General features: G+C 36.9%; 60 protein-coding genes and 2 riboswitches. Of the genes, 17 read left to right on the top strand and 43 right to left on the bottom strand.

Annotation, left to right across the window (positions count from 1 at the left end; all coding sequences use genetic code 11):
• Nucleotides 1-83 precede the first annotated feature (83 nt).
• A complete protein-coding gene (locus V7112_RS06365) occupies nt 84-1,184 on the top strand; it encodes an AI-2E family transporter (RefSeq protein WP_335416866.1) in 1,101 nt (366 codons plus the stop codon).
• 50 nt (nt 1,185-1,234) lie between these two features.
• Here V7112_RS06365 and V7112_RS06370 read toward each other — a convergent pair whose 3' ends face one another.
• The 3 genes from V7112_RS06370 to V7112_RS06380 are packed head-to-tail and all read right to left on the bottom strand — an operon-like array spanning nt 1,235 to nt 3,144.
• Nucleotides 1,235-2,242 carry an LLM class flavin-dependent oxidoreductase gene (locus V7112_RS06370; RefSeq protein WP_335416868.1) on the bottom strand — a complete coding sequence of 336 codons (1,008 nt, stop codon included), beginning with the start codon at nt 2,240-2,242 and terminating at the stop codon, nt 1,235-1,237.
• 11 nt (nt 2,243-2,253) lie between these two features.
• Nucleotides 2,254-2,538, bottom strand: coding sequence for a DUF3219 family protein (locus tag V7112_RS06375; RefSeq protein WP_335416870.1), 285 nt, complete (start codon nt 2,536-2,538; stop codon nt 2,254-2,256).
• A 3-nt stretch (nt 2,539-2,541) separates the two neighbouring features.
• A complete protein-coding gene (locus tag V7112_RS06380) occupies nt 2,542-3,144 on the bottom strand; it encodes a class I SAM-dependent methyltransferase (protein ID WP_335416872.1) in 603 nt (200 codons plus the stop codon).
• A gap of 139 nt (nt 3,145-3,283) precedes the next feature.
• Between V7112_RS06380 and V7112_RS06385 the strand changes: the two genes are divergently transcribed.
• Nucleotides 3,284-3,595 (top strand): LapA family protein, encoded by a 312-nt coding sequence (locus V7112_RS06385; RefSeq protein WP_335416874.1) that lies wholly within the window; start codon nt 3,284-3,286, stop codon nt 3,593-3,595.
• Between the two features lie 25 nt (nt 3,596-3,620).
• On the opposite strand, the gene V7112_RS06390 is transcribed toward V7112_RS06385, so the two are convergent.
• Nucleotides 3,621-5,819, bottom strand: a complete 2,199-nt coding sequence (locus V7112_RS06390; protein WP_335416875.1) for an ATP-dependent helicase — start codon at nt 5,817-5,819, stop codon at nt 3,621-3,623.
• Nucleotides 5,820-5,968: 149 nt separating this feature from the next.
• Here V7112_RS06390 and fumC point away from each other — a divergent pair, with 149 nt between their 5' ends.
• A complete protein-coding gene (fumC, locus tag V7112_RS06395) occupies nt 5,969-7,357 on the top strand; it encodes a class II fumarate hydratase (protein ID WP_335416877.1) in 1,389 nt (462 codons plus the stop codon).
• Nucleotides 7,358-7,391: 34 nt separating this feature from the next.
• On the opposite strand, the gene pepF is transcribed toward fumC, so the two are convergent.
• The gene (gene pepF, locus V7112_RS06400; RefSeq protein ID WP_335416879.1) at nt 7,392-9,182 is read right to left on the bottom strand and encodes an oligoendopeptidase F; all 1,791 of its coding nucleotides are present in this window, start codon (nt 9,180-9,182) and stop codon (nt 7,392-7,394) included.
• 316 nt (nt 9,183-9,498) lie between these two features.
• Here pepF and V7112_RS06405 point away from each other — a divergent pair, with 316 nt between their 5' ends.
• Nucleotides 9,499-10,284: a hypothetical protein gene (locus tag V7112_RS06405; RefSeq protein ID WP_335416882.1), complete on the top strand. Its 786-nt coding sequence runs from the start codon at nt 9,499-9,501 to the stop codon at nt 10,282-10,284.
• An 18-nt stretch (nt 10,285-10,302) separates the two neighbouring features.
• On the opposite strand, the gene shc is transcribed toward V7112_RS06405, so the two are convergent.
• The gene (gene shc / locus V7112_RS06410; protein WP_335416883.1) at nt 10,303-12,189 is read right to left on the bottom strand and encodes a squalene--hopene cyclase; all 1,887 of its coding nucleotides are present in this window, start codon (nt 12,187-12,189) and stop codon (nt 10,303-10,305) included.
• A gap of 75 nt (nt 12,190-12,264) precedes the next feature.
• Here shc and V7112_RS06415 point away from each other — a divergent pair, with 75 nt between their 5' ends.
• Nucleotides 12,265-13,407, top strand: a complete 1,143-nt coding sequence (locus V7112_RS06415) for a DUF2515 domain-containing protein (RefSeq protein ID WP_335416885.1) — start codon at nt 12,265-12,267, stop codon at nt 13,405-13,407.
• Nucleotides 13,334-13,789, top strand: coding sequence for a CBO0543 family protein (locus tag V7112_RS06420; protein ID WP_335416887.1), 456 nt, complete (start codon nt 13,334-13,336; stop codon nt 13,787-13,789). Before V7112_RS06415 ends, V7112_RS06420 begins: the two co-directional genes overlap by 74 nt.
• A gap of 24 nt (nt 13,790-13,813) precedes the next feature.
• On the opposite strand, the gene V7112_RS06425 is transcribed toward V7112_RS06420, so the two are convergent.
• The 5 genes from V7112_RS06425 to V7112_RS06445 all read right to left on the bottom strand — a co-directional run bounded on the left by V7112_RS06425 (nt 13,814) and on the right by V7112_RS06445 (nt 16,057).
• The gene (locus V7112_RS06425) at nt 13,814-13,972 is read right to left on the bottom strand and encodes a hypothetical protein (RefSeq protein WP_335416889.1); all 159 of its coding nucleotides are present in this window, start codon (nt 13,970-13,972) and stop codon (nt 13,814-13,816) included.
• A 15-nt stretch (nt 13,973-13,987) separates the two neighbouring features.
• Nucleotides 13,988-14,434: a DUF5392 family protein gene (locus tag V7112_RS06430; protein WP_335416891.1), complete on the bottom strand. Its 447-nt coding sequence runs from the start codon at nt 14,432-14,434 to the stop codon at nt 13,988-13,990.
• 282 nt (nt 14,435-14,716) lie between these two features.
• Nucleotides 14,717-15,196 (bottom strand): Cys-tRNA(Pro) deacylase, encoded by a 480-nt coding sequence (gene ybaK, locus V7112_RS06435; RefSeq protein WP_335416892.1) that lies wholly within the window; start codon nt 15,194-15,196, stop codon nt 14,717-14,719.
• 14 nt (nt 15,197-15,210) lie between these two features.
• Entirely contained in the window at nt 15,211-15,606 is a 396-nt protein-coding gene (locus V7112_RS06440) for a VOC family protein (protein WP_335416895.1), read from the bottom strand.
• Nucleotides 15,607-15,715: 109 nt separating this feature from the next.
• Nucleotides 15,716-16,057, bottom strand: coding sequence for a VOC family protein (locus V7112_RS06445; RefSeq protein ID WP_335416897.1), 342 nt, complete (start codon nt 16,055-16,057; stop codon nt 15,716-15,718).
• A gap of 103 nt (nt 16,058-16,160) precedes the next feature.
• Between V7112_RS06445 and V7112_RS06450 the strand changes: the two genes are divergently transcribed.
• A complete protein-coding gene (locus V7112_RS06450; protein ID WP_335416899.1) occupies nt 16,161-16,679 on the top strand; it encodes a TetR/AcrR family transcriptional regulator in 519 nt (172 codons plus the stop codon).
• Nucleotides 16,680-16,710: 31 nt separating this feature from the next.
• Here V7112_RS06450 and V7112_RS06455 read toward each other — a convergent pair whose 3' ends face one another.
• From V7112_RS06455 to V7112_RS06470, 4 genes are all read right to left on the bottom strand, one after another.
• Nucleotides 16,711-17,229: a YfiT family bacillithiol transferase gene (locus V7112_RS06455; protein WP_335416901.1), complete on the bottom strand. Its 519-nt coding sequence runs from the start codon at nt 17,227-17,229 to the stop codon at nt 16,711-16,713.
• Between the two features lie 136 nt (nt 17,230-17,365).
• On the bottom strand, nt 17,366-17,761 hold the full coding sequence (locus V7112_RS06460) for a secondary thiamine-phosphate synthase enzyme YjbQ (protein WP_335416903.1): 396 nt from the start codon (nt 17,759-17,761) through the stop codon (nt 17,366-17,368).
• A 24-nt stretch (nt 17,762-17,785) separates the two neighbouring features.
• Nucleotides 17,786-17,989 (bottom strand): zinc ribbon domain-containing protein, encoded by a 204-nt coding sequence (locus V7112_RS06465; protein ID WP_335416905.1) that lies wholly within the window; start codon nt 17,987-17,989, stop codon nt 17,786-17,788.
• A 60-nt stretch (nt 17,990-18,049) separates the two neighbouring features.
• Nucleotides 18,050-18,940, bottom strand: a complete 891-nt coding sequence (locus V7112_RS06470) for a TIGR01777 family oxidoreductase (RefSeq protein ID WP_335416907.1) — start codon at nt 18,938-18,940, stop codon at nt 18,050-18,052.
• A 105-nt stretch (nt 18,941-19,045) separates the two neighbouring features.
• Here V7112_RS06470 and V7112_RS06475 point away from each other — a divergent pair, with 105 nt between their 5' ends.
• Nucleotides 19,046-19,825 (top strand): nuclease-related domain-containing protein, encoded by a 780-nt coding sequence (locus V7112_RS06475; protein ID WP_335416908.1) that lies wholly within the window; start codon nt 19,046-19,048, stop codon nt 19,823-19,825.
• A gap of 610 nt (nt 19,826-20,435) precedes the next feature.
• Here the strand turns inward: V7112_RS06475 and V7112_RS06480 are convergent.
• Nucleotides 20,436-21,008, bottom strand: a complete 573-nt coding sequence (locus tag V7112_RS06480) for an ECF transporter S component (protein WP_335416910.1) — start codon at nt 21,006-21,008, stop codon at nt 20,436-20,438.
• Nucleotides 21,009-21,169: 161 nt separating this feature from the next.
• A riboswitch (FMN riboswitch) is annotated at nt 21,170-21,299 on the bottom strand.
• Between the two features lie 117 nt (nt 21,300-21,416).
• On the bottom strand, nt 21,417-22,418 hold the full coding sequence (locus V7112_RS06485) for an LLM class flavin-dependent oxidoreductase (RefSeq protein ID WP_335416912.1): 1,002 nt from the start codon (nt 22,416-22,418) through the stop codon (nt 21,417-21,419).
• 196 nt (nt 22,419-22,614) lie between these two features.
• Between V7112_RS06485 and V7112_RS06490 the strand changes: the two genes are divergently transcribed.
• Both V7112_RS06490 and V7112_RS06495 read left to right on the top strand, forming a co-directional pair.
• Complete coding sequence (locus tag V7112_RS06490) at nt 22,615-23,865, top strand: Nramp family divalent metal transporter (protein WP_335416914.1); 1,251 nt, start codon at nt 22,615-22,617, stop codon at nt 23,863-23,865.
• A 111-nt stretch (nt 23,866-23,976) separates the two neighbouring features.
• Nucleotides 23,977-25,392, top strand: coding sequence for a Na+/H+ antiporter NhaC family protein (locus V7112_RS06495; RefSeq protein ID WP_335416917.1), 1,416 nt, complete (start codon nt 23,977-23,979; stop codon nt 25,390-25,392).
• A 37-nt stretch (nt 25,393-25,429) separates the two neighbouring features.
• On the opposite strand, the gene thiW is transcribed toward V7112_RS06495, so the two are convergent.
• The 4 genes from thiW to V7112_RS06515 all read right to left on the bottom strand — a co-directional run bounded on the left by thiW (nt 25,430) and on the right by V7112_RS06515 (nt 27,903).
• Entirely contained in the window at nt 25,430-25,933 is a 504-nt protein-coding gene (gene thiW, locus V7112_RS06500; protein ID WP_335416919.1) for an energy coupling factor transporter S component ThiW, read from the bottom strand.
• Nucleotides 25,934-25,953: 20 nt separating this feature from the next.
• Nucleotides 25,954-26,715 (bottom strand): 3-oxoacyl-ACP reductase, encoded by a 762-nt coding sequence (locus tag V7112_RS06505; protein WP_335416921.1) that lies wholly within the window; start codon nt 26,713-26,715, stop codon nt 25,954-25,956.
• Between the two features lie 91 nt (nt 26,716-26,806).
• A riboswitch (TPP riboswitch) is annotated at nt 26,807-26,913 on the bottom strand.
• 79 nt (nt 26,914-26,992) lie between these two features.
• On the bottom strand, nt 26,993-27,655 hold the full coding sequence (locus V7112_RS06510) for a DNA alkylation repair protein (protein WP_335416923.1): 663 nt from the start codon (nt 27,653-27,655) through the stop codon (nt 26,993-26,995).
• 116 nt (nt 27,656-27,771) lie between these two features.
• On the bottom strand, nt 27,772-27,903 hold the full coding sequence (locus V7112_RS06515) for a hypothetical protein (protein ID WP_335416926.1): 132 nt from the start codon (nt 27,901-27,903) through the stop codon (nt 27,772-27,774).
• A gap of 164 nt (nt 27,904-28,067) precedes the next feature.
• Between V7112_RS06515 and V7112_RS06520 the strand changes: the two genes are divergently transcribed.
• Nucleotides 28,068-28,211 (top strand): hypothetical protein, encoded by a 144-nt coding sequence (locus V7112_RS06520; RefSeq protein WP_335416928.1) that lies wholly within the window; start codon nt 28,068-28,070, stop codon nt 28,209-28,211.
• Between the two features lie 43 nt (nt 28,212-28,254).
• Here V7112_RS06520 and V7112_RS06525 read toward each other — a convergent pair whose 3' ends face one another.
• From V7112_RS06525 to V7112_RS06575, 12 genes are all read right to left on the bottom strand, one after another.
• Entirely contained in the window at nt 28,255-28,701 is a 447-nt protein-coding gene (locus V7112_RS06525) for an RlpA-like double-psi beta-barrel domain-containing protein (RefSeq protein ID WP_335416930.1), read from the bottom strand.
• Nucleotides 28,702-28,851: 150 nt separating this feature from the next.
• On the bottom strand, nt 28,852-30,384 hold the full coding sequence (locus V7112_RS06530; protein WP_335416932.1) for a tripartite tricarboxylate transporter permease: 1,533 nt from the start codon (nt 30,382-30,384) through the stop codon (nt 28,852-28,854).
• Nucleotides 30,385-30,396: 12 nt separating this feature from the next.
• The gene (locus tag V7112_RS06535; protein ID WP_335416934.1) at nt 30,397-30,876 is read right to left on the bottom strand and encodes a tripartite tricarboxylate transporter TctB family protein; all 480 of its coding nucleotides are present in this window, start codon (nt 30,874-30,876) and stop codon (nt 30,397-30,399) included.
• Between the two features lie 43 nt (nt 30,877-30,919).
• A complete protein-coding gene (locus tag V7112_RS06540; protein ID WP_335416936.1) occupies nt 30,920-31,951 on the bottom strand; it encodes a tripartite tricarboxylate transporter substrate binding protein in 1,032 nt (343 codons plus the stop codon).
• 19 nt (nt 31,952-31,970) lie between these two features.
• Complete coding sequence (locus V7112_RS06545; RefSeq protein ID WP_335416938.1) at nt 31,971-32,918, bottom strand: hydroxymethylglutaryl-CoA lyase; 948 nt, start codon at nt 32,916-32,918, stop codon at nt 31,971-31,973.
• On the bottom strand, nt 32,915-34,105 hold the full coding sequence (locus V7112_RS06550; RefSeq protein ID WP_335416940.1) for a CaiB/BaiF CoA transferase family protein: 1,191 nt from the start codon (nt 34,103-34,105) through the stop codon (nt 32,915-32,917). Before V7112_RS06550 ends, V7112_RS06545 begins: the two co-directional genes overlap by 4 nt.
• A gap of 33 nt (nt 34,106-34,138) precedes the next feature.
• Nucleotides 34,139-35,338 carry a CaiB/BaiF CoA transferase family protein gene (locus V7112_RS06555; protein ID WP_335416942.1) on the bottom strand — a complete coding sequence of 400 codons (1,200 nt, stop codon included), beginning with the start codon at nt 35,336-35,338 and terminating at the stop codon, nt 34,139-34,141.
• Nucleotides 35,339-35,763: 425 nt separating this feature from the next.
• Nucleotides 35,764-35,859 (bottom strand): glycerate kinase, encoded by a 96-nt coding sequence (locus V7112_RS23820; RefSeq protein ID WP_438823867.1) that lies wholly within the window; start codon nt 35,857-35,859, stop codon nt 35,764-35,766.
• Between the two features lie 119 nt (nt 35,860-35,978).
• A complete protein-coding gene (locus V7112_RS06560; RefSeq protein WP_335416944.1) occupies nt 35,979-36,962 on the bottom strand; it encodes a 2-hydroxyacid dehydrogenase in 984 nt (327 codons plus the stop codon).
• A gap of 59 nt (nt 36,963-37,021) precedes the next feature.
• A complete protein-coding gene (locus V7112_RS06565; protein ID WP_335416946.1) occupies nt 37,022-37,918 on the bottom strand; it encodes a hydroxymethylglutaryl-CoA lyase in 897 nt (298 codons plus the stop codon).
• Nucleotides 37,919-37,934: 16 nt separating this feature from the next.
• The gene (locus V7112_RS06570) at nt 37,935-38,597 is read right to left on the bottom strand and encodes a GntR family transcriptional regulator (RefSeq protein ID WP_335416948.1); all 663 of its coding nucleotides are present in this window, start codon (nt 38,595-38,597) and stop codon (nt 37,935-37,937) included.
• Nucleotides 38,598-38,893: 296 nt separating this feature from the next.
• On the bottom strand, nt 38,894-39,346 hold the full coding sequence (locus V7112_RS06575) for an RrF2 family transcriptional regulator (RefSeq protein ID WP_335416950.1): 453 nt from the start codon (nt 39,344-39,346) through the stop codon (nt 38,894-38,896).
• A 172-nt stretch (nt 39,347-39,518) separates the two neighbouring features.
• On the opposite strand from V7112_RS06575, the gene hmpA reads away from it, so the two are divergent.
• Nucleotides 39,519-40,739, top strand: a complete 1,221-nt coding sequence (gene hmpA, locus V7112_RS06580; protein WP_335416953.1) for an NO-inducible flavohemoprotein — start codon at nt 39,519-39,521, stop codon at nt 40,737-40,739.
• Between the two features lie 95 nt (nt 40,740-40,834).
• Here the strand turns inward: hmpA and V7112_RS06585 are convergent, their stop codons facing one another.
• A complete protein-coding gene (locus tag V7112_RS06585; protein ID WP_335416955.1) occupies nt 40,835-42,169 on the bottom strand; it encodes a uracil-xanthine permease family protein in 1,335 nt (444 codons plus the stop codon).
• Between the two features lie 269 nt (nt 42,170-42,438).
• Between V7112_RS06585 and V7112_RS06590 the strand changes: the two genes are divergently transcribed.
• A complete protein-coding gene (locus V7112_RS06590) occupies nt 42,439-43,416 on the top strand; it encodes an aromatic ring-hydroxylating dioxygenase subunit alpha (RefSeq protein WP_335416957.1) in 978 nt (325 codons plus the stop codon).
• 143 nt (nt 43,417-43,559) lie between these two features.
• On the opposite strand, the gene V7112_RS06595 is transcribed toward V7112_RS06590, so the two are convergent.
• Nucleotides 43,560-43,736, bottom strand: coding sequence for a hypothetical protein (locus V7112_RS06595; protein WP_335416959.1), 177 nt, complete (start codon nt 43,734-43,736; stop codon nt 43,560-43,562).
• Between the two features lie 202 nt (nt 43,737-43,938).
• Between V7112_RS06595 and V7112_RS06600 the strand changes: the two genes are divergently transcribed.
• Nucleotides 43,939-45,189, top strand: coding sequence for an MFS transporter (locus V7112_RS06600; protein ID WP_335416961.1), 1,251 nt, complete (start codon nt 43,939-43,941; stop codon nt 45,187-45,189).
• Between the two features lie 147 nt (nt 45,190-45,336).
• Nucleotides 45,337-45,909: a DUF502 domain-containing protein gene (locus tag V7112_RS06605; protein ID WP_335416963.1), complete on the top strand. Its 573-nt coding sequence runs from the start codon at nt 45,337-45,339 to the stop codon at nt 45,907-45,909.
• Nucleotides 45,910-46,000: 91 nt separating this feature from the next.
• On the opposite strand, the gene V7112_RS06610 is transcribed toward V7112_RS06605, so the two are convergent.
• Nucleotides 46,001-46,573, bottom strand: a complete 573-nt coding sequence (locus tag V7112_RS06610) for a GNAT family N-acetyltransferase (RefSeq protein ID WP_335416964.1) — start codon at nt 46,571-46,573, stop codon at nt 46,001-46,003.
• 105 nt (nt 46,574-46,678) lie between these two features.
• On the opposite strand from V7112_RS06610, the gene V7112_RS06615 reads away from it, so the two are divergent.
• Complete coding sequence (locus V7112_RS06615) at nt 46,679-46,894, top strand: hypothetical protein (protein WP_335416966.1); 216 nt, start codon at nt 46,679-46,681, stop codon at nt 46,892-46,894.
• An 86-nt stretch (nt 46,895-46,980) separates the two neighbouring features.
• Here V7112_RS06615 and nadE read toward each other — a convergent pair whose 3' ends face one another.
• The 4 genes from nadE to V7112_RS06635 form a co-directional block, all read right to left on the bottom strand.
• On the bottom strand, nt 46,981-47,799 hold the full coding sequence (gene nadE / locus V7112_RS06620) for an ammonia-dependent NAD(+) synthetase (protein ID WP_335416968.1): 819 nt from the start codon (nt 47,797-47,799) through the stop codon (nt 46,981-46,983).
• 38 nt (nt 47,800-47,837) lie between these two features.
• The gene (locus V7112_RS06625) at nt 47,838-49,313 is read right to left on the bottom strand and encodes a nicotinate phosphoribosyltransferase (protein ID WP_335416970.1); all 1,476 of its coding nucleotides are present in this window, start codon (nt 49,311-49,313) and stop codon (nt 47,838-47,840) included.
• A gap of 35 nt (nt 49,314-49,348) precedes the next feature.
• Nucleotides 49,349-49,897, bottom strand: a complete 549-nt coding sequence (locus tag V7112_RS06630; protein ID WP_335416971.1) for a cysteine hydrolase family protein — start codon at nt 49,895-49,897, stop codon at nt 49,349-49,351.
• Between the two features lie 238 nt (nt 49,898-50,135).
• Nucleotides 50,136-50,414, bottom strand: a complete 279-nt coding sequence (locus V7112_RS06635; RefSeq protein WP_335416973.1) for a DUF1292 domain-containing protein — start codon at nt 50,412-50,414, stop codon at nt 50,136-50,138.
• Between the two features lie 422 nt (nt 50,415-50,836).
• On the opposite strand from V7112_RS06635, the gene V7112_RS06640 reads away from it, so the two are divergent.
• Complete coding sequence (locus V7112_RS06640; RefSeq protein WP_335416975.1) at nt 50,837-51,718, top strand: DMT family transporter; 882 nt, start codon at nt 50,837-50,839, stop codon at nt 51,716-51,718.
• 38 nt (nt 51,719-51,756) lie between these two features.
• Here the strand turns inward: V7112_RS06640 and V7112_RS06645 are convergent, their stop codons facing one another.
• The 3 genes from V7112_RS06645 to V7112_RS06655 all read right to left on the bottom strand — a co-directional run bounded on the left by V7112_RS06645 (nt 51,757) and on the right by V7112_RS06655 (nt 55,093).
• Nucleotides 51,757-53,397, bottom strand: a complete 1,641-nt coding sequence (locus V7112_RS06645) for a long-chain-fatty-acid--CoA ligase (protein WP_438823868.1) — start codon at nt 53,395-53,397, stop codon at nt 51,757-51,759.
• A 71-nt stretch (nt 53,398-53,468) separates the two neighbouring features.
• Nucleotides 53,469-54,143, bottom strand: a complete 675-nt coding sequence (locus V7112_RS06650) for an N-acetylmuramoyl-L-alanine amidase (protein ID WP_335416979.1) — start codon at nt 54,141-54,143, stop codon at nt 53,469-53,471.
• Between the two features lie 143 nt (nt 54,144-54,286).
• The gene (locus tag V7112_RS06655; protein ID WP_335416981.1) at nt 54,287-55,093 is read right to left on the bottom strand and encodes an RDD family protein; all 807 of its coding nucleotides are present in this window, start codon (nt 55,091-55,093) and stop codon (nt 54,287-54,289) included.
• Between the last annotated feature and the right edge of the window lie 226 nt (nt 55,094-55,319).

Below are 55,319 nucleotides of genomic sequence, written 5' to 3' on the forward strand. Positions count from 1 at the left end.
AGAGGAAATTTTTCGAGCGTGCTCGAAAAAAATCGGGCGCAAATACGCCAAGGCGAATTTGATTAGAAAAGAAGGTACATACTTTGTCGAAAACGAAATTGCAATACTGGCTTATTCAAATCCTATTAATTCTAACGATCATCTTTGTTTCAACGAAAATTACATTTTTATTTAAACCGATTGGTGTATTTTTCTCAACAGTCTTTTTCCCAATTTTAATTACTGGATTTCTTTATTTTCTTTTAAATCCGGTCGTCAAATTCCTGCATCGCCATAAAGTTCCGAGGAGTCTTGGAATATTAATCATTTATATCGTATTTTTTGGGTTAATCGTATTAGCAGGCGTGAATTTAGTACCTGTTATTTCTAACCAATTTACGGCTCTCGGCAATGCCTTACCAGGGTATGCGAATCAAGCGATGGACTTTTTTGAGGAATTCTCTAAATCCTCAGAGTTCAAGTGGATTCAGACTGAACAGCAAGAGCTATTAAATACAATTGAAGAGAAATTAATTGCTTTTGCGAACACTCTTCCAAATCGGATTACAGGTGGTATTTCGCAAATTATTGGGGTAGTAACTAATATTGCAATCATCCTTGTAACCGTGCCATTTCTCTTGTTCTATATGTTCAAGGACGGCGATCGATTACCACACGCCATTGCAAGATTTTTTCCAACTGACTACAGAGACGAAGCTTTAACGATTTTAAAAGAAACTGGCGAAACCCTATCCGCATATATTCAAGGTCAGGTAACCGTAGCATTAGCTGTTGGAACCTTATCCTTTATCGGGTACTTGATTATTGATTTACCATTTGCGCTTGTGATGGCATTAATCGTTGCAGTGACTAATATTATTCCATATGTTGGACCACTTTTAGGTGGAGCTCCGGCCGTACTTGTAGCTCTTTTTGACTCCCCTATGAAGGCATTATTAGTGGTGGTTGTGATTGTAATTGCACAGCAAATTGAAGGGAATGTCCTATCCCCTCTTATTCTTGGGAAGACACTTGATACACATCCAGCGACGATCATTATTCTTTTACTTGCTGCGGGAAATCTAGCAGGCGTGTTGGGCATGATTCTAGCAATTCCAACTTATGCTGTAATTAAAACAATTGTCATCAATATTGTGAAATTCTTAAAAGCTAAGAAAAAAGCCGACCTTACGGCAGATATTTGAATGAAAGCCACGGAACGAAAAGTTTCGTGGCTTTTTTAATGCTACAAATTTCATATTGTTTCAAGCCCTGTCTCTTTAGCAATTAATTCATAGGATTTAAGTCGGTCCTCTGGGGAGTGTGTAATGGTGACAATCATAATTTCATCTGCTTGGTATGCCTGTTTAAGTTTTTCGAGTCTATCCTTCACATCCTTTGGATTTCCAATGATGACTTTCTGTTTCATTTTTTCGAAGCCCTCATGAAGATTCTTTTCATCAAGATATTCCTTTGCTTCTGTAATGGACGGAATACCTTCTTTCCCTTCTCGCTTTTCTCTTTGCTTACTCCAAACATAAGAACTTAACGCAATGGCTTCTGCTTTCTCTGTAGTTTCAGCACAAATGGCAGAAACAGTGACAATTACACGTGGCTTGTCCCCTACACTTCGTGGCGTAAAGCTATTCATATATTTTTTGACGATTTCTCTACCATCATTGTCGCTCATGAACAGTCCGAATGTGTATGCCAATCCTTTTTCCGCAGCTAGTATGGCACTTTTTTTGCTCGTTCCTAGTAACCAAGGTTCAGGGTGTATTGCTGGAATTGGTGCTGCCTTCAAGTTCGCAAATTCATGGTCATTAGGAAAATCATGATGTATAAAATGAAGCAGCATGTCGATTAGTTCTGGCATCTTCCAAACCTGTTGTAAAAAATTATCTGATAAAGCATTGGTTGCTTCAGCCGATCCTCCAGGCGCTCTTCCGATACCGATGTCGATCCGATTCGGAAATAAAGTGGCAAGCATATTGTAGACCTCAGCAACCTTATATGGTTTATAGTGAGGCAACAGAACAGCACCCGAACCAATCCGAATGGAATTCGTTTGCGAACCAATGTATCCAAGCATAACCTCAGGTGCCGGGCATGCAAGTCCGGGTAAGTCATGATGTTCAGCAATCCAATACCTTGTATAGCCTAATCGTTCCCCCGCTTGTGCCAACTTCATTGATTCAGTTAATGCCTCCTGTGGAGTTTGATTAGCTGAAATAGGAGCTTGATCTAAAATACTTAATTTCATCTAAAACCCTCCTATTCCCGAATTTCACGAAGAGTTAATGTGAAATCTCCTACCTGATTTTTTTCATAAAGATTCGTGATTGAAGTTGAGTATTCATGGATTGTAGCCGTACAAGCAATATTTCGTTCTGGAACCTTTAAATCAAAATTCCCTTTATATAAAAGAGTTGTAACATCATGGTAATCTTCACTTGATACTTTAAAATCTATTTTTATTAATAATCGATCATTTTCAGTTTCATCATGGTAATTCGATACATCCAATTTGTAATCATTTAAGTATATTTCAGTAACCAAAGGTCAGCACTCCTGTTTATTATTTTTAATTTCCATCGTAATGAAGAGTCCATTAAAAAATTCTGTTATGTCAACAATAGTTAATCCATTTTCTTTTACTAGTCTCTCTGTCTCCCTATTTAAACAACAGCCATCACATATTTTTTTCCATGCAGGTGTAAGCCATTCCTGAAGGTTTGACAAAAATGGGTTCCTCATTTTTACGTGTTCAAACATAAGTATTTTTCCATTAGGTTTGCAAACCCTTTTCATTTCAAGTATTGCCTTTTTTGCATCTGGAATCGTGCAAAAAACTAGTGTCGCTACTATTGTGTCAAATGTATTATCGTCAAAAGGTAGTTTTTCTGCATCCGCTTGAATAATTTCAATCGGAACAATAGCTTGCGCTTTATTTTCATTTGCTCTATTTGACATAAGTGGATTAGGTTCGATTGCCGTAACGCTTCGAACATCGCGATATAGCGGAAAATTAATCCCTGTTCCAGAACCGAGTTCGAGCACTTGTCCAGTTGCTTTTGAAAGTAAATGACTTCGAATCGAGATGAATTTTCTTTTTTCGAGTGGTTTCATAAAGAGGTCGTAAAGCGTTGGAAATAACGTACTCATTTTTTCAACTCCTATTTTCATCAATATGTTAATTATATAATAGTTTTTACGAGGATTTCGACTAATTGGTATGTAGCATGAACATGTCATGCAAAAATGGGTAAGATAAAAACGAAACAGAATTAAGGAGTTGTATGTTTTGAGATTCCAGTGGAATTTAATATTAGGGCTTATCTTTGCATTGATTATCGCTATATTTGCTGTAGTAAATGTGGATTCTGTAAGAGTTAATTTTGTATTTGGTTATACAGAAATACCACTTATTTTAATCATTTTGGGGTCCGCTTTACTTGGTGGTCTGATTGTAGGTATGTTTGGGATTCTTCGTCAATACAAGCAGCAGAGACAAATAAAAAAGTTAGAAAAAGAAATTGAGCAAGTTAAAGCTGCGAAGGGTGAGAAAGCACCCGTAGAGTCAAAAAACGAAGTAGAAACAATTGAAAAAGGATAAAATAGGAAAGGTGCAAAACCTTTCCTTAATCTATCTTTACCCCTTCTGCGGGCTCTAACAACCCCATTTCCAGGCAGGTTTCAAGTAGTAATGCTTTCTTCTCTCTTTGAAATTGAATTTCGATTTTTTCGTCAGAGACTGAAACGATTGTTCCGTGTCCAAAAACACGATGCTTCACAACCATTCCCTCTTGTATTTCATTTGCCTTTTTAATCGCATTTGGATTATAAGGGACAGCCGATTTTTTCCGCGCCTGCTTTTTCTGAGGCTCCGAAGCTTGCACCCTAGCTGGCGGTGAGATAATGTTCTTTACATTTGCGACAAGACGAGACTGAGCGACATCTTTTCCATTTTGTTTTTTATAGGATAAAAGCTCCAGCTCCTGTTCAGCACGCGTCATCCCAACATAAAATAGTCGTACTGCCTCCTCCATTAGACTGCGGTCACCATCTTTATATTTATTAATCTCATCATGCGAAGGAATCACACCTTCAATTAGATCAATCATATAAACTTTTTTAAACTCAAGCCCTTTTGAACTATGAAATGTGGAAAGCGTGATGGCATCTTTATTCTTATTAAATTTCGAGGCTTTCATCAGATTTTCGAGATGCTTTAATCGTTCTGCAAATTGCTCCATTGTTTCAAGAGTATCTGCAATTTCCTCAAGGGTTTGAAGCACACTGAAGAGATAATCCGTTTTAAATCCGAGCTTCTTGCTCATTTCCTTAAGTGTCTTGTCATAACCAATCTGGTCCCTAATTAATTTAATCGCTTTAAGTGGCTTGACCCCCTTCATCTGTTGAAAGGTTTTCTGGCATGCTTGAATTTGTTTCACTTGATAGTCTTTTAAGCTTTTATTTTGTAAAAGTCTTGCAAAAATAGACTCATTTGGCTCCTTTTTTGTCAAATCGAACAATTGTTCTCTTGATATATAAAACCCACATTTGGTGTAAATTTGCTGAAAAATATCCACTCGTTTATCGGTAAATGTCATTCTCATAAAATTCAAGATATCTTTCACAACCCAATGTGAGAAAAAGCGATTATCAGAATCCTTTATATAAAAAGGAATTTGATTCCGTTCAAGTTCATTAATTAGCATGATAGATGAAGAGTTGTTCCGGTATAGGACAGCCACATCCTTCTTCTTTTCCACCCTATCAATTACTTGCACAATATATTTTGCTTGAATTCGATAATCCTCAAATTGTGTAATTTCAATTGGTTTATGATTAGGGTTTTCAGTGAACATATTTTTGTCGTAGCGGTCTTTATTCCGCTTAATGAACCGATTGGCAACATCGACGATATCCTTTGATGAACGATAGTTCTGCTCCATTTTTAGGATAACCGCATTCGGATATACTTTTTTAAAATCGAGCAAATACTTCGGCTCCGCTCCACGCCAGGAATAAATCGATTGATCATCGTCTGCCACGACATATAGATTTTGATGATGCTTTACAAGCTTCTCGATGATTTCATGTTGAACGAGTGACGTATCCTGGCTTTCATCTGTAAGAACATAATCATAACGGTCTTGGTATTTTCGAAGAATCATTTTATCCTTACTAAATGTATCATTTGCTATCGTTAGCATATCGTCATAGTCCAGTAAGAGATGCTTTGGGTTTGCATTCTTTATTTTTTCATATTCCTCAAAAATGTTCTCGACAAATGGTATGTCACAATCTATATTTTCCCACTCATCTCGTGGCAGCAGTTTATTTTTAACAAAACTAATATAAGTTGTTAATTCTTCAAGCTGCTCTTCCGTAATATTTTCACCATTAGTAGATTTAAAAATTTTTCGTAATAGTAGTTTTTTATTTGGACCGCCATCTTGATTTCCTTCAATCAACTGGTAAGAAATTTTTTGATTATAAAAATAATCCCGCACCACCTGAAATGCAAGACTATGAATAGTTGAAAAGTCTACTGAATCCGAAGGGTGATCTGGAAAGAAGCGAGCAAATCTTTCTTTCATATCGGCTGCAGATGCACGGCTAAAGGTTACTGCCTTTATGCGTGAAGGTTTGACCCTTTCTTCTTCTATTAAATAACCGATTCGCATGATTGTTGTCGTCGTTTTACCTGAACCAGGTGAAGCTAGTAGGAGTAAAGGTCCCCTTGTGTGGAGAACGGCCTTTTTTTGAACGTCATTTAGCTGTACACCGAGTTGTTCTCTCTTTCTATTAAAAAAGCATTCCCCATCATTCACTTAATCCCACCTCCCAAATCATTCAAAACTCCATTATAAATTCTATCACTTTTATTGACAATGTAGTTGTAATCTATACTTTCTTTAAGACATAAAACAAGGGAATAATTGGTACGTTATATAAAGGAAGAAAATTAGAGGTGATAATCTTGGATTATAGAATTGAAAAAGACACGATGGGTGAAATCAAGGTTCCAGTGAATGCCTACTGGGCTGCCCAAACCCAACGGAGTAAAGAAAATTTTCGAATCGGAACGGAAAAGATGCCACAAGGGGTAATTGAAGCTTTTGCTATATTAAAAAGAAGTGCAGCCATCACAAATGAAAAGCTTGGGAAACTAAGTGCTAATAAAGCAAAAGCAATTATAAATGCTTGTGATGAGATTCTATCAGGAAGTATTTTTGACCATTTTCCACTTGTTGTGTGGCAAACCGGTAGCGGGACGCAAAGTAATATGAATGTAAATGAGGTTATTGCTAACCGTGCCAACCAGTGGTTAAAGGATCACCGAATTGAGGATAAAGTCCATCCGAATGATGATGTCAATATGAGTCAAAGTTCAAATGACACTTTTCCAACTGCCATGCATATTGCTGGTGTGAAAGCTGTAAATGAACGTCTTCTCCCTGCTATAGATACGTTACAAGCTACTTTAGAACAAAAGGAAAAAGAGTTTGCGAACATCGTAAAAATTGGTAGAACCCATCTTCAGGATGCTACTCCGTTAACTCTTGGTCAAGAAATAAGCGGCTGGGTCCATATGTTAAGGCGCTCTAAGGAGATGATTATAGAATCAACTGATAAAATGCTCGCGCTTGCGATTGGCGGCACAGCAGTTGGAACTGGGATAAATGCTCATCCGAAGTTTGGCGAATATGTTGCGAAGGAAATTTCGGAGTACACCAAGCTCTCCTTTCTTTCATCCGAAAATAAATTCCATGCCCTAACCAGTCACGATGAGCTCGTTTATGCTCACGGAGCTTTAAAAGCTTTGGCAGCAGATTTAATGAAAATTGCAAATGATGTAAGATGGCTTGCGAGTGGTCCACGTTGTGGTATTGGGGAACTTATGATTCCTGAAAATGAACCAGGAAGCTCAATCATGCCTGGAAAGGTTAACCCGACACAGAGTGAGGCTCTAACCATGGTTGCTGTTCAGGTCATGGGCAATGATGCAACCATTGGAATTGCTGCAAGTCAAGGGAATTTTGAGCTTAATGTATTTAAGCCGGTGATTATTTATAATTATCTTCAATCTGTAAGACTTTTAGCTGATTCAATCGAATCTTTCAATAAAAATTGCGCAATCGGTATTCAAGCAAATCAAGCAATTATCTCTAAAAACCTACAAGATTCATTGATGCTTGTAACTGCCTTAAATCCTTATATTGGCTATGAAAAAGCAGCTAAAATGGCAAAACATGCACATGCACATAATACTTCTTTAAAAGACGCGGCCATGCAGCTAGGAATTTTAACAGATGAACAATTTGAACAATATGTAAAACCTGAGGAAATGGTGCATCCAAAGGAATAATGAATAGCCTTCCATGTCCGGAAGGCTATTCGTTTTATAACGCTGAAAATTCCTCTACTAAATCGTTGAATTTTTTTAGTGAATTTTCAATCGGATATGGAGTTGTAAGGTCTACCCCTGTCTTTTTCAACAGCTCAAGCGGGTAGTCAGAACTGCCACTTTTTAAGAATTCAAGATAAGAAATTAATGTTGTTTCGTCCCCTTCAAGAATTTTCGTTGCAATATGAATGGCTGATGCAAATCCTGTAGCGTACTTATACACATAAAATGGACGGTAAAAATGCGGGATTCTAGCCCAACCATATTGGACTTCGTCATCAAATACAAGATCCTCGCCATGGTATTCTCTAAATAATCCCTCGTATACTTCACTAAAGGATTCTACATTTAAAGGCAGACCTTGTTCGGCCATTTCATGTGTCTTCTTCTCAAACTCAGCAAACATAACTTGTGTAAATAAAGTCCCTTTAAATTTATCAATAAAATGATTGATGAGGAATTTTTTGACCTCCTCATTTTCTTCCGTGTTCAATAGGTAGTTGATTAATAATACCTCGTTCACAGTTGAAGCAACCTCTGCAACAAAAATACTATAACGTGCTGTAATTTGTGGTTGGTGCTCAGAGCTTAATTTACTGTGAACTCCGTGGCCACATTCATGAACCAATGTAAATAAACTATCCAGGTCATCCTGATGATTTAAAAGAATATATGGATGTACTCCATACACACCTAGATTATAAGCGCCTGAACGCTTTCCAGGTGTCTCCCTAACGTCAAAATAACGAGCTTTTCTAAATTCCTTGAGTGTATTGACATAATCTTCACCTAATGGAGCAAGCGCCTTACACATAGTTTCAAATGCCTCATCGTAGGAGATATCTTTCTTAGCCCCACTAACTAGAGGAACGCTTAAATCGTATTGATGAAGCTCATCAAGACCCAACTTTTCCTTGCGAATTCGTGTGTATTTGTGCATCGCACCGATATTTTTCTTCGTTGTTTCGATGAGATTTTCATAGACGTCTTTTGGAACATTATCGCCAAATAATGCTTTTTCAAGTGCTGATGGATAGTGCCTGAGCTTTGAGATTGTGACATTATTTTTAATTGCCGCTGACAACGTTGATGCAATTGAATTTTTCAAGTGTAGATAAGGCTCATAATAGGCTTTATATGCTTCCTTACGCTTCTGCCGATCCTCATCTTCAATAAGCTTTGCGTACATCCCCCTTGTAAGTTCAACCTTCTCACCATTATCTTTCGTAACCTTCCCAAAACGAATATCGGCATTATTCATCATTCCATATGTCGTACTTGGTGCTGAAAGAGCTTCACCTAATCGGGATAAAATTTCTTCTTGATCTTTATTCAATACATGTGGCTTATAACGGAAGGATTCCAAAAGGTCTTTTTCAAAATACTGAAGTCCTTCTTCTTCAGCAATGTAACGTTTTAATGTTTCTTCATCTAAGCTTAATAAAAAAGGCATGAAAAAAGAATTCGCTGAGCTCACCTTTACGCTTAGCTGTTTGGCGCGGTCTAAATAAGATTGTGATTTTGTCACACGTGTGTCTTCATCTACCTTTAACATTGCATATGCAAAAAGCTTGTTAAAATGGAAGGACATTTTTTCACTCAAGGTTAAATACTCAAATAATGAATGTCCGTCATGGATATTTCCATCAAATGTTGAGAGCTCCTCGCCCATCTTTTCAATAAGCTGATAAACATCCTCCCATTTACTTAGGTCAGAATAAAGATCATCCAAGTTCCATTTTTCTTGTTCAGGCACTTCACTTCGAGAGGTATACGTAGTTGTCATGGCAATTCTCCTTTTGTTAAAATTAAAATCAAATACGCCTTTGCATATTTGTGCCCAGATTTTTAGGCCCACACGATGTGGGTCATAAAGACGTTGCCACAGGATGTGGCGTTTTTAGTCTTTAATCTTACTGCTCGAAAAGTTACCTTTGAAATCTGTTGCATCCGCCGGAGGCTTTTACTATTATTTAGCAGAAGCGTGCTGAATAATAGTAAAAACCTTTAAATATGTAAGAAAGAAATATATGATAAGAAAGAGATATGTTTCATTTTATATGATTTACATAAATTTGTAAAAAATGAAAGGATGTTCATACATGGCGAACAAATTGCCTCATGTAGAGGACTCAGGAGAAACAGCGTTTCTTCCCCCAAAAGGAGATTACGAAACATTTGTGGACGAAGCCCACTATGAAGAAAAGGTTCGAGAATGGGGCCTATCCGTTAAAAAAGAGTACTGGTACAAGGAAAGAATGCAACAACGAATCGTTACGATAAAAGGCTATGAAGTGTACGGTAAAACACAAGAATACAATACAATTGTGCTTGAATTTCAGGATGGGCATCTCACATGTATTCACCCTGCCTATTTAAAAGAAATGCAATCACCAAGCTTTACAAAAGCCGCTATTTCAGACAGTGCGGTAGGTCCATCAAAGAAAAAGGAAACACCGAGTGAGGCTAAGGATGAAAAAACGTTAACAGCGGAATCAAAACCAGCTGTTAAAAAGGAACAACCTGAGAAAAAAGCAAAAAAGGAAAAAACGCCAAAAATCGAGCTCCCTACTGACAAGGTCCATTTTACCGCTTCGGTTAAACAATTCGCATTAACATGGAACCATTTTAACGAAGATAATGATGAAGTTGTCGTCCTCGAGAATGTTGTCATTCAGGAAGAAAATCCAATTGAAATAGGACTTGCTTGGTGCTCACATTCAAAAACGCTAAAAAAATTAGAGCTTGAGCCTGGGAATACCCTTGAATTTGATGCAAAGATTGTGAAAAAGAAATTAGCAAAAGGTAAAGATGTCGAAGAAGAATTCATTATTGATGATCCGGTTCACTATAAAATTAATAACCCTTCCAAACTCAAGAAAAGCTAAAAGAGCAGAATTTTTCTTTTAGCTTTTTTTTGTGTACTTCTTTTTGAAATGAGCTAGTGCCAAAAGCGGAAAAATATAACGATAGCTATGGTAATGAATGTAAAAGTCACCTGCCATACCTTGCCCTTTCGGATATTTTGTCGTCCAGTCGTCTCGGTTCAAATTTGAAATTAGAAATTGTATCCCTTTATTAATTGCCTGTGTCGGATAATCACTTGCTGAAATTAAAGCATCCACAGCCCATGCAGTATGTGTTAATGTGCTTGTCTTTAACGATATATATTTACTTTTACTATCGCTTTTACACGATTCACCCCAGCCACCATCCTGATTTTGAATGGATTCTAGCCATGTGACTGCTTTCTTAATTGAAGAATGTCTTGGCATGACTCCAACCGCACGTAAACCGGTCAAGGCCCCCCATGTTCCATAAATAAAGCAGATTCCCCATCGACCATACCAGGAACCATTGTTTTCTTGATTTTTATATAGCCATCGAATTGCGGATTTAACAGAAGGATGGTCTTTTGGCAGATTCGTATATTTACCAAGATATTCGAGCGCACGCCCAGTCACATCTGCGGAAGAAGGATCAGTAAGAATATAATCCGCTTTTTCGATTGGTAAAAAACTAAGAAGCTTACTATCTGTATTTTTCTCGAAGGCTGGCCATCCCCCATCTTCATTTTGCATGGTCAGAAGCCAATGTAATCCCCTGTCCCACGATTGCCTAAATATTGGTTCTTTTTTTACCATTCTCGCAATTGAACGCAGTGAGGCAGTTGTATCATCAACATCGGGATGAATTGTATTCATGTCTGCAAAGCCCCATCCTCCTGGGAGCCCAGACGGATTTTGGACCGCCCAATCCCCATATTTGAACTGTTGTCGCTCCAATAAATATTTATTCGCTTTTTTAATCATAGAATGGGTTGAAGGAACACCAGCCTCTTGTAATGCATATCCAAGTAACGAGGTATTCCATACATCGGCAGTGGTGTATTGCATATGGGTATGACCTTCAATCTCTGTTTTCATCCCTTTTAATCCATTTATAGCATTTATAATAATTGGATGATTTTTTGGATAGGCCAAACTAAGTAATGCAAAAATCATGAGAAAGGTTGAGCTGAAATAACCTAAAAATGTTCCATCAGGCTCAATTCTGCGTAACATATATTGCTTCGCTTGTTCAGTTGCTAGTTGGTGAAGATGAGTAGGTAACCCAATTAAGTGGTTGATTGCCTGTTTGATAGTTGAATAAAATGATCGCCATTCCTGTGAATCACGGAAATCAAATCCATCTTCGTTTCTCTTACTTTCTAAATCAGATAAATTAGGACTCTTCTTTGTTATTAGTCTATACTTCTTGTCTGAAAGAATCATGATTGGTGTAAGATTAGCTCTTCCGAATTCTGAGAAACTATAAAAATGTATCGGAAATGAGTGTGGTAACAGGATTAGTTCAAGAGGCAGTGGGAAAGAAGTTGGCCACTTTTGTTGCCCTGTTAACGAGAGCATAAATTTAGTAAACATATGGATGTTCTTAAGTCCGCCATTTTTTACAATAAAGGATTTCGCACGTTTCATTTTTGGATCAGTCTTTTCGATATATCCCGAATAGAGCAATGCATAATATGCCTCCACAGTCGTAGATACATTTCCATCCCCTTCATCATAGAAAAGCTTCCATGCACCATTCTCTTCCTGCCGAGTTAAAATCCGTTGTGTTAATTGTTGAATCAATTTCTCATCATTTATTTCAAGGCTTCTTAATAAGATAATCATATAACAATCCGTCGAAATGCCTGTTTCAAAGGGATATTTCCATGCTCCATTGGATGATTGGTCCTTCCTAATGGTGTCGATTAACTGCTGCAAGCCGTCATTCACCTTGTCTAACATTCGTAACCTCCCTTCAGCCTACTCCCATACATATTCACTGTTAAGCAAGAGCATTCATTGAGGAGGTCAACATTAATGTGCAAACTCTTTAAAAAGAAGAAACATCCACTCTCTGAATCTCTATTACAGATTAAGAAAGATTTAAAAAGGCTCCAAAAGCGACCAGTATATTTGCCGCCACTTACTTTGGAGGAACAGCAACTGATTCAGCAAATTAAAAGGATGACGAGGAGTCTGAATCTGAATAATGTGACGAGGACAAAAGCCTATCTGGATTTCTATCTTGCCCATCCTGAAATCCATTGGGCATTCCTTGGACATATGGTGTCCCGTAATGGTGGTTGGAATATGACGGATTTAAAGGGTGGACAGCTTTCAAGGCTATTAACAAAAAAGGAAGCGCAAGTCTATTTTTCATTTTTGGAACGTGGAAATTGGTTGATATTTCAGGATGCCTTCCCACAATTTTTACTCTATAAAGCAAGTAAACTATATCAGCAAAATTTGTTTTACCTTCTCCCTCACTTTCATGTTTCTGTTTTTATGGAATCAGTGTGGAACGATTTTTGGGTGAGGCAAGATACGTATACACTTACAGTCGCTCAAATTATTAATGAGCAAAGCTATCTTGAGGACCGAGTGATTTCAAATTCCCAATATAAAAAGGAAGTCTTTGATACGTTGGAATTCAAACTTCAGGATTTATTGGCTTTAAATCATATTTTATTTCCGTTATATGAAAAAGGGAAAATTTATTTTATCGGTCAAACCCTCCATCAATTTAAAAGCGTTCGTGAACGCATATTGTTAGGAAAACGTTTATATTCTATCTTATTTGCTGATAAAAAACGGCTCAAATCAGTTGAAAACTGGGCAAAGAAAGTTCAACATTCCGGTTCAAGAAAGGATTACTGGCCGCATCTTTTTAATAATGTCGATGAGGGACTACCTGGATTCTTATTGAAATCACGTGTGAAATCCTGTGAACTAACCAAAGGTTCTCCGAGAATATACAGTCCGAGTTTAGAGATGGTTTGGCAAAATAGAAAACATAAGGCTGCTGAGATTGGGGATTGGTTCAAGGATTGGGAAATCATTTATTATCTTAAACGCGATAAAGAACTAGTGGATGGAGAGATTCTTCATGAATACTGTAAAACCCTTGAAAAACTTGAACTCGCAGCGATTGCCAAAAAAGCCATTTCGCTTCGGGAATAATTCTGCGCTTATCGTCACCATTTTACTCGGATCCTTAATTGGAACATATTTAGACCTATATTATGTTGGAAAAGGTTTCTACACTTTTCCGGTGCGTCCATTTCCTGATGTTTTTTCGATTCATGTGGGCTTTACACTTGTTGGTTTGCCATTTATTTTAGTTGTGTTTCTTTTTATTTGTGAAAAATTGAGTGCTGTAGGTAGGATCAGTGTTGTACTTTTCCTTGCGTCAATCATGACGGTTAGTGAAAAACTTTCCGAATCGTTTGGCTGGTTTCTTCATGATCCCTCCTGGAGTCACATAAATTCACTCATTGGATATACAATTTATCTGTCAATTATGCTAATTGTCTATTCTTTTGTCAGCATGAAAAAAACCTGACTCATATCGAGTCAGGTTTTTCAATTACGATCCTAAAGCAAGCTTACTCCTTTTTTTACAAAGGGTTGCATTAACACCCTGGTTTTGTAGCTGTAAAAGGATTTGGTGGATCGTTTTTCTAGGCTTTGCTTTTTTCACAGTTCCTTTGGCCTTTAACTTTACTTCGTCATTAGAGGGTTTCATTATGATATAACTCCTTTAGGAATAAAGATTTCGCTTTTCTCTCTGTTTTTCCTCATTTAAAAATTCAATGAAAAAGTGTAAAGTAAGCTTTGGTTGGTTTTGAAGACGTGCAATATAGTCTTGCTGGCGTCCAGATGTTAACACATCACTCTTTTTAATTCTTTTTATAATATATTCAGAAGAAATGGCTTCCATTTCCTTCTTTTTAAATTTCGCTTCCTTTGATAAGGCGAATCCAATTGCGCCAATGATGGAATAAATAAGAAGTGAAGGAATAGCTTCTTGTGTAAACGGCATGAAAAATAGCATAAACACTAAGTTAATAAGTGAAATTATGATCAATGGAAACGACCAGAACATGTATTTAGATGTTTTCATCATGATCGGTGCAATTTTCTTGTGGAGCTGCTCAAGCTCCTTTGTGATAAACACAGGCAAATTCCTTGTTGTGATAAAATTCATTTTAAACTCCCCTTCCTTTTTGATGGATGAGAAAAGGCCTATATCACGATTGATATAGGCCAAAAAGAGCGAAAAAGACCTATACCATGTTTTGGTAAGGTCTTGCTAACAACGTTAAAAGTTGCCAACAAAGCCGAGAGATTGAACCTCTGTATTGACGACTTTGCTGTTAAAGCTACTCCCCTTAAGATATCCAGTTATTATATACTTCTAGTTTAACATATAGCTTGGGTTCTAACAACTTAAATGATCAATCCCAATGGGAATAGTAGGAGGAGAACCTCATTCTTTAATTATTCCTACAATTTTACCGTCTGTTGCCATTAGTAAATCAGCAACCTTTAACTCGACTTGCATACCAATTTTTCCAGCGCTAACAATGATCCTGTCAAGATTCGAAGCGTTGGCATCAATAAATGTAGGGTATCCTTTTTTCATACCGATTGGGGAACAACCGCCTCTTATATATCCCGTGAGGCTTTGGATTTCCTTTACTGGTACCATTTCAACTTTTTTAACTTCAGCAACTTTTGCTGCTTTTTTTAGATCAAGCTCTTCTTCCACTGGAATTACAAACACATAGATGTCTTTTTTGTTTCCTTGGGCAATCAATGTTTTATAAACTTTTTTAGTGTCTAACCCTACCTTTTGGGCAACAGATATTCCATCTATTTTTCCATCATTGGTTTCATATGTATAGATCTCGTAATCAATCTTTTTAGAATCTAAAATTCTCATGGCGTTTGTCTTAGATTTTGACATTGATAGGCCTCCTTTTATTTTTGAAAACCCAAAATAGTTTGCTTTCGTTCTTCTTTTTCAGATTCATTTTGGTATTCAAATAATCCAATTCTATTTCCCCAGGGGTCCGAAAATGTAGCCCATTTTACTGGGACCTCTTTCCTTGAATGTATTTCGAAGGGCTCTATTTGTAAATCCCGGGTAAGTCTTTCACGCTCATTTTCAAGATTGTCTACCCCTAATCTTAATGGACCAGAACCAACTGAGGGAATGCCTTCAGCAATCTGAAGCCAACAGCCGGGAAGAATCTCCCACTCTGCAAACCCATCATGAGGAATAAAATCAGGTTTTTTCTGAAGTAGCGTTTCATACCACTTTTGTCCATTAGAAATGTCTCTGACGCGAAACTGAAATGTCATTTCGTAAATCAAATAAAATCCCCCTCCATTATTTTATCCATAGGTATTCTCTAATCAAATCTTGGATTCCTCTTTTTTATTAATAAAAAGCAGACAGCCCTTTGACTGCCTGCATTAATTATTATTTTTCTTTTGTAAAATCTAGAATACGAATAGGGTTACCAGAATTGTCTAAATATATGGCATATCGTCCTGGTGGAATGTCGTGTGGTTCCCTTACAAACTTAAGATTGTCTTTATTCTTATTGTAAAACTCATCTACACTATCGACTAAAAAGACTCCACCTGCAGACAGCCCTTCGTCTTCATCTTCAATCATAAGACGAATATCTGTGTTTGGTAAATAGATGGCTGCAGTATGCTCCCCTTCCCTCCAAGCTTCTTCAAACCCTAAGTTTTCACGATAAAATGTAAGAGATTCTTTCAGGTTTTTTACCGGGTGATACAAAAATAGTAATTTCATATCTCATCCTCCTCAATTAGGTAATTTATTTATGTATTACGTAAGTTGATTATGTTAAGCGTAATTCATTTACGTTTCTCTGTCAATATGTTATTATCATGATATGAAAGAGTGGATACCAATACCAGGAACTAATAAAGATACAATACTAAAGGTCGCTTTAGAGGAATTTAGTAGCAAAGGATTTAAAGCTGTTAATATCACAGAGCTCGCTGAAAAAGCAAATATGACAACTGGTGCTATTTATCACCACTTCGGGTCAAAAACAAAGCTTTATGAGGTTATTCGTGCAGAAATGGAACAAAGGATTATAGACAGAATGGAGGGTGCAGTATCTCTATTTGAAGATACATCTAGAAAAATTGAAGCTGCAATGCTAATTGGATTAGATTTCGCAGTGAAGGCAAGTATTTGTCGCTTACTTTGTGAGGAATCTCCAAGAAGAAATAGTGATAAGGTGGAATCTTTATTTAATGAAATCATTTCTGAATCCCCCCTACCAATTTATATAATTGTTACTGCTTCATGGAGATCGATCTTGAAATCACTTGCAGAAGGTGAAATCACACTTGAACAAGGAAAGCATTTAATTAAATGGATGTTTATTAAGGAAACAAATTAAGAAAGCAATGCTGGTTGCATTGCTTTTACATTTACCAATTTTTATTTTTCACTAAAGTCGTAATATGCGCTAGATGATGATTCCCATGCCATGCACAGAATCCTAAAAAGACGCCCAATTCCATTTCTCCGCCTTCTGGGTGGACATATGATAATTGGAAATCATCCATCGAAAAGTTTTGTAAAAGTGTAACCCATCGCTGATGGACACCATTAATGATTGCTAATGAAGCATCGACTGGTAAAGCTGAATCGGATAGCTCTGCCCATTTCGTTTCATCATAGGGTTTAATAACCGGAGTGCTTTCTGTAACAGCTAACTTAAAACGAATATACGAATTCATCGATGCATCCGCAATATGGTGAACAACCTGGCGAAGTGTCCAACCTCCATCGCGGTATGGTGTATCGAGTTGTTGATTTGTTAACCCCTCGACAGTTTCCTTTACTGATAATGGTAAAGTCTCAATTTCTTTTATCCAACTCGAAACTAGTTCTCCTGTCAAATCTCCTTCAAAATGAAATTCACCTATCGGATAACGTTCATCCATTCTTGTTCCCCTCCTAGAATTTTGAATAATTAAATACTTACTATTATTTTAACAAAAGGTTGGGAAAATTTCTGTATACAGATTCTATTGACATTTGAGGAACGGAGAAAAGGCGAATCTTTTGGGATTCACCTTTTTACATGATTTTTACATAAAAGGTACGAGTTCGCGGACCATCAAATTCACAAAAATAAATTCCTTGCCACGTACCTAGAAGTAAACGACCATCTGAAATAATAACATGTTGCGATGCCCCGACAGTACTTGCTTTCATATGGGCTGCTGTGTTTCCCTCCATATGACGGTCAAGGTCATGATACCAGGGATACACTTCATCGAAACGACGAATCATGTCACGTTTTACATCAGGATCCGCATTTTCATTGATCGTAATTCCAGCCGTTGTATGAGGGCAATAGACAATCAATACTCCCTCTCTACAACCACTTTCATTAACAACAGCCTGAGCTTTATCCGTTACATCAATCATTTGGTCACGTACATTCGTTTGTAAAGTGAACTTTTGTAGCATGATTTGTAAATCTCCTTATTCAAATTATCCAAAGAATAAATCAAGTATGTTTGATGCAGTCGAAGAATTCTTATTATAAAACTCAGAGTACCCACAGTTTTTACAAAACACCACAGTAAAACGATTATTTTGAATATCTAACATTTTTGTTATGCCAGAGCCCGTCATTGAAACATCCTTCGTCCCTGCATTGGTACTTCCACATTTAACACAGCCTTTTCCTTGCATAAAATCCCCTCCAAATTTTCCTTTTAACACTATTCTTTACGAATTTATAGGAAAATAGTTTCAATTATTTTTTGTAATTTGTGCAAGTGCTTCGTCGATTGTTGGATATGAAAACAAAAATCCTTCCTTTTCAAGACGTTCTGGAATTACCCATCTACTTTTTAAAATTAATTCCGTTTCTGTTCTTATAAAAATTGCGCCCAGTTCAAGAAGCCAAACTGGTGCTGGCAAGCCTATATTTCGATTGTAAGCTTTTCGGAGACTTTTCATCAATTCGTGATTAGTAATTGGATTAGGAGTTGAGCAGTTAAAGACTCCTCTTAGATGGTTGTGATTCCGAATGTAAAGAATAATATTGAACAAATCCTCAATATGAATCCAACTGAATTTTTGAGTACCTGGCCCCTGGATTCCGCCAAGACCAAAACGAACCAGGTTTTGATATGGAATCATCACACCACCACCTGCTCCAAGCACGATAGAGATTCTTAGGGCTATCTGTCTAATATTCTCGAAATGATAAGAAAAAAAGGCTTCCTCCCAACTTTTTGCAACCTCCACTGAAAAACCGGTACCGATTTCGCCTTCTTCTTCTGTCATTGGTCTATCTTCCGCGTGTCGATAAATGGTTGCTGTGCTGGAATTAATCCATATTTTCGGCGGATTTTTGCAATCTTTGAGAGCATCACCCAATATTTTTGTAGTCTCCGTTCGTGAGGTGAAAATTTCTTGTTTGTTTTTTTCGTTGTATCTGCAATTGACAGATTTTCCAGCAAGATTAATAAGCATCTCAGAATTCTCGAGTGCTTCCATAATTCCGTCCCTATCATCCCAAGTGATATTTGGTGCATTTCTTGAAATGACTTTAACATCATAGCCAAGGTCAGAAAATTTTTTAGAAAAATAGGTACCTACAAAACCTGTACCACCCGCTAGTACGATCTTCTTCATACCCGCACCCCCCTCTTATATTCCTATCATTAGTTTACCATTATCTGGTGCTGTTTGAGAAAAAACAGTATAATAGATTCGAAACTATTAGAAAGGTTGTGGGGTATGATATTCAAACAAAGAACTGAATCCATCAACATCAAAATAATGAAGACCCAAGATGCTCGAATGGATTTAAACAATGCAGACAAGCAGTATTTTTTAAATCAAATTAAGGGTTATGAAGGAGAACTGTTATTTGATTCATTCACAGAAAAACTAGAATGTGATTGTTTGGTTTTAAATGATTTATTGCTTCAATTTAATAACACTACATTTCAAATTGATACCCTGGTAATTACACCTGAGATACTCTATATCTTTGAAGTGAGAAATTACGATGGTGATTTTTATTACGAATCGGACCGACTTTACAAGAGACCTAAAGTAGAAAGGAACAATCCTCTCATACAACTTCATCGCAACGAATCCTTACTTCGACAAATGCTCCAAAGTCTAGGATTTACAATACCCATTCAATCATATGTTGTTTTTGTAAATCCCGCCTTCACTCTTTACCAAGCACCACTCAATACACCGATTATCTTCCCTACACAACTAAATGCATTTTTTCAAAATCTAAATAAGTCTACTACAAAATTAAATAATAAACATAAAGTACTTGCAGAAAAACTGGTTTCATTGCACATACCAGAGTCTCCGTATAGTCGATTGCCTGAGTATACTTATGAGCAGTTTCGGAAAGGGATGTGTTGTGGGAAGTGTGGAAGTTTGTCGGTCGAGGTTGATGGAAGAAATGGTGTTTGTATTAGATGTGGTCATGTGGAATTAGTTAATGATGCAATAATAAGAAGTGTTGAGGAACTGAAACTTTTTTTTTCCTGAATATAAGATAACAACGAATTTGGTTCAAGAGTGGTGTCAAATTGTAGAGTCGAAGAAAAGAATCCAAAGAGTCCTTGATAAGAATTATAAAATGATTAGAAACAATCGTTGGACATACTATGAATGAGTGATCGTTTTCATAGACATTTTTAATAAAACTTACTAGCTTTTTTCCTTGAGAGCCGGTTATCAGAGACATTTTATAAATAGACTAGCTAGATTTTGTCTTTGAGAAGCAGTGTCAGAGACAATTAGCCGATGAAATTGCTGGTGTTTGTCCTCGAGAGCCGGTCTCAGAGACACTTCAAAAGTGGACTTACTATATTTTGTCTATGAGAAGCAGTGTCAGAGTCAATTAGCCCATGAAAATGCTGGTGTTTGTCCTCGAGAGCCGATCTCAGAGACAGTTCAAAAGTGGAGTAACTAGCTCTTGTCTTTGAAAAAATGTATCAGAGACAGATAACCGACGAAATTACCTTTATCTGTCTTCGAGTCACAGTCTCGCGGACACTTCGAACTCCCAAACCCTAAAATTATCTTTGAGATATTTTGTAAGAACCCAATATAACCAAAAAAGCACCCGCTCGCGGGTGCTTGCCTATCAAATCATTTATATTGAAGCTTGTTTATTAATCCACGGATGTAGACGTGCATATAATAACATGAAGATGACTGCTACGATCAATCCTTTTAGTAAGTTAAACGGAAGGATTGCGTAAACCACCATTTTGAGTGTTTCTGGTGATGACATTGCCGGAATATTCAAGAAGAAGTTGAATGCCGGTAGGAAAACATAGTAGTTAAGAACACTCATGATGATTGCCATCATAGCTGTACCGCCAATTAATCCGATGGTTAAGCCTAATTTTGTTTTTAATAGTTTGAAAATGTAGTAGGTTGTTAAGACAAAAATAATCCCTGCAACAAAGTTTGAGATATGGCCGACGGGTACGCCTGTTTCACTTCCGGTGATGAAATAATCAATCATGTTTTTGAATAATTCAACTAAGATACCGGCCCCCGGTCCAAAAATTAATGCAGCGAGTAATGCTGGAACATCGCTAAAATCGACATTCAAAAAGCTTGGGAATGTTGGCAATGGGAAGTTGAAAAACATTAAGATGTACGAAATGGTACTCAACATTGCAATTGCCACAAATTGACGTAAAGGTATTTTCTTCATTTTTTCTTTCCTCTCCTCTTTTGTCGATCCACCTCAAAAGAAGAAAGGTTCGGCTTTTTAAGCAATACTCAAATAAAAACCCCCAAGAATGGCTTCTTGAGGGAGTTAAAGGTATGCTTAATAAACGTTCAATCATTGAAAAATTTTCGAACGCGCAGAACCTCCATCTTCTCCCATCCAGACTATACTGTCGGCTTTGGAATCGCACCAAATCCTGCCTTGCGGCTCGCGGGCTTAGAGAGTAATCTCATCACCGCCGGTCGGGATTTTCACCCAGCCCCGAAGATAGATCAATATTTAATTTCACTTTATTCTATCAAGATTAATAAATAATGTGAAGCAATTTGCTTACAATTGCCCAAATTCTTAAAAATATAAATTTCTAAATCAAAAAATGATTTAGAACACTTACTTACCATCTACAACTTCTTTTAAAATCTCATATGAACGCTTTTGTTTATCCGGATCATAGATGTAAGATACGGCCATAAGTTCGTTGACATTATATTTTTCTTGGAAGCTTGTTAATTGATTGCGAATGGATTCTTTACTGCCTAACAATGTGACACTGGACATGGAGCTGGCCATTTCTTTTTCTGGCGGAGTCCAAAGTTCATCCATGTTATCTACTGGTGGTAGCAATGGATTTTGTGTACCACGAACAATGTTTAAGAAAAATTGTTGCATCGTTGTGATTTCCCGTTTTGCCTCTTCGTCTGTTTCCGCAGCAATTACATTTAAGCAAACCATCATGTATGGTGAGCTTAAATATTCAGATGGCTCAAAACGATCACGATAAATGGAGATTGCCTCTTCCATAAACCTTGGTGCGAAATGGGATGCAAATACATAAGGAAGACCTAATTTTGCTGCCAAATAGGCTGAATCCGTTGAAGAACCTAGAATGTAAATTGGAACATTTGTCCCTACTCCGGGATAGGCTTTGACATATCCTTGATGCTCCATCGGTCCAAAGTAAGTGAGCAATGCATTTACATCATTCGGAAAAGTATAAACAGATTCATTATTAGAGCGTCTTAATGCACTTGCTGTCATCATGTCAGTTCCAGGAGCTCGACCAAGCCCTAAATCAAGACGATCTGGATAAATGGTGGCCATTGTCCCAAATTGTTCAGCCACAACTAATGGTGAATGGTTTGGAAGCATTACACCTCCAGAGCCAACTCGAATTTTTTCAGTATGCTCTAATGTATGTTTTATCAAAATGGGGGTTGCTGAACTAACAAGTGTTGGTGAATTGTGATGTTCGGCAATCCAATATCGTGTGTATCCCATATTTTCTGTTGCTTGTGCTAAATCAATCATGGCGTCAATTGCGTCTTTTTGATTCTGCCCCTTCCGAATTGGCGCAAGGTTTAGAACAGAGACTGGTATATTTATATTTGTCATTTGTAAGCATCCTTTCTTCCGTTAGCTATAGTACCATCTTATCAATTGTGAGAGGAGAAACAAACCATCTTGCTTGGGTGAATGTCCCTAGAAAAATTCAGACTAATAGACCAAGTGGATTTTTACGATATATGATATAATCGTAAAACGCCAAACTTTCATAATAGTATGACAACATCACAGAGGGGGTTACTTCATGTCAAATCTTAATACGCCAATACAGGCACCAAATAGTTTTAAGAAAAAAGTGGCTATGATTGGGCCTGGTATGGTTGTAGCGGCTACCGGCGTAGGAACTGGTGATCTTGTAGCAGCATTGGTTGCAGGGGCAGGCTTTGGTCTTGTATTTGTTTGGGCTATTGTTCTTGGTTCTATTTTTAAGCACTTTTTAAATGAAGGTGTAGGACGTTACCACCTTGCTACTGGTAAAACGATTATTGAAGGCTGGCAGAAAATGGGCAAATGGGCTACTGGTTATTTCGGGGTTTACTCTGTTATTTGGGGATTTGTGTATGGAGCCGCAGCTACATCTGCATGTGCTCTAGCGATGACCGCGATGTTTCCCATACTTCCCTTTTGGGGGTGGGCCGTTATTCATGCAATTGTAGGATTCGCCCTCATTTGGGGTGGTCGTTACCTTTTATTTGAAAAAATAATGATGGTTTTAATTGGACTAATGTTTGTAACAGTAATTGGTTCTGCAGTACTATTTTTTCCTAATATTGGTGAGTTATTGAAAGGCTTTGTTCCAACCGTTCCTAAAGGTTCCTTTATGCTTACACTTGGACTTATTGGTGGTGTAGGTGGAACAATTACGATGGCCTCTTATGGTTATTGGATAAAAGAAAAAGGTTGGAAAGGAAAAGAGTGGATTCCAATGATGAGACTGGATTCAAAGGCAGCGTATTTTATGACTGCGTTGTTCACTCTTTCGCTTTTAATAGTAGGAAGCCAGTTTCTCTATGGCTCTGGAATTGCTATTCAAGGAGAACAAGGGTTATATCAATTATCAGAGATGATTGGAAATAGATTTGGAAGCGTGTTTACATGGCTTTTCTTAATTGGGTTCTGGTCTGCGGCATTTTCTTCGTTATTAGGGGTTTGGAATGGAGTTCCTTACCTATTTGCAGACTTTGTACGACTTATGAAAAAAGAACAAAATCGTTCTGTAACTGAAAAAGATCCTGCTTACCGAGCTTATCTAGCGTGGCTCACCTTCCCTCCAATGCTTCTTTTATTTTTTGGAAAACCCATTGAACTAATTATTTTATATGGTGCACTTGGAGCTTTGTTTATGCCTTTTTTATCAATAAGTTTACTATGGCTACTTAATTCAAAACGTATTGGAAAAGAATTCAGCAATAATGTTTTGTCAAATATCGTTTTAGTAGCATGTCTGGCCTTATTCGGTATTTTAGCCATTCAACAATTAGTAGGATTATTCTAAGTCTCACAAAGCACTTTCTTCAAGGAAGTGCTTTTTTATGTCTAAAATACTCCCCTCCAAAATGGGTCATACTAACCAAATGAATATTTCTGCATATTGGAGGACAATGGTTTGGAACATACATGGCTCTCTCTAATTCCTTTTTTAATCGTAATTGGTATGGCGATTTGGCTGAAGGATATTTTACCTGGTCTTGTTTTAGGATTATTAGTTGGCGCAATACTTGTTACATCTGATTTATTAGGCGGAACTGGGCAATCGATTACATATATTGTGACAACTTTATCAGATCCAACCAATATTAAAATCGTAAGCTTTTTATATGTGTTTGGTGGTTTAGTTGGAATGATGAACATCGCCGGAGGTATAAAAGGATTTACGGAATGGATTGGGAAGAAAATTAAAAGTGAACGAGGACTTCTCGGTTTAATTTGGTTCACCCTCCCTTTTACCTTTATGATGCCAATGTTTCGGATTATGATGATTGGTCCCATTATTAAACAACTCATAAAAAAAATGAACCTATCAAAACAGAAGGTCGGTATGACATTAGATATTTCAACCGAATCTGTAATCGTTCTGTTACCCGTTGCGACCGCATTCGTTGGTTTTATGGTATCGCTTGTTGAAGGTGGAATTAAAGGGCTTGATTTAGGAATGTCTGCCTATGAAGTTTTCCTGTTAAGCATCTTGTTTAATTTTTATGCAATTGTTATGCTCCTGATTGGAATCATTCAAACATTTTGGCCCTCCAAAACAAAATCGAAGTCAAATAAAAATCATGATGACGAAGAACATGAACATGAATTTCATCGAATTGGAATAAAAAGGGAATTATCTCTCGTAAAAGCACAGCCTTGGAATTTAATTGTTCCAGTGTTTTTACTTTTAGGATTGTCACTCTATCTATTATGGGAGGATGGCAAATCTCGCGGGGCACAAACTGTTTTTGAAGCATTTTCAATGGCTGATGCAACCTTTGTAATGCTATTAGCAGTGTTTATCACTCTCATTTTTACATTTGTTTTTTATGTGATTCGAAAAGAGAAATTACACGAAATTATGTATCATTTTTACGATGGTGGCAATCAAATGATGCAGGCGATTAGCCTGCTTATTCTTATATGGGCTCTAACATTATCGGCAGAGGAACTTGGATTTTCAGGTTTTATTAGTACAACCTTAGGTTCATTTCTACCCGGCTTTTTAACGCCTGCAACGATTTTTCTAATCGGGTCGGTTGTTGGATATTTTATTGGGTCTTCATGGGGAACCTGGGGGTTATTTATGCCGCTTGGGATTGCACTTGCTTTATCAACTGGTGCCTCCATCCCGTTAACGGTGGGAGCTGTTTTTGCGAGTGGTGCTTTCGGTGCATTAACCTCTCCACTTGGTGACACGACGATTACAACAGCATCGATTTTAGATATGGATTTAGTCGATTATGCTCAATATAAATTAAAGGTTTCAGCGATTGGTGGCGTAATTGCAATTGTGCTCTATATTATCGGTGGTTTATTTATCTAAAAAAGACTAAACAACAATCTGTTTAGTCTTTTTACTTTTAGAAGTTTCGTTCTTGATAAGTTTTAAAAGCTGGGTTTTTTAATACGATTCCAACAATTATAAATCCAAAGATGGAACCTGCAATTGAGCTAAAAATAAAAGACGGTACGAAACCGAAAAGGGCGGCATCCTGGCCCATAAAGAGTGTGGCGATTGGATAACAAGCCATTGCACCCAATAACCCGGTTCCGAAAATTTCACCAGTCATCGCCATTGAAGCTTTCTTCGTTTTTGAATATAATAATGCTGCTAAAAATGCCCCAATCATACTGCCCGGAAATGCGAATAACGAACCCGTTCCAAGCATATTTCGAAGTAATGATACTGAAAAAGCTTGAAGAACGGCATATGCAGGGCCAAGGATTACTGCAGAAAGTACATTAATAAAATGCTGCATTGGAAAAACCTTTGTGAATCCAATTGGTATTGCAAACAAATGGCTTGTAACTGTTCCAATCGCAACAAACATTGCTGTAATAGTCAATTTTAATGTTTTACTCATAATGAATCCCCCTTAAAGATTTAGTCCATTACTAATCCGCCGTCAACGACAAGATTCTGCCCTGTTACACCTTTGCTCCAAGGAGATGCAAAGAAAAGAACTGCTTTTGCAACATCCCCTGGTGTCGTGACTTTTTGAAGTGGAGTAGAATCCTTAATTAATTGGAAAACTTCTTCAGAAGTGGCAGAACTCGCATCGGTTGTTTGAAGTAATCCTCCTGAAATCATGTTAACGTTAATGCCGTATGCACCAAGATCTTTTGCCATGTTTCGTGTGAATCCTAGTAGTGCCGCCTTACTTGTGTTGTAATCGTGATAAGCAACGACTGGATTTTGAAAAAGATTTGTGCCAATGGTCACAATGCGTCCAAAGCCTAGTTCCTTCATATCACTAACCGCAGCCTGGGTCGTATGTAAAGCTCCTCGGATTGCACCTTCAAGCTGTGCATGATAATCCTCCCAAGAAATATCTTCTGCGTTTTTTCTTGCGATGGGGTCAAATCGGAAATTAATTAAGGCATTATTTACAACTGTTGTGATAGGTTGGTCAAAATATTTTTTCGCTTCAGCAAATAAGTGTTGTACCTGTTCCCGATTCCGCACATCTGCATGAATGGCAATCGCATTTTCACCAATTTCGTCTTTTAAAGAATGAGCTTTTTCTTCACTATTGAAATAATTAATAACCACTTTCGCTCCTTCATTAGCAACTGCTTTTACAATTTCACTCCCTAACCCACGTGCGCCGCCTGTAACGAGAATAACCTGATTCTGAAGTTTCATTCTAGTAGCCTCCTATTATGATAGATAAGAAAAACGCAAAAAAGCCAGATCCACATGAATGGACCTGGCTTAAGTAGTAAGAAAAAAATGGAAGTTTTCCACTCTACTTTCCTCCGCCGGTATTACCCGGATCAGGTCCAAAGGGTTAAAAAACGTCCGTTTTTCTCTCAGCCCAATCGGGCACCCCTAGTAGTTTGCGAATATTCTTTCTTTAAGCATAGTATGTTTACACAAAAATGTAAAGGTATTTGATGCTTTTAAAGTGTGAGCCCTGGCTTTAAATATATTTACTACCTTCTCTGACACTAAGTTTCGACAATGTGTTTTCTTTTATAAATTGACGAACTGAATCTGGATTCGTCTTTGAATACTCACGTAAGGACCAGCCGATTGCTTTTTGGATGAAAAATTCCTTACTATCTGCATTGGCTTTTATGTATTTGTAAAGGAATCTTTCATTTGTTTCTTCCTTATATTTTAGTTGAAACAGAATCGATGAGCGTTTCAGCCATAAGTTGTCACCGAATGCCCATTTTTCAATCTTCTTTTCTATGATGCTTGGTGTTTCCTTTGCGATCTTTCCTACTAAATGTGGTGCAATTATATCGACCGTATCCCACCAAGATTTTGTAGTAATAAGAATTTCAATAAATTCCAAGTGGAAGATATTTAGTTTCTTGATGGACTTGACTAAGCAGTCCTGTGCCGCATATTGGTATTCTCGTTCATCTTTCATCCATAATTGTTTTACTAGTTCAAGATCAATTTCCAGCTTTAAAATACCTGTTTCTTTATAAAAATCGCGCATTAATTCTCTTCTTAACGGTGATTTTATTCCAAGGAATGGGAACAGATTTCTCATATATTTCTGCATCGGAACTGCATTTTCATCATTCCGATTTTTTTCAAATAATTCAACGAGATTGTTTAATTCGTTCATGTCATGCTCCCTTATTACGTTTCCTTTATTGTACTTCATATCCTTTTTTAAGCAAAATGAAAAATACCACCTTTTCTATGTATGAATACGTACGAAAAGATGGTATTTTGATTTTCCTACTGCATTTTAATAGGAGTTACGACTGCAAATAGGTTTTCTGTTGGATTGTTTAGGTTGACTTCGATTACTTTGTACCCATCCTTGTCCTTGTAATCATTTGTAACTGGTGTTTTAATCTCGTTGCTCATTGTTTTGTACTTCCCTTCTAACTGTTTTCTCACACAATAAGTAGTATATGAAGGGCAACCAAAAATGTGCTTACTTTTTATAAAAAAATTTCAATATGAGTATCATGTGTAAAAAGAACCTTAAAAAGCCATATTAGTATTATAAATGGGAAAGGATGGAAGTTATGAAGGAAGATCAACATTTAAAAAATCAAGTTCTTTATATCACAAATCCTGCTTACGATGCTTTACAATCAGAAAATCTTCTTGAGTCAAATGATGCAGAAATTCATCGCGAAAACTTCGTTCAATCGGATTTAGAAAAATAAGTAGAAAAAGGAGGACAATTCTGACATTGTTCTCCTACTTTTTTTAATCGATTGGTGTAATTTCTACATTTAAAACGCCGACACTCGGGGATGCACCTAAAGCTTCGAACGCTTTACGGTGAAGATTGATTCGATTTGCTGGGAATTTCTTCACCTGATCGACTACTGTTACGATGATGTCTTGATTTGGGACAAACGACACATTTCGGATTCGTAATCGTTGACCACATTTAAATGGGCTATTTTCACCAACCGCCACAGTCATATTGTTATCATAGGACCATCCAATCTCACATTTTGTTGGTACACCACCCCATGTCCAAGTGGCTTTGCCTAAAATCGTTTCAGGATTTCGATTCCAATCCCAGCCATAATAAGGTACAGGGTATTGTGGCAAGTACTGCTGGTAATAGTACTCATCATACATATTACGTGGTTCCAAGTATCCGTGACAATAAGGGCAATAATAACCAGACGTTTGTCTTATCATCTCTCTTCTTCTCCTTTAAAACCATTATTTTCGTCTACTTAAATGTATGTTAGAGGACAATTATTGGTTCCTGTTTCGAATTTGCTTTGATGTTTTGTTTACATAAAAAAAACGACCCTTCTCTTAAAGGATCGTTTGTGCTTTTGAATATTAGACATTTGTTTCTAGATCTGATTGTGCTGCATTTTTACTATTTCTGATTTTCTTCACTAGTGTATTTATCATAGGGACAATAACAATTAATACAATAAAAATCGTAATTACTAGAGAAATTGGTCTTTGAACGAATGTTAACAAGTTTCCGTTCGTAATTTCCATGCTTCTTCGGAAATTTTGTTCTAATAATGGTCCTAGTACAAGAGCCATTACTGCTGGTGCTAGCGGAAAATCAAATCGTGTCATCCCATAGCCAACTAGACCAAATGCAAATAACAAGATTAAATCAAACTGATTAAAGTTAATTCCATATACACCTAATACTGAAAAAGCGACAACCCCCACGAATAGTGGAACAGTTGGTAATTTTAAAAGGGATGCAAATACCCCTACTAGTGGAAGATTTAATATTAATAGCATGACATTACCGATGTACATGCTGGCAATAATCGCCCAAAGAAGTGTTGGATTCGAATCAAACATGCCCGGTCCTGGCTGTAGGCCATACATCATAAAAATAAACATTAACAGTGCTGTAGTTGCTGACCCAGGAATACCGAGGGTAAATAATGGAACAAGAGCTCCACCAACACCAGCATTATTAGCTGCTTCTGGACCAGATACCCCTTCGATTGCCCCTTTACCAAACTCCTCTGGATTCTTGGATAACTTCTTTTCCATACCATATGAAAGGAAGGAAGCTAATGATGGACCAATACCTGGAAGAACTCCGATTAAAAAGCCTAGTACTGAACCCCTTCCAAAAGGACCGATTGATCTTTTCCAATCTTCCCTTGTCATCCATTGCGATCCTTTAATTTTTTGAATATTCATCTTTGAAGATTTGCCCTTTTTCGCCATATTTTCTATTGCTTCAGGAATAGCGAACAATGCGATCGCAATTAATACAAAGTCTATTCCGTCCAATAAATTTGGGACTCCAAAGGTAAATCGAGGGACACTTGTTTGCAGGTCCATTCCAACCATGGCGATTGAAAGACCGAATAAAGTTGATATATAAGCCTTTAATGAAGAACCTGTTGTTAAGCTTGATACCATCGACATTGCTAAAAGAATGAGTAGAAAATATTCTGCTGAACCAAAATAATAGGCAGTCTTAGCTAAAACGGGTGCAAGTAGCATTAAGCCAACCGTTGCAAGCGTCCCCGCAATAAACGAACCAATCGCAGCAGCAGATAAAGCTCTACCTGCTTTTCCTTGCCTGGCCATTTCATAACCATCAAGAGTTGTAACAATAGAAGCTACTTCTCCTGGTGTTTTTATTAGAATTGCTGTTGTCGAACCACCATACATTGAACCATAATAAATTCCAATTAGCATAATCAGACCGGACATTGGTTCTAATCCATATGATAATGGAATCAAGAGGGCTATGGCTGTAATGGGACCAATTCCCGGTAAAATCCCCGTTAATGTTCCGATTAATACTCCTATGAATGCAAACGCGAGTGTTTCTAATGTTAACACTGCACTAAATCCTGAGATAATATTAGATAGAATATCCATACGCCCCACCCCCTAACCTAATGGACCTAAAGGTAAATACACAGAAAGCAAACGATCAAATACGAAATATACTGTTATCGAAAAAACTAATGAATAAATAATATTTCGAATCCAATGTTTTCTATCCAAATACATTGATAGACCTAATATAAATAACACTGTAGAAATTACGTATCCTAAAGGAACGAATAAAACCACATATCCAAAAAGGATGAGTGAAATAAGGATTACCTTCTTTTTATCCTGTTGTTCACCTTCCTCCTGTTCCCCTTTTACCTTAACTATTTTGGATTTATTTTGACGTAACTCTACTAAACCAGAAATAATAAGGATGATAGAAGTTAGGATGAGAAGTATTCCTATAGCCCCCGGAAAAACGGATGGTCCAATTACCACAGATCCTGATGGAGATGGTGGTAATCGGAAAGCCATTATTGTAAATATTATTGCAAAGGCTAAAACCACCGAACCTGAAATGATATTTTTATTCAAATGACCACCTCTATTTCTTATTTTTCGATGTAAGAAAAATAGATTATCTTTTTAGCTGTCCTGTTTTTTCTAATCCTGCTTTATAAGCATCGTTTGCTTCATTTAAATAATTTTGGAATTCTTCACCCTTCATAAACGTCGTTTCCCATTGGTTCTTTTCGGCTAAATCTTTCCAAGTTTCTGTTTGAAGTGCCTTTTCGATTACATTTTCCCAATATTTCACTGCTTCTTCTGGCATATCTGGAGGCCCCATAAGTCCGCGCCAGTTACCAAATGTAACATCAATTCCTTGCTCAATTGCGGTAGGAACGTCCTTCATAACTCCACCAAGTCTTTCTTCACTTAAGACACCAAGTGCACGGAATTCACCTGCTTCCATTTGAGCAGTGAATTCACTAATTCCGGAAATGGCTACAGCAAGGTCACCATTTAATAAGGCATTCGTAATTTCTCCGCCGCCTTCATATGAAATAAAGTTAATTGCTGTAGCATCCCCATCCACGGCATCAACTAATAAAGCAAATGGAAGTTGATCATCACCAGAAGCCCCAACAGCAACCTTTTTTGAGTCAGCCTTGATATCATTTAATAAATCTGTAAGTGTTTGATATTTTGAATTAGTTGGTACAACAACCGTATAATATTCTGTCATAAGTCGTGCAATCATCGTAACATCCTCATATGAATAATCTGATAAAGCACGAAGATAATTGGACATGATAGGAGTTGATGTAACACTAAGCTTATCAATCTTGCCTTTGTTTGCTGTTACAAGCTGTGACAGTGATACTGCTCCAGTTGCACCAGGCTCGTTTATAACAGGTACTGGAAATTCAACTAATTTTTCTTTTGTAAACACCTCAACTAATGCGCGCGCAGTCAAATCCCAACCACTTCCAGGAGCAGCTGGTGCAACAAGGCTTACTGGTTTTCCCTTTTCATAAACTCCTTTTTCAGTTTCACCAGAATTTGATTGATTACTATTGGAACTTGAACTGCTACATCCAGCCAACACGACTAAGACAGATAAAACCACGATAAATAATGATGACCACTTAGACTTTACTAATTTCATTACACTTCCCCCTTTTCTTTTAATTACCTATTTTTTCTTGTGTTTCTGGCGCAGCATGAGTTTGGTATGCTGGCCCAACATTATAGATGGTACTTTCTAATTTATGTCCTACTAATCTTTCAACATCCTTTGAGATAGCTAGAAGTTTATTTAAATTAGTACCACTTTGAAGGTTCATTAGGTTGAGCATGTGTACAAGATCCTCTGTTGCTACATTTCCTGTAGCACCAGGTGCATAAGGACAGCCACCCAAACCACCAATTGAAGAATCGAAATATAATACTCCAGCCTCAATCCCTGCTAACACATTGGCTAGTGCCATGCCTCTTGTATTGTGAAGATGAAGGCTAAATTCCACATCTGGGAACCGATTGATCAGCATTTTCATTGTTTCATAGACAAGCAATGGATCTGCACAACCTATCGTATCAGCAACACCAATATGCCGAATTCCCATAGAATGATAAGCTTCTGCTGTATAAAGCACACGTTCAAAAGGAACTTTCCCTTCAAAAGGACAGCCTAGTGCTGTTGCCATCCCACCTTGCACTGTTACATTATGTTGATGGGCAATTTGAACTACTTTTTCATGTTCCTTCAAACTTTCATCAACACTTTTATTCGCATTGGCCCGACTATGGGAATCAGAGACAGAATGCATTAATTCCCATTCATTTGCCTGCATCGGAACAGCTCGTTCAGCTCCTCTTTCATTGGGCACAAGGACGCTGTAAGTCACTCCTTCTTGACGTTCAATATTTTTCATGACGATCTCCGCATCTGCTAATTGAGGTACAGCTTTCGGATGAACGACAGAAGTGACTTGAATAGAATGTACGCCTGTTTTTGATAAACGATTAATCAACTTAATTTTTTCTTCAGTTGGTATAAATGCCCTTTCCATTTGAAGTCCATCCCGGGGACCAACATCTTTAATTTTGATAAAATCATTGATTTCCCATTTCATATGATACCCTCCTTTATTAAAGCTTCAATTTCTTCATGTGTATAGCCAAGCTGTGAGTATACATCCATATTGTGTTCTCCTATGCTAGCACCTGTTTTACTTACTGAACCTGGGGTTCTAGAGAACTTTGGTATCACGCCAGAGAGCTTTATCTTTCCAAAGGTTGCATGTTCAACCTCGATGATAGATTGTCGTGATTGATACTGGGAATCATTAAAGATATCTTCCATTGAATAAACGGGAGAAATGGGGACTCCATTTTTATCGCAAAGTTCTTGAAGTTCTTTTGCTGTAAATTTTCCGATCCAGTCGGCCACCAAACTCATTATTTCTGACCGGCGTTTTTCCCGGGCTTTATTGGTAGAGTAGTTCGAATCGGTAATCATATCCTCTCTTCCCATAATTTTAGCTAACCGATAGAATGTCCTATCAGTGCTGGTAGTTAGAACCATCCACTTCTTATCAGCCGTTAGAAATGTTCCCACTGGAACTGCTAAACTATTATCGCTTCCTTGTCTTTCCGTTATGATGCCTAGTTGGTCATATGAAGCGACGAGTACATCTAGCATCTTGAACATGGATTCATACAGGGATACATCAATTTCTTGTCCTTCCCCACCATATACATCCCGGTGATAAAGAGCTACAACAGCTCCAATTGTTGCAAATAACCCAGCCACATAATCAACGAGCGATATCGGAGGTGATAATGGTGCTCGGTCTGGTTCTCCATTTATATACGTATAGCCGCTAAATGCTGTAGCAGAAGTCCCAAAACCTGCAAGCTCCCGATTTGGACCTGTTTGTCCATAGCCACTAATTCGGACAATAACAATATTAGGATTCACTTCCCGCATACGCTCCATTGTTATTCCCCATTTTTCAAGTGTCCCGGGACGAAAATTTTCGAATAATACATCTTGGTTAGCTAACAATTTCAAAAATACTTCTTGCCCTTTTTCTTTTCGAAGATCAAGGGTAACAGTTTTTTTATTGCGCGAGACAGTTGCCCATGGTATTGATTCATTTTGCTTCATTGGCTGAAACCCTCGAACTGGATCACCCTTTCCCGGAATCTCTACTTTAATAACCTCGGCACCGTAATCTCCTAATAATGCAGCTGCAAATGGTGCAGCATAGACTGTGGCAATATCCAAGACCTTTAACCCTTTAAGTGGGCCAGTCATTCAACCACCCCTTTTTAATTGAATAGTAAACCTCTAGATAACACCTTTATTTGACATTTCCTCGATCATTGCATCTGATATGCCTATTTCCTTTAAAACTTCCACATTATGTTCGCCGATTTTTGGACCAAGCCAATTAATCTGTCCTGGTGTTTTGCTTAGTTTTGGTACTATGCCGGGTACCTTCATTTTCCCGATATCTTCATGCTCCATTTCAAGAATCATATCTCTTGCTTGATAATGAGGGTCGTTCACAATATCCTCAGCATTGTATATTGTTCCAGCAGGAATCGCATTTTCATTAAAGATATCAAGACATTCTTTAAGTATTTTTTGTCCAACCCATTCTGCTATCATTGATTCGATCATTTCCTGATGTTGAACTCTCAAATCATTTGTAAGGAATCTCTCGTCCCCTACAAGTTCGTCTCTTCCCAATACCTTTAATAATCTTTGGAAAATCTTATCACCATTGGCAGCTAACACTACATATTTTTCGTCTTTTGTTTTATAGACATTAGTCGGAACAATTCCAGGAAAAATAGATCCGGTTCGTTCTCGAATTACGCCTTTCTTGTCATATTCAGGCACTAGGCTTTCCATCAAGCTAAATATTGCTTCGTAAAGAGCGACATCAATTTCCTGACCGCCACCATTTTTAACATCACGATGATAAAGGGCCATTAAAATTCCAATAACTGAGTATAAAGAAGCAATTGAATCTCCAATACTCACACCTACCCTTACTGGAGGAAGATCTGGATACCCGGTTAAGTATCGCAATCCGCCCATTGCCTCGCCTACTGATCCGAAACCAGCACGATCACTATAAGGACCTGTTTGACCAAATCCGGAAATGTGACTTACAATGAGGTTCGGATTTAATTCCTCTAATATTTCAGGTGTTAAACCCCATTTTGCAATTGTACCTGGACGAAAATTTTCAACAAATACATCACATTCCTTCAATAAGCTCTTGATTACCTCTAATCCTTCTTCAGTACGAACATCAACTGTAATGCATTTCTTATTTCTAGACTGGACATACCACCATAGAGAAGTCCCATTATGCATGACTCTCCATTTTCTTAATGGATCTCCACTTTTAGGAAGCTCTACTTTGATAACCTCTGCACCAAACTCCGCTAAAATTCTTGTAGAAAATGGTCCAGCAATTAATGTACCCATCTCTAATACCTTGACACCCGATAATGGTAGATTGCTAGTATTCATAAGCCTTTGTATCTCCTTTCTATTGAAGCGCTTACATATGTATGAAAGTAAAATAACCAACTCCAATCAAATCATGAAAATTCTTAATAATGTATTCATTTCATGAATTGTATACAAAAATAGGTTAATTGGATTTTAACAATTCAGATAATTATTTTCAATCCTAATCTTTCGACAATTAAAGATAGAAAATTGTCTAATTATCTTATAAAAGAATTTATCGATTTGTTTGTAAAGGACGATAAAATATAGTTCGTGCCATTTGTTCAGCTTTTTGCTCAAGTAATGTAGGTGTTTTATTCATTCCATCTTTTAGTTCAATTTTGTGTACTCTATAACTTAATTTAGGTCAGATGAACTAACAACTTCGATGATACAAGTCTCGTTATCACCAAGTATCCCATACTCCGCTATAATGGAATTACCTAATGGTTCTCGAACAAATACATTATTTTTCTTCCAGATGTGGCATTGACTAAACTATCGACGGTTCCTTCTCCTCCATCTGCAATCGGAAACAAAACCGTTTCTGCAGATGGAAGATAATTATTAATTCCTTTTTCGATTGAATGGCGGCTTCCAAAGCTGTCACACTGCCTGAATCTGTTGCGATGACAATTTTAATAATTACCACCTATCTTTATATTTGCTTTATTATTTGATCAGGAACGATGTTAGGTGGAACCTTTCCTTTTAAACCTAAACGAAGGTTATGAGCAGCAAGTTCCCACATTTTCGTTCTTGTTTGAATACTTGCACTTCCAATATGAGGTAGTGCTACAACATTTGGTAATTGCAACAAAGGATGATCTATAGGCACAGGTTCTTGGTGAAATACATCTACGCCTGCAGCCCATATCTCTCCTTCTGACAAAGCTTCAAACAAATCTTTTTCATTGACAATGCCTCCTCTAGAAGTATTTATAAGAATAGCCGTTTTCTTCATTAATTTAAGTTCTTTTAAAGTTATGAGATTAACCGTTTCTTTTGTTAATGGAGTTAAAATACATACAAAGTCAGAGTTCTCGAGTAATTCCTCTTTACTAACAGATTGAGCTCCTAACTCTTTTTCCAATGAAGGTTTTGGAGTTCGATTATGGTATAAAAGGTTCATTTCAAATCCTTTTGCTCGTCTTGCTACAGCTGCTCCTATTTCACCAAGGCCAATGATTCCTAAGGTTTTAGAATGGATATCCATACCCGTCATAAACATTGGGGACCAAGTATGCCATTTACCTTCTCTCAAAACGTTAGAGGCTTCAATTAATCTTCTTGATGTAGCCATCATAAGAGCAAAGGTTAAGTCTGCAGTGGTCTCAGTTAATACACCTGGAGTATGTGTAACCATAATTTTCCTTGATGTAGACTCTGGAATATCAATATTGTTATAACCAACAGCTAGGTTACTAATGATTTGCAGCCTTTTTCCTTTTTCTAAAACTTCATGATCTATTTTTTCCGTTAATAAACAAAGTAGCCCGTCTTTGTCTTCGATCTTATCTAAAAGGAATTTTCTTGGGATTTGTTCTTCTTCAGAATCCCAAATTTCTACATCAAATTCTCCGTTCAGCAATTCTAAAACATGTTCAGGAGGCCTTCTAGTAATTAAAATTTTCTTTTTCAATTGGCTTCACTCTTTTCATTTTATTCAAAAACTCCTAGTGAACTAAGTTAATACACGAATCAACCGATTTTATTTAATGACCAAATCTTGCTATCTAGTTCTTTATTAAAAAATCTACTAAGTGTACGAGAGGTTTCTAACATTTTATTTGTGTTGATACCGTTTGCAATATTCATTTCGTTTAAGAGAAAAACCAAATCTTCAGTAGATATATTGCCAGTAGCACCAGGTGCATAAGGACACCCTCCTAACCCACCGATACTGCTATCAAATGCATACACTCCAGCCTGGATTCCGGCTACTACATTCGCTAACCCTCTTCCATACGTATCGTGGAAATGCAGTTCAAATTCAATTTCATTATAGTTCTCTTTAAGTATTGTCATCCAGTTAAACACCTGTAATGGATTAGCTACTCCAATTGTGTCACAAAGGCCAATTCGATTAAATCCAATCTCCTTCAGCGAACCAACTATTTCGATTACTCGATCTAGCCCAGGACTTCCCTCAAAAGGGCATCCAAATACAGTAGAGACTGATGCTCTATATTGGATTTTATCTTGTTTTGCATTTTGGACTAAAGTTGATAGTTCATCAATGGACTCTTTTGTTATCCGATTTAAATTCTTTTTACTATGTGAGTCAGTTGCTGAAAGGACAAACGTAACACCATCAATGCCACTTTTAACAGCTCTTTCATAACCCCTCTCATTGGGTACTAATGCAAAAAATGTAGCTGGTAGGTCTTTCACTTCGGCAATTACTTCCTCTGCATCTCGTAAATTCGGAATCCACTTCGTATGGACAAATGATGTAGCTTCAATTTCTTTAAATCCACTGTCCACTAGTTTCTTTATCAAATTAATCTTATTTTCAGTTTCCAAAAATGTCGGTTCATTTTGTAATCCATCTCGGGGTCCGATTTCAATTACTTTAACCTCATTTGGTATTTTCATCTCCTTATCCTCCTTTTTAACTATTGAAGTAGCGATTATCTTCAAGCTTTTCTAACATGTGTTCAAGGTCATGCAAAATATGTCGTTTCATTAATAATTCTGCTTTTTCGGATTCTTTATTTGATACGGCTTGATAAATTTCAAAATGCTCATTAATAAAATTCTCTCGGAATCCTACAAAGCTAGTTATTGTTCGATAACGTAAAATTTGAGTTCGAATATTCTCCATCATTTGGATGAGTGGTAAATTTTTACTTGATTCAATCAGTACATCGTGAAAAATTGTATTTTTTTCTAAGGTTTTTTTCATGTCATTTTCTGAATAATATTTTCTAGCTAGATAGATGCTTTCATCAATAAACAATAAGTCCTCCTTGGAAATGTTTTGAATGGACTCTCTTACTGCTAAGCCTTCAAGAACTGCCCTACAATTGTATAGATTAGTAATGATTTTTTTACTAAGCATCGTTACATGTGCACCCTGAGAAGGATATACTTTAACCAGATTCTCTTGATCCAATCTTCGAATCGCATCACGTATTGGTGTGCGACTTGTTTGTAAAAGTTTTGCAAGCTTGACTTCTTTTAATTTTTCACCTGGTTTTAGCTCACCATTTAAAATCATTTCTTTTAGCGATTGATAAGCTACTTCATTTAAATTTAGTTTCTTTTGCTCCATATATTGTCCCTCAACCTTTGTGTACATTTTATATTTTGTGTACAATACTAAGGTAAAAAGAATTTTCTGTCAATTAAATAAGTGGCTTTTTTTGTAAAAATTGTAGTTCCTTTGACCTCTAACTTACAAATTAGATATTTGAAAATAATGTATACATTAATAAGATTGTATACAATCTAAATAAATAATATGAATTATCTGAATAATTGTCAACTAGAAATTTTAATTTTTCCAAAATTAAAAAAGCATCAGAAATTAGATGCTTTTTTGAGATAACATTTTGGAATATGATTTTCTTAAGACTGTTCTTCATTTAGTACCTGAATTAGTCGTACAAGTTCACCTTTGTTTGTGACAAGATCCTCTAGCGTATATCCATATAACACATTAATGAAAGCCTGTAATGCTTCGTAGAGTGCATGCTTTAGTTTACAGGATGGTGAAATGGAGCAATAGCCTCCTCCTTCTTTGAAGCAATCAACGATATTGAAGTCGTCTTCTGTTTTGGACACGACTTCCCCAATATTAATATCCTTTGGATGCTTAGCCAGCCTAAATCCACCATTTCGTCCACGAATGGTTTTGATATATTCTAGTTTTCCTAAATGATGAATAATCTTCATTAAATGGTTTTTTGATATATTGTAAGCTTCTGCTATTTCTTGTATGGTACATAATTCTTCTTCATTTTTCATCGCTAAATACATTAAAACACGTAAGGAATAATCAGTGTAATTTGTTAACTTCATTTTAAAACTCCTTATATTGATGAGTCCCCTATAAGTATAGCACGTAAGACGATTTTTTACTGAAAATGTGACAACTTTTCAAAAGATGTATTCAAAGGGTATCTTTTATTTGCACTGTCATTATATTATAAACATGTATTTAAAATATTGGTTTTGGAAAGGACGTTATTGAATGCTTAGTCAAAAAACAATTGAAATTGTGAAAAGCACAGTACCAGTTCTAGAAAAATATGGAAAAGATATTACAACTGCATTTTACAAGCGTATGTTTACTAATAATCCGGAATTATTAAATATTTTTAACCATGCAAATCAAAGACAAGGTCGTCAACAAACTGCTTTAGCAAACGCTGTATACGCGGCAGCTGCTAATATTGATAATTTAGGTGCGATTATTCCAGTTGTAAAACAAATTGGACAAAAACACCGTGCATTAGGAATTCAACCTGAACATTATCCAATCGTCGGTGAAAATCTTCTAGGAGCCATTAAAGAAGTATTAGGCGATGCAGCAACTGATGAGATAATCAATGCATGGGCTGAAGCATACGGTGTGATTGCAGATGCATTCATCGGTATTGAACAAGAAATGTATAAAGAAGCAAAAGAACAACCTGGTGGCTGGGAAGGTTTCAGGAACTTTGTTGTAGAACGTAAGGTAAAAGAAAGTGAGGTCATTACTTCCTTCTATTTAAAACCTGAGGATGGAAAAGAAATTGCATCCTATCAAGCAGGTCAATACTTAACAGTTAAAGTTCAGCCTGAGGGTGATGAATATACACATATCAGACACTATAGCCTTTCAGATGCACCTGGTAAAGACTATTACAGAATTAGTGTAAAACGTGAAGAGCATGGTGTCGTTTCAAATTACTTGCATCAAGAAATGAATGAAGGCGATGTAATCACTGTAAGTGCTCCTGCCGGTGACTTCGTTCTTGAAGCAAAAGAAACTCCTGCTATTTTATTAAGTGGTGGTGTTGGATTAACACCAATGGTCAGCATGTTAAACACGATTGCTGAGCAACAGCCTGAGCGTGAAGTTATGTTCATACATGGGGCACTTAATAGTGAGGTTCACGCATTAAAAGATGAGGTTGCAGCACTTGCAGAAAAGCATGATAATGTGAAAAATTTTGTTGTTTATTCTGCTCCTACTGACCAAGACCGTCAGAACATGAATTTTGATAAGGAAGGCTTTATTGATCTTGATTGGTTAAAAGCAACTGTTGGAACAAAAGAAGCTGACTTCTACTTCTGTGGACCGGTACCATTTATGAAAATGATGTATCGCTCATTAAAAGAATGGGGAGTATCATCGGAACATATTCACTTTGAATTCTTTGGTCCTGCAAGTGAATTAGAAGAACCATCTGAAGCAGTAACTGCATAATCGAAAATGATCAAAGACTCTCAGTTTCAAGCATGAAATTGAGGGTCTTTTCATTTTAAAACCGCCACCTAGCTAATACTAGATGGCGGTTACGATTACGATAAGGATTCAGTTTTTGTTTTTTTCTTTTCTTCAGGTATGAGCAAGTTAAGGATTAACACTGCAATTGCCCCTACAGCAGTACCAGAAGAAAGAATGTAGTTAGCAAAATCAGGAACACTGTAAAGAATATCCTTTGGTAAAACAACTGTTCCAACTGTTAAAAGAATAGGAACACCGATAACAATCATATTGCGATCATCAATTGTAACATGTTGAATAACTTTTAGACCGTTCATTACGATTGCAACACAGACAACTCCAAAAATACCTTGAATTACAGGCTGAGGAATACAGGTAATAATTGCAGAAAGCTTTGGAATTAATCCAAGAACAATTAAGATAATCCCTGCTGCAATAATTGCCATACGACTAGCAACACCAGTAATCGCGAGAATACCGGCATTCGAAGAATAACCAGTCACTGGTGTTCCCCCTACTAAAGAACCTACAAAACAGCCAAGCCCCTCACCAACAGATCCACGATTCAAACGTCTGTCATCCAATTCTTCACCCGTAACTGTCGATACAACAAACCAAGTACCTGTTGTTTCAATTAAAATGATCATATAAATAAATACCATTGTTAGTATTGCTTGAAGATCAAAAACAGGTTGTCCAAATGGAAAGAAGCTTGGTAATGAAATCCACTTTGCATCATTTACAGCAGAAAAGTCTACACTTCCAAAGAATGATGCAGTGATTGTTCCGATTACAATCGCCAAAATAACAGAAACTAACCTAAAAAATGTACCAAATCCTGATTTTTTACGACCTAATAACATAAAAGCCAATAAAACCCCTGCTGAAACAGCAGCGACCAACACATTATGTCCGACATTTCCTGGAGAAGTGTAAATGCTATTGAACGCACTTGGCATTAATGAAATCCCCACAATAACAATTACTGTACCTCCTACCAATGGAGGTATAATTTTCCTAACTGTTTTTGCAAATACTTTTAATGGATAACCTAAAATTGCAATTAATAGAGCACCTGGTATTAAGCTTCCAAATACAGCTCCTAATCCAAGCTTACCACCGATTGCCGCAAGAGCGCCAATTGGTACATATGAAGGACCTTGAACTACAGGTAATTTTAAACCGCCGATTGTTTGGATGAGTGTAGCGATACCAGCCGCAAGAAAACACATTTGAATGAAATAAGTTGTATCCATTGTGTTTAATGCAAGCAGCCCCGCAATAATAATTGGCGCGATATAAAGATCCATTGCAAGTACGTGCTGAAAACCTAGTAAAAGAGACTTACCAACACTAATTTTGTCATTAACTCCAACAGTTAAGTTCGGATTTTGTGAATGATGTTCCACTACTATTCCTCCAATATTCTGAAATATACTATTTATAAATGGCTTCTTCAGAGAAATCTCTGGTTAATAATGTTTAATTAAGAAAAAATTAATATCACTATTAACATGTTGTATAACATATTTTGCATTATAAAGAAGGTTTTTTAAAATGTAAATACAAAATACGAATATTTTTTATTTAACCATAATAAATGTTCGGTTTTTATTGACTTTAGTAGATTTTCTATATAAAATTTAATGAGGAAACGAAGATACAAGGAGGATTGCTCATGTTAGTTGAAGACCAAGTATTAAGAGATCAATGGGTAGTTGCAGCAAGAGCTGAAACTATTAAAGAAGAGCCACAACAAGTGATTGTATTAGGTGAAAGAATCGTTTTATTTAGAACCGAAGAAGGAATTCATGCATTTAAAGACCTTTGTATACACCGTGGTGCTGCACTTTCACTAGGCTGTGTTAAGGATGGTCAGCTCGTTTGTCCATATCATGGTTGGGAATATAATGCTGAGGGAGATTGTACAAAAATTCCACAGTTACCTGAAGGAAGAAAGATCCCATTAAAAGCCAAGGCGATTAAATATTCTTGTCGAGAAGAATATGGTTACGTATGGGTGAATTTAAATAATAACAATCCAAAAATGTTTACATATCGCCCATTTCTTGATGAAGGCTATCACAATGTCTTATGGGGACAAACAGAAATCAATGCAAAGCCACCTAGGGTTGTTGAAAATTTCCTAGATGTTGGTCACCTTGCTTTTGTTCACGTAGGCTATTTGGGTGTTGAAGACAAACCTGTAATTAGTGATTATTATGTTCACCAGGATGAAGAGCGTATCTATTCTGATGAAATTGCGATCTTCCAACCAGATCCAGACGGAACTGGGGTTGCTAAGGACGTTTATTATACATACGAAATTTTCAATCCTCTTGTTGTTCAATTTACGAAGAGAGACCCAGATAATGATAATAAAATGTCAATTATACTTATGATTCAACCGGTTACCGAAGAAAAATCAATTGCTCATGGAATTATTTCTTTTAACTATGACACTGGAACGTCTGATGAAGAAACAGTAAAGTTCCAAGATATGATTTTTGCGCAGGACAAGCCAATTGTTGAAAATCAAAAGCCAGAAGATCTTCCATTGGATTTACAAGTAGAGCTTTCATTAAAATCAGACCGCATGAGTATCGCATATCGCCAGTATTTGAAAAAAATAGGTGTTACATTAGGAACAGCCTAACATTGAAAAAAGGTGCCAATCCCCTATTCTTGCGGGAATTGATTGGCACCTTTTTATATTCTAAATAAATTTTTAAATCTCATCACATTATAAAAAAAGGCAGCATCTCTTCCCTCTTTTGTATATCGATTTCTCTGTTGTCGTTAACACTCCATAAAAGCCAAGTCACATTCCCGTGATGGGCCATATCGTCTATAACATAGGTCATGTCTCATACAACATGAATCTACCATGTTTGTGGGTGGACCAGATCCACCACAGCCTGGGCCACACCATCTATAGCCAGGCATACAAAAACCTAACCCTCTTTTCTCGCTCATAACACTCCCCTCCTTTTCATTCGAACTATACTAATAAAATATGTAGTGATTTTATGAAAGGAAGGGCTATTGCCAAGGATTTCTTTAACACTATTAAAAAAGAATTGAAAAATCTGATAAAGGTTTGTTACTATAACATTATTATCATTGACCGATATCAAAGGCCCATTGCCTTTTTTTATAACTAAATAAGGAGATTTAAATGATGAGAAAATTTCATTATGCGTGGATTATTGTTTTTGTTACCTTCCTCGCATTCTTAGCTGTTCAAGGAGGTAGACTTGCGTTTGGTGCCTTCGTGGAGCCATGGGAACAGGACCTACATATGGACAGGGCAACAACTTCACTTATTTCGACAATAAGTTTTGTCATTTACGGGTTATCGCAGCCTTTTATTGGAAGATTAATAGACCGGTATGGTGCGCGCCTCATTTTATCAATTAGTACTTTTATTGTAGGCATTAGTTTCCTTTTAATCACTTTTGTTACACAAGCCTGGCAATTATTCATCCTCTATTCCCTAGTATCAGTTGGTGTTGGTGGCGCATCTAACGTTGCTGGCACGGTTCTTATTACCAATTGGTTTAATAAAAAACGTGGTCTTGCGTTGGGAATTATGGAAGCCGGCTTTGGGTTTGGACAAATGCTCCTTGTCCCAGGCTCCCTTATGTTAATTCAATGGTTTGATTGGAGAACAACGATTTTTATTTTAGGGGCCTTGTTAATTATCATTGTTTTCCCTGTCGTTCTTTTCTTTTTACGCAATCATCCGGATGAAAAAGCGCTGGAGCCTTTGGGCGGAAAACCGAATGAGGAAAATGAAGCTGAGAGAGAATCCGAAAATAAATCTGTTTCACTAAAAACTCTTTTTAAAATGCGTCAATTTTGGTTTTTAATGCTACCATTTGCTGTCTGTGGGTTTACAACAACTGGTTTGATGGATACGCATTTAATTCCTTTGTCCCATCACCATGGCTTTTCATCTACAGTGACGGGTACTGCAGTAAGTATTTTAGCAGCTTGTAATATTATAGGCATCTTGCTTTCTGGTATTATCATAGATTATTGGAGCAGCCGTAAGCTACTAGTGTTTATTTATTTTACCCGTGCTTTATCAATAGGCATTTTAGTATTCTCTCATAACACTATGTTGTTGTTGATATTTGCGGCCATTTTTGGATTCGTTGATTTTGCGACAGTAGCACCAACTCAACTATTGCTAACTCAATATTTTAAAAACTTTTCAATTGGGTTTATTGTTGGATTTTTGTCTCTTAGCCATCAAATAGGTTCCGCATTAGGTGCTTTTATCCCAGGATTTTTATTTAGTAAATATGGCAATTACGACTTATCTCTTTACATTTCAATCCTAATTGTTCTAGTTGCAGCGATTATGAATCTATTATTACCTGAACCGAATCAAATAAAGATGGTTGATAAAAGGGCGAGCTGAAAGATTTAAGCTTTGCCCTTTTTATTACTCCTAATTCCTATTAATAAAAAATAGAACCATTGTCATTTGAATTCTTGTTGGGCAATGGTGTAAAATCTTTAAGCAGCACAGACTTTTAGCTAATAGGGAAATAAGGAGAAATATGATATGAAAAGCGTTTTAAGAAATTTTATTAATGGAATCTTAACAATTGTTCCAATTATTTTAGTTGTGTATGTGGTTTTTAAAGTGTTTTTGTTTTTAGATGGAATTTTGGGGAACTTCCTCAAGCCTTATTTTAGAGAGGATTATATACCTGGAATTGGATTATTGCTTACGTTTGTTGTCATTACAATCTTAGGATGGTTATCAACGAGAGTATTTGCGGGGGCTATTTTTCGTTTAATTGACAGGTTGTTAGAAAAAATCCCGTTAATTAAAACCTTATACTCTGTTATCAAAGATACATTTAATTCATTTCTTGGAGAAAAGAAGTCCTTTTCAAAGGTTGCTCTTGTGACGATTCCTGGAACGGATGTAAAAGCTATTGGTTTTATTACGACTGAAGATGTGGAAAGTTTTTATGATCCATTGAAGGACTATGTGGCTGTTTATATTCAGCAAAGCTTCCAAATTGCCGGATTCACCTTCCTTATTCCGAAGGATGAAGTAGAAATTATTGATGTCAAACCTGAGGATGCAATGAAATTTATAGTATCTGGAGGGATGACATCTAAATAAAAGATATAAATTTACAATGATAGAAAAAGAATGTACAATTAGAAAATTTGTATGTTCTTTTTATTAGTTTACATAATGATATTACATTAAACTACAGATGCTTTTCATAACATGCACATTCATGTACTCTATTAAACTTGTCTTTTATCATTTTACGGTCCTTACCTACATAATGTGCAAAGGTATAGACTGGTTTTAGGTCAGAAATTTTACTCTCAAGATCTTCACTCCCCTCCAGGTATACATGCAAATAGGAATCTACCTTCAGGAAGCCTCTTTTTTCGTACCAATTTTGGACCCATTTGTCATCTCTTGTCCACGCTTCAAATCGATTTAAATTCTTTGTTCTTGCTATTTGCTCTGCCTTTCTGAGCAACTGTCCGCCTATTCCCTCCCTCCTATAATCAGGATGAACTGCAATATGCCATATCATGCCGCCAAGTCCACTACCTCGTGAGCAAACTGTTCTTTCCTCAATTTCATATTCAATGTCCAATAATCCTACAACAAGGCCATTTTCAACCGCTACTAATTCGATTGATGGATTTTCGTATTTTTCTTTTTCCCGTAGTACATTATCAAAATACGCTGTGTCTAAAAATGATAACACCCTGCAGCGCACCCAACTAACTTCGTCAGTACTCTTGTATTCTCTTATATCCATTGCCTTCCCCTCCTAATAAAATTTTATGAACCAAAAAAAATTTCACACATATATTATCGAGTAAATATTTGGGCTCTTATTATGAATTTTTATGAGGTGATACACATGTATGTTGTTCATTACTTTGAAAACAAAAATCTCTTATTAACACAGCTGGTGCAAAATGTACCTTCCGTTGATGAAGTGGTCAAAATAAAAGGACGAAAAGGCAAAGTTACCAAAATAACGGATATCGACGAAAGAAATGTCCATGTCCAGATTGAGCTAGAACGTATTGTGAAAAAGAAAGCTGTAGATGATTCAAAAAAGAGACGAAGATAAACCACACTGAAACGCATATTTTTAAAGCTGAGTTCTTATCTTTCAACAAAAAAGCCTGTTCCTACTATTCAGAAACAGGCCTATTACTATTTCCACCACTCATCGAACATGCTTGCTGGCATATGTCGTTTGTGTTTGGATATTTGATAACGTTTTTCAATTTTATCCGCTTCTTCTTTTGGTACTGCTTTTCCTTCCAAATAATCATCTAGAAGATCATAACTGATTCCTAGCTCGGTTTCATCAGCTTGCAATGGTTTTACATCTAATAAATCGGCTGTTGGAACCTTTAAATACAGACGTTCCTCTGCACCTAATTCCTTCAAAAGGGCGCGTCCTTGTCGTTTGGTTAGCCCAGTTAATGGCATTAAGTCGGCTCCGCCGTCCCCAAATTTCGTAAAGAAACCTGTGATTGCTTCAGCGGCATGGTCTGTTCCAACCACTAATAAATTATGCATTCCTCCAACCGCATATTGCACAATCATTCTTTCTCTTGCCTTTACATTTCCTTTATTAAAATCACTAATTTCTTCGGAAGTCGATTGCTTGTACTCAGTCACAAACGCATCAACTGTTGTAGCAATATCAAAGGTTATCGCTTTATCTGGCTTGATAAATGATAATGCTGCCTTGGCATCATCTTCATCCTTTTGAAAACGATATGGCAAACGAACAGCAATAAAGGTCGCATCCTGCCCCTCGTTTCGAAGTTCTTCAACCGCCAATTGGCAAAGCTTTCCCGCTAATGTTGAATCCTGACCACCACTAATGCCCAACACAAATCCATTCGTCTTACTTTTTAACAGATAATCTTTTAAAAAATGAACCCTGCGTTTAATTTCTTCTTTTGGATCAATAGTGGGTTTAACATGTAATTCTTTCATAATCTGTTGCTGAATACTCATGAAAGTTCCCTCCATTAAAGTTGTTTCGCAACAAACTTTTATCCATTAATCTTCCCAATCATTTCTTCAATATTTTCCTTTACTTCTTCAATTCGTTTCATTTTATTATTCCAGCATTCCTGACTTAAGTCGACTGGATATTCCTCTGGCATCGTCGTACGCTTATACTCATCCCAAAGCAGTTCTAGGTTTTCATTCAAAAACGCACGAATCTCTTGTAAAGTCGGAATCTCATATACAAGCTTTCCATTATCAAATATCGTATGCTGCAATTCTCTTGCTTCAAAATTCGTAACAAATTTACTTATAAAGGTATGAACCGGATGGAACATTTTCAGTCTTTTCTCATTTTGCGGATCTTCGTGCTCGAGTGTAATATAATCACCTTCGGATTTCTGACTATTTTTATTGATTATTCTATACACCCGCTTTAATCCCGGTGTTGAAACCTTTTCAGGATTACCGCTTATTTTTATAGTGTCTACCATATCTCCATTTTTATCTTCAACTGATACAAGTTTATACACTGCACCTAATGCTGGTTGGTCATAGGCTGTAATAAGCTTGGTGCCGATGCCCCATGAGTCAATTTTTGCCCCTTGTGATTTTAGGTTGATAATCGTATGTTCATCAAGATCATTTGATGCGACGATTTTAGCGTCTTTAAATCCAGCCTCATCCAGCATTTTTCGTGCTTCTTTTGACAAATAGGACAGGTCACCGCTATCTAAGCGAATTCCAATAAAATTAATATTGTCTCCTTCTTCCTTCGCAACTTTAATTGCATTCGGAACACCGGATTTCAATGTATCATATGTATCCACGAGAAAAACGCAATCTTTATGAGTCTTTGCATAATGCTTAAATGCTTGGTACTCGTCCCTATATGCTTGTACTAATGAATGTGCATGTGTGCCTGAAATAGGAATATCAAATAATTTGCCAGCACGAACATTCGAGGTTGAATCAAATCCAGCAATATAGGCAGCTCTAGTTCCCCAAATAGCTGCATCCATTTCTTGAGCACGTCTTGTACCGAATTCCATTGCGGTTTGGTCACCAACAACTTGCTTAATTCGTGAGGCCTTTGTCGCAATCAGAGTTTGGTAATTGATAATGTTTAAAATGGGGGTTTCTAATAAGACTACTTCACAAATTGGACCTTCAATACGAAGAAGAGGCTCATTAGCAAAAACGATTTCTCCTTCCTTCATCGAGCGAAGCGTACCTGTAAATCGAAGATCCCTAAGATAGTCAAGAAAATCCTCCTTATATCCCTCTTCCATTAAATAGGAAATATCTGTTTCACTGAATGAGAAGTTTTCAAGAAAGTGAATCACCCTCTCAAGTCCTGCATAAACAGCATATCCATTTCCAAAAGGTAGTTTCCTAAAATTCAACTCAAATACGGCTTTTCGGTTATGTAATCCTTCACGCCAATAAATTTCTGCCATGTTGATTTGATATAAATCTGTATGTAGTGCAATGCTGTCATCGTTATAATGTTTATTCATCCAAAATTACCTCCAAAAATACGTGCGATAAGTCTTTAGCGAACTTCTGCGCCGATTGAATCCTTAAAATGTCCGAGTGCCCACTCATGTCCTGCCTGGTTAAAACTTGCCACAGCAGAACTGTGAATAACAATTTTAAATCCACGGTTATACGCGTCAACAGCTGTATGAAGGACACAAATATCGGTACAAACACCAACTATATGGACCTCAGTGATACCACGTTCACGCAATTTTATTTCGAGATCCGTGCCTGCAAAAGCAGAATATCTTGTTTTATCCATCCAATTTACATTTGGATTTTCTTGTTGCTCATTGAACACTCTTTGCAAATCCCCATAGAGCAATCTACCTGATGTGTCCTCAATATTATGAGGTGGAAACAATTTAGTTTCAGGATGTAATTCATCGCCTTCTTTATGAAGATCAATTGCAAATACAACAAAATCCCCATTTGAAATAAATTCTTCCGTAATGCGAACAATATCCTTTTCAATTTCTTGACCAGGTTCCCCACAAGTTAATGCTCCGTCACTAGCAACAAAATCATTTGTATAATCTACATTTAACAATGCTTTTTTCATACTTTTTTCCTCCTCTTTAATATAAACATTCTGATGCTTTCATATCAAAAAGATAAGTTTAAATCAGGTTGATGGTTCCTCTAGTGGAAAATTTTATTAGGCTATAACGTTTATTTTATATGAATTTAGTTTGTTTTTGAATAGAATTGAACTATTTTGTAAAATCATAAGGGATAATGGAAGAAAAAAAGAGGTTTAATGAAAAGAAGCCCTAACGTCTTAACGTAGGGCTCTCGTATTATTCTTCGTCTAATTCCTCATCGAAAATTTCGTCAAAGGCTGCGGATACTTTTTCAAATTCTTCATCACTTTCAATTGCTGAAAAATCTCCTTCTTCATCAATTTTTAGAAAGAAAATATCGATATCCTCCTCGGTTTCCTCTTCTAAATCTTCAAGAAAGCCCACTGCTGCATATTCAATCCCTTCAATCGTTACGACTCCAAGTACCTCAACTTCTTGGTCTTCACCTGTTTCGTCACTAATTGAAAAAATTTCTCCAACTTTTACTTTTTCCATGCCATTTTCCTCCCCAAATGAATTTTGTTCTAGTTTATCTTTCCAGTGTACAGTTTAAAACATACCTTGTACACATGATATTTCTCGGGTTAGTAAACAATAATCCCGTGGGAGTATTTTCTCACTAAAAATCAATGTGGAGGGATATACATTGAGTATTCTATTTCGCTTATTCCCAGAGTTGTATTATACGTTCGTAAAACTTACGATTTTCATGAGAAGGTTAATTTTTAGACTTCAATATTTATTACGAATCCCAGCTCTTGCGTAGAAGGATATTCAATTAGTATCGTAAATTCTCATTGATGTATGAAAAAAGGTAAGCACATTGTAGCTTGCCTTTTTCTTTACAATTTGGTTGAAATTCGTATATTTGTAACTTGAATTTATGATATGATAAGGAAAAAAGTGGGAGTAGTTAAATGAATCCTTTCCTCCTCAGTTTACTTGTTTTGGCCACTACTGCGTTAATGGGATCATCTTTTGCGGTTGGGAAAATCGGGTTGGAATATGTATCGCCACTTCTTCTGGTTGGATTACGTTTTACAATTGCAGGTATTCTGATGGCTTTATTTATAAGGAACAAACCACATCCAAAACAACTTCTAGATTGGGTACGCATTTTTACAATCGGATTTTTTCAAACAGCAGGTGTGATGGGCTGTATCTTCTTAAGCCTACGGACGATAACTGCAGGTGAGTCTTCTATCCTCACATTTAGCAACCCTTTACTCGTTGTTATTTTAAGTACGGTCTTTCTTGGCATTCGCTATCGTATCTTTCATTGGATTGGGGTAATCGTTGGATTCGTAGGTGTATTCATCACTCTTGGTTTTCATCTTAATCTAGAAATTGGAATCATACTAGGTTTAGGATCATCAATATCCTGGTCCATTGGTACAGTATTAATTAAAAAATGGGGCCAACGTTTTAATATTTGGGTATTAACTGCATATCAAATGCTTTTTGGTGGCATTCTTCTCCTATTAATGAGCTTTACCCTTGAGTCACCTGCCATAACAATTACTGCTACTTCCATATTTATCATTTTATGGCTTGCAATCATGGCATCAATTGTTCAATTTGCTATATGGTTTTATTTAATTAATACTGGTGATCCTGGGAAAACTTCTGCATTCTTATTTCTTGCGCCATTCTTTGGGGTTCTTACAGGATGGGTGCTATTAAAAGAGGTTGTTGAATGGTTTGTTTATGCAGGAGCCTTGTTCATTTTTATAGGTATCTTTTTAGTAAATTGGACATTCGCAAAAAGTAAAAATATTGAGAATAGGCTTGGTGCCTAAAGAAACCCCAACTCCGTTAATAGGACTTGGGGTTTCTCTTAGTTAATAAATTTTTCTTTTTCCTGCCAGTATTCTTTACGCAGGTGTACTTTTTGAATTTTTCCGGATGCAGTTTTCGGTAGTTCGGTTTTAAAGGTAACCTTTGTTGGTGCTTTAAAATGCGCGAGACGGGTCCGTGAGAATGCGATTAGCTCCTCTTCAGTTACATCATGTCCCTCTCGTTTGACTACTATCGCTTGTGGAGTCTCTCCCCATTTTTCATGAGGAATGGAAATGACCGCAACCTCTAAAACAGCAGGATGATCGTATAAAGCGCTTTCGACCTCAATCGAAGAGATGTTTTCCCCACCACTGATAATAATGTCTTTTTTACGATCTGCGATTTCAATATTCCCATTTACATCTATAAACGCCATATCACCAGTATGATAATAACCATTTCGAATTACTTCGTCCGTACCTTCCTTATTGTTCAAATATCCTTCCATCACTGTGTTACTGCGTACAATGACTTCACCAATTTCTTTCCCATCCTGGGCTACATCTTCACCAAATTCATTGACAACACGGACCTCTGCCCCAATATATTCATATCCGGCTTTTGCTTTTAAGCGATATTTTTCTTCTTTTGAAACATCGTACTGTGTATCTCGAATGATAGAGGTAGTGATAAGCGGTGAGGCCTCTGTCATGCCATATACTTGGATAAATTCCCACTGAAGCTCCTCTTCAACTCGTTTTACAAATGCCGGTGGAGGTGCAGAGCCAGCAACGACAATTCGAATATCTTGTTCTTGTTTTCTAAACCCACTTGTTGCTGCATATTGCAATAAAGTATTTAGAACAGTCGGAGCCATATGCATAATCGTAACTTTATATGAATCAATTTTTCTAAAAATCTCCTCAGGCTTTACCTTTCGCAAGCAAACCTGTGTGCTTCCATTAGCCGTGTAGTAAAAAGGTGAACCCCAGCCATTGACATGAAACATTGGTAAAATATGAAGTAGTGTATCACGGTCTGATACACGAAGGTGATGCATGGTTGTTAATGCATGGAGGTAATTGCTGCGATGTGAGAGCATAACACCCTTGGGTTTTCCTGTAGTTCCACTTGTATATAATAGTGTTGCAATGTCGTTTTCATCCATCTCTGCGCGTTCGATTGGAGCTTTTTCAAAACGTGAGAGCCATTCCTCATAGGACAGCGTCCATTCTGTGTCATCCTCTCGACCATGGACAATAATTTTTTCAACCGTGTTTAGTTTTTCCCGAATCGGTTCAATGAGTCCTACAAGCTCATAGTCTACAAACAAAACCTTCGTTTCACTGTGGTTTAATATGTATTCATAATCTGATGGGATTAACCTTGTGTTTAATGGAACAATAATGGCACCGATTTGAAAGACTCCATAAAAACCTTCAAACATTTCAGACGAGTTCGGAGCTAAATAAGCGACGCGATCTCCTTTTTTAACACCCAGATGGCTTAATCCTCGTGAAAGCTGATTCACTCTTTCGTTTACTTCTGCATACGTAAAGCTTTTGTCATCATCAATTAAAGCCGTTTTTTCTCCATAAAGTTTGACCGCTCGATCTAAAAATTGAGATAAAAGCAAAGGAACGTACAAATTGTTTTCCCCCTTTTTTAGGTATAAAACGAAGCATGTAAACAACTTCATTATAAGAAAAATTCGGAATATTTTCAAACTATTTTAAAATAAAAAACCTTATCACAAAGATAAGGTTTCGCTTAAAATCCGATTCTTGACCAATCAAATAGTTTGCCAGGGTCTGTTTTTCTACCTGGTGCATATTCATCATGTCCAATCACATGTCGCCTGTCTCGTAGAATGGATGGATTTCTTTTCAAAATATTATCGACTAACAACTGCAATGATTGAAATTGGGCATCTGTGTACCCTGCAAGTGTAGGATCGATTTGGTTGTATACACCTTCATCGATAATCGCTGTCATCTCTTCTTTTGTTCCCATTGCGATAAGCTCAATCCCAATCGAATACTGATTCATTTTGTTTTCGTATTCAGGAAAATCAGGCAAGCTTCCTTTTCCAGCATGATAAGCCACCCTATCCTCTGGAACAAGACTATAAATTTCTCCCTCGCGATCAATCAGATAGTGTACCGAAAGGCCGTATTCCCCAAATATTGAATATACATCCTCTACATTATATGGATCCTCAGGTTTGAGTGCTGCGTTGCTAATAAAATGGATCATCACATGTGTAATTTCGTTTATGCGTTTTTCGGAATTGTCAAGAGGTAAAGGTTTATTGGTTGTAGCAATGATTTCTTCTGTGGCCATGTCTACCTCCGTAATCTCGACTTTTACTTCCTTGGCTTGTGCTGAACAGCCGAACAATAGAGTTGTAAGTGTACAGCCGATACAAATTCTCTTCCAGTCCATGTTTCCTAATCTCCTGTTTCCGACTTTATCCTAGCTTTTGTAGATAATAGTACCTATATGTATTGCAATTGCTGGTCTCATATAGTGTTCTTCGGGATTAATTATACATTGTAATTATCAGGATGTCAGTCTAAAGTAGGAGTTTAGAGTTCAAATTCCCATTCGTCACGTAAAATCAAATATAGTACTAATAGCTCATTTTCTAGTTGTTCATATGTTTTACCTGCTACATCGATTCCTACCTTTGGAAACAAAATATCTGCAATTTGTTTCGTTCTTCTGTCTTTCACGTCATCCTTCAATTGTAAAAAACGATTGCAATAGGTTTGCAGAAGCTTCCATTCCTTGTTACCAAATGACTTTAATGCCCATTGATCAATGGTAAGAGAATTTTTTGTCAGCCCGCGTCTTAGAATTTCCTTTTCTAGTGGGCTTTCTTTTTTCATTTTTTTCGCTCGCCTTTCATGTATGACTATGGTACCTGCAACTAAGTCACCAAGTCGCTTATGTTTAGGATGAAAGAAGACCATGATCATTCCTAAAAAATAGGATGCTGGTAAAGAATCGATGATGCGTAAAAAATTACGGATAAAGCTTGATAATAACGTAATACTATGTCCGTTTTCTTGAATTACACGAATACCTACTACTTTTTTTCCAATTGTTTTGCCCCCAGCAAAAAATTCAAACAAAAAATAATAACCCCAATTTAATACGAACAAAACAATTATGGCAATGGCAACTGGTCCAGAAAAAAATGATTCTTCTAGCATCCAAAAATCGGAGCCTCCGTGCAAAATAAGTAAAAGGGCTAGTAAAATGAATAAACTGGTAATTGACAATATGAATGTATCAAGTAAGAAAGCAGCTGCTCGGCTTCCTACCCCTGCTAACTGAAATTGGATAGAAACAAACTCCGGTGTTTTTATATTGGTTTGTTCTTGATTCAAAAAGGCCCCCCCTTTTCTGGCTGAATAAAGTTAAAAGCCTCCGGCTGATGCCACGATTTTTCAAAGGTAACTTTTCAGCATTAACTGGCACTAAGCCTAAGCCCTCACAGAGGACAATGGCCAGTAAAAGCCAGATAAAGTGAACGAAGACTAAGAACGCCACGTCGTGTGGCAACGTCTTCGTGACCCACATCCTGTGGGCCTCAACTAACAATCTGTGGATAAA

This window comes from Bacillus sp. JJ1566, from assembly GCF_036962685.1.
In the GTDB taxonomy this organism is placed as follows: Bacteria; Bacillota; Bacilli; order Bacillales; family Bacillaceae_L; genus Ferdinandcohnia.

Bases quoted from the DNA above. Each gene is read 5' to 3' on its own strand.
- V7112_RS06370 (WP_335416868.1), bottom strand. From the start codon at position 2,242: ATGAAATTAAGTATTTTAGATCAAGCTCCTATTTCAGCTAATCAAACT.
- V7112_RS06380 (WP_335416872.1), bottom strand. From the start codon at position 3,144: ATGAGTACGTTATTTCCAACGCTTTACGACCTCTTTATGAAACCACTC.
- pepF (WP_335416879.1), bottom strand. From the start codon at position 9,182: ATGACAACTACGTATACCTCTCGAAGTGAAGTGCCTGAACAAGAAAAA.
- V7112_RS06405 (WP_335416882.1), top strand. From the start codon at position 9,499: ATGGCGAACAAATTGCCTCATGTAGAGGACTCAGGAGAAACAGCGTTT.
- shc (WP_335416883.1), bottom strand. From the start codon at position 12,189: ATGTTAGACAAGGTGAATGACGGCTTGCAGCAGTTAATCGACACCATT.
- V7112_RS06415 (WP_335416885.1), top strand. From the start codon at position 12,265: ATGTGCAAACTCTTTAAAAAGAAGAAACATCCACTCTCTGAATCTCTA.
- V7112_RS06420 (WP_335416887.1), top strand. From the start codon at position 13,334: ATGAATACTGTAAAACCCTTGAAAAACTTGAACTCGCAGCGATTGCCA.
- V7112_RS06425 (WP_335416889.1), bottom strand. From the start codon at position 13,972: ATGAAACCCTCTAATGACGAAGTAAAGTTAAAGGCCAAAGGAACTGTG.
- V7112_RS06430 (WP_335416891.1), bottom strand. From the start codon at position 14,434: ATGAATTTTATCACAACAAGGAATTTGCCTGTGTTTATCACAAAGGAG.
- ybaK (WP_335416892.1), bottom strand. From the start codon at position 15,196: ATGTCAAAATCTAAGACAAACGCCATGAGAATTTTAGATTCTAAAAAG.
- V7112_RS06445 (WP_335416897.1), bottom strand. From the start codon at position 16,057: ATGAAATTACTATTTTTGTATCACCCGGTAAAAAACCTGAAAGAATCT.
- V7112_RS06450 (WP_335416899.1), top strand. From the start codon at position 16,161: ATGAAAGAGTGGATACCAATACCAGGAACTAATAAAGATACAATACTA.
- V7112_RS06455 (WP_335416901.1), bottom strand. From the start codon at position 17,229: ATGGATGAACGTTATCCGATAGGTGAATTTCATTTTGAAGGAGATTTG.
- V7112_RS06460 (WP_335416903.1), bottom strand. From the start codon at position 17,761: ATGCTACAAAAGTTCACTTTACAAACGAATGTACGTGACCAAATGATT.
- V7112_RS06465 (WP_335416905.1), bottom strand. From the start codon at position 17,989: ATGCAAGGAAAAGGCTGTGTTAAATGTGGAAGTACCAATGCAGGGACG.
- V7112_RS06470 (WP_335416907.1), bottom strand. From the start codon at position 18,940: ATGAAGAAGATCGTACTAGCGGGTGGTACAGGTTTTGTAGGTACCTAT.
- V7112_RS06475 (WP_335416908.1), top strand. From the start codon at position 19,046: ATGATATTCAAACAAAGAACTGAATCCATCAACATCAAAATAATGAAG.
- V7112_RS06480 (WP_335416910.1), bottom strand. From the start codon at position 21,008: ATGAAGAAAATACCTTTACGTCAATTTGTGGCAATTGCAATGTTGAGT.
- V7112_RS06485 (WP_335416912.1), bottom strand. From the start codon at position 22,418: ATGACAAATATAAATATACCAGTCTCTGTTCTAAACCTTGCGCCAATT.
- V7112_RS06490 (WP_335416914.1), top strand. From the start codon at position 22,615: ATGTCAAATCTTAATACGCCAATACAGGCACCAAATAGTTTTAAGAAA.
- thiW (WP_335416919.1), bottom strand. From the start codon at position 25,933: ATGAGTAAAACATTAAAATTGACTATTACAGCAATGTTTGTTGCGATT.
- V7112_RS06505 (WP_335416921.1), bottom strand. From the start codon at position 26,715: ATGAAACTTCAGAATCAGGTTATTCTCGTTACAGGCGGCGCACGTGGG.
- V7112_RS06510 (WP_335416923.1), bottom strand. From the start codon at position 27,655: ATGAACGAATTAAACAATCTCGTTGAATTATTTGAAAAAAATCGGAAT.
- V7112_RS06515 (WP_335416926.1), bottom strand. From the start codon at position 27,903: ATGAGCAACGAGATTAAAACACCAGTTACAAATGATTACAAGGACAAG.
- V7112_RS06520 (WP_335416928.1), top strand. From the start codon at position 28,068: ATGAAGGAAGATCAACATTTAAAAAATCAAGTTCTTTATATCACAAAT.
- V7112_RS06525 (WP_335416930.1), bottom strand. From the start codon at position 28,701: ATGATAAGACAAACGTCTGGTTATTATTGCCCTTATTGTCACGGATAC.
- V7112_RS06530 (WP_335416932.1), bottom strand. From the start codon at position 30,384: ATGGATATTCTATCTAATATTATCTCAGGATTTAGTGCAGTGTTAACA.
- V7112_RS06540 (WP_335416936.1), bottom strand. From the start codon at position 31,951: ATGAAATTAGTAAAGTCTAAGTGGTCATCATTATTTATCGTGGTTTTA.
- V7112_RS06545 (WP_335416938.1), bottom strand. From the start codon at position 32,918: ATGAAATGGGAAATCAATGATTTTATCAAAATTAAAGATGTTGGTCCC.
- V7112_RS06550 (WP_335416940.1), bottom strand. From the start codon at position 34,105: ATGACTGGCCCACTTAAAGGGTTAAAGGTCTTGGATATTGCCACAGTC.
- V7112_RS06555 (WP_335416942.1), bottom strand. From the start codon at position 35,338: ATGAATACTAGCAATCTACCATTATCGGGTGTCAAGGTATTAGAGATG.
- V7112_RS06565 (WP_335416946.1), bottom strand. From the start codon at position 37,918: ATGAAAATACCAAATGAGGTTAAAGTAATTGAAATCGGACCCCGAGAT.
- V7112_RS06570 (WP_335416948.1), bottom strand. From the start codon at position 38,597: ATGGAGCAAAAGAAACTAAATTTAAATGAAGTAGCTTATCAATCGCTA.
- V7112_RS06575 (WP_335416950.1), bottom strand. From the start codon at position 39,346: ATGAAGTTAACAAATTACACTGATTATTCCTTACGTGTTTTAATGTAT.
- hmpA (WP_335416953.1), top strand. From the start codon at position 39,519: ATGCTTAGTCAAAAAACAATTGAAATTGTGAAAAGCACAGTACCAGTT.
- V7112_RS06590 (WP_335416957.1), top strand. From the start codon at position 42,439: ATGTTAGTTGAAGACCAAGTATTAAGAGATCAATGGGTAGTTGCAGCA.
- V7112_RS06595 (WP_335416959.1), bottom strand. From the start codon at position 43,736: ATGAGCGAGAAAAGAGGGTTAGGTTTTTGTATGCCTGGCTATAGATGG.
- V7112_RS06600 (WP_335416961.1), top strand. From the start codon at position 43,939: ATGATGAGAAAATTTCATTATGCGTGGATTATTGTTTTTGTTACCTTC.
- V7112_RS06605 (WP_335416963.1), top strand. From the start codon at position 45,337: ATGAAAAGCGTTTTAAGAAATTTTATTAATGGAATCTTAACAATTGTT.
- V7112_RS06610 (WP_335416964.1), bottom strand. From the start codon at position 46,573: ATGGATATAAGAGAATACAAGAGTACTGACGAAGTTAGTTGGGTGCGC.
- V7112_RS06615 (WP_335416966.1), top strand. From the start codon at position 46,679: ATGTATGTTGTTCATTACTTTGAAAACAAAAATCTCTTATTAACACAG.
- nadE (WP_335416968.1), bottom strand. From the start codon at position 47,799: ATGAGTATTCAGCAACAGATTATGAAAGAATTACATGTTAAACCCACT.
- V7112_RS06625 (WP_335416970.1), bottom strand. From the start codon at position 49,313: ATGAATAAACATTATAACGATGACAGCATTGCACTACATACAGATTTA.
- V7112_RS06630 (WP_335416971.1), bottom strand. From the start codon at position 49,897: ATGAAAAAAGCATTGTTAAATGTAGATTATACAAATGATTTTGTTGCT.
- V7112_RS06635 (WP_335416973.1), bottom strand. From the start codon at position 50,414: ATGGAAAAAGTAAAAGTTGGAGAAATTTTTTCAATTAGTGACGAAACA.
- V7112_RS06640 (WP_335416975.1), top strand. From the start codon at position 50,837: ATGAATCCTTTCCTCCTCAGTTTACTTGTTTTGGCCACTACTGCGTTA.
- V7112_RS06645 (WP_438823868.1), bottom strand. From the start codon at position 53,397: ATGAAGTTGTTTACATGCTTCGTTTTATACCTAAAAAAGGGGGAAAAC.
- V7112_RS06650 (WP_335416979.1), bottom strand. From the start codon at position 54,143: ATGGACTGGAAGAGAATTTGTATCGGCTGTACACTTACAACTCTATTG.